At 64.9% G+C, this 54,201-nt stretch carries 61 protein-coding genes and 3 pseudogenes (2 of these 64 cut by a window edge); 32 read left to right on the top strand and 32 right to left on the bottom strand.

Going from position 1 to position 54,201, the window contains the following annotated elements; translation table 11 throughout:
• Nucleotides 1-1,034, bottom strand: partial view of a precorrin-3B synthase gene (cobG, locus tag MYCSM_RS17860; RefSeq protein ID WP_015307563.1) — the 5' portion only. 82 nt of this gene lie to the left of the window's left edge; only the first 1,034 of its 1,116 coding nucleotides appear in the window; it begins with the start codon at nucleotides 1,032-1,034; its stop codon lies beyond the left edge, outside the window.
• 241 nt (nucleotides 1,035-1,275) lie between these two features.
• Between cobG and MYCSM_RS17855 the strand changes: the two genes are divergently transcribed.
• Complete coding sequence (locus tag MYCSM_RS17855) at nucleotides 1,276-1,578, top strand: hypothetical protein (RefSeq protein WP_015307562.1); 303 nt, start codon at nucleotides 1,276-1,278, stop codon at nucleotides 1,576-1,578.
• A 276-nt stretch (nucleotides 1,579-1,854) separates the two neighbouring features.
• On the top strand, nucleotides 1,855-2,160 hold the full coding sequence (locus tag MYCSM_RS17850) for a hypothetical protein (protein WP_015307561.1): 306 nt from the start codon (nucleotides 1,855-1,857) through the stop codon (nucleotides 2,158-2,160).
• 1 nt (nucleotide 2,161) lies between these two features.
• Here MYCSM_RS17850 and MYCSM_RS17845 read toward each other — a convergent pair whose 3' ends face one another.
• Entirely contained in the window at nucleotides 2,162-3,082 is a 921-nt protein-coding gene (locus MYCSM_RS17845) for a TauD/TfdA dioxygenase family protein (protein ID WP_015307560.1), read from the bottom strand.
• 347 nt (nucleotides 3,083-3,429) lie between these two features.
• Between MYCSM_RS17845 and cobN the strand changes: the two genes are divergently transcribed.
• From cobN to MYCSM_RS17830, 3 genes are read left to right on the top strand one after another with little or no spacing between them, the layout of a single operon-like run.
• Nucleotides 3,430-7,026 (top strand): cobaltochelatase subunit CobN, encoded by a 3,597-nt coding sequence (cobN, locus tag MYCSM_RS17840; protein WP_041314310.1) that lies wholly within the window; start codon nucleotides 3,430-3,432, stop codon nucleotides 7,024-7,026.
• Nucleotides 7,027-7,035: 9 nt separating this feature from the next.
• Nucleotides 7,036-7,416, top strand: a complete 381-nt coding sequence (locus MYCSM_RS17835) for a PPOX class F420-dependent oxidoreductase (RefSeq protein ID WP_015307557.1) — start codon at nucleotides 7,036-7,038, stop codon at nucleotides 7,414-7,416.
• 2 nt (nucleotides 7,417-7,418) lie between these two features.
• Nucleotides 7,419-7,802, top strand: coding sequence for a PPOX class F420-dependent oxidoreductase (locus MYCSM_RS17830; protein ID WP_015307556.1), 384 nt, complete (start codon nucleotides 7,419-7,421; stop codon nucleotides 7,800-7,802).
• Here the strand turns inward: MYCSM_RS17830 and MYCSM_RS17825 are convergent.
• On the bottom strand, nucleotides 7,799-8,500 hold the full coding sequence (locus MYCSM_RS17825; RefSeq protein WP_041312316.1) for a dienelactone hydrolase family protein: 702 nt from the start codon (nucleotides 8,498-8,500) through the stop codon (nucleotides 7,799-7,801). The two genes, MYCSM_RS17830 and MYCSM_RS17825, sit on opposite strands and share 4 nt — an antisense overlap.
• A gap of 48 nt (nucleotides 8,501-8,548) precedes the next feature.
• Between MYCSM_RS17825 and MYCSM_RS37850 the strand changes: the two genes are divergently transcribed.
• From MYCSM_RS37850 to MYCSM_RS17805, 4 genes are read left to right on the top strand one after another with little or no spacing between them, the layout of a single operon-like run.
• Entirely contained in the window at nucleotides 8,549-9,031 is a 483-nt protein-coding gene (locus MYCSM_RS37850) for an FxsA family protein (RefSeq protein WP_015307554.1), read from the top strand.
• Nucleotides 9,032-10,618 carry an amidohydrolase gene (locus MYCSM_RS17815; protein WP_015307553.1) on the top strand — a complete coding sequence of 529 codons (1,587 nt, stop codon included), beginning with the start codon at nucleotides 9,032-9,034 and terminating at the stop codon, nucleotides 10,616-10,618. It begins immediately after the preceding gene.
• Nucleotides 10,611-12,377, top strand: coding sequence for an apolipoprotein N-acyltransferase (gene lnt / locus MYCSM_RS17810; protein WP_015307552.1), 1,767 nt, complete (start codon nucleotides 10,611-10,613; stop codon nucleotides 12,375-12,377). Before MYCSM_RS17815 ends, lnt begins: the two co-directional genes overlap by 8 nt.
• A gap of 9 nt (nucleotides 12,378-12,386) precedes the next feature.
• Nucleotides 12,387-13,187, top strand: coding sequence for a polyprenol monophosphomannose synthase (locus tag MYCSM_RS17805; protein WP_015307551.1), 801 nt, complete (start codon nucleotides 12,387-12,389; stop codon nucleotides 13,185-13,187).
• Nucleotides 13,188-13,190: 3 nt separating this feature from the next.
• Here the strand turns inward: MYCSM_RS17805 and MYCSM_RS17800 are convergent, their stop codons facing one another.
• Entirely contained in the window at nucleotides 13,191-13,529 is a 339-nt protein-coding gene (locus tag MYCSM_RS17800; RefSeq protein ID WP_015307550.1) for an RNA polymerase-binding protein RbpA, read from the bottom strand.
• A gap of 125 nt (nucleotides 13,530-13,654) precedes the next feature.
• Between MYCSM_RS17800 and MYCSM_RS17795 the strand changes: the two genes are divergently transcribed.
• The 5 genes and pseudogenes from MYCSM_RS17795 to MYCSM_RS17775 all read left to right on the top strand — a co-directional run bounded on the left by MYCSM_RS17795 (nucleotide 13,655) and on the right by MYCSM_RS17775 (nucleotide 16,996).
• A complete protein-coding gene (locus tag MYCSM_RS17795) occupies nucleotides 13,655-13,993 on the top strand; it encodes a hypothetical protein (protein ID WP_015307549.1) in 339 nt (112 codons plus the stop codon).
• Between the two features lie 185 nt (nucleotides 13,994-14,178).
• Nucleotides 14,179-14,547, top strand: a pseudogene (locus MYCSM_RS17790) (ABC transporter substrate-binding protein); the annotation flags it as partial.
• A gap of 10 nt (nucleotides 14,548-14,557) precedes the next feature.
• Nucleotides 14,558-15,652, top strand: a complete 1,095-nt coding sequence (locus tag MYCSM_RS17785) for an LLM class flavin-dependent oxidoreductase (protein WP_015307548.1) — start codon at nucleotides 14,558-14,560, stop codon at nucleotides 15,650-15,652.
• 34 nt (nucleotides 15,653-15,686) lie between these two features.
• Complete coding sequence (locus MYCSM_RS17780; RefSeq protein WP_015307547.1) at nucleotides 15,687-16,070, top strand: ArsR/SmtB family transcription factor; 384 nt, start codon at nucleotides 15,687-15,689, stop codon at nucleotides 16,068-16,070.
• Complete coding sequence (locus MYCSM_RS17775) at nucleotides 16,070-16,996, top strand: cation diffusion facilitator family transporter (protein ID WP_015307546.1); 927 nt, start codon at nucleotides 16,070-16,072, stop codon at nucleotides 16,994-16,996. Before MYCSM_RS17780 ends, MYCSM_RS17775 begins: the two co-directional genes overlap by 1 nt.
• On the opposite strand, the gene MYCSM_RS17770 is transcribed toward MYCSM_RS17775, so the two are convergent.
• A complete protein-coding gene (locus MYCSM_RS17770) occupies nucleotides 16,986-17,675 on the bottom strand; it encodes a hypothetical protein (RefSeq protein ID WP_015307545.1) in 690 nt (229 codons plus the stop codon). The two genes, MYCSM_RS17775 and MYCSM_RS17770, sit on opposite strands and share 11 nt — an antisense overlap.
• A gap of 77 nt (nucleotides 17,676-17,752) precedes the next feature.
• Here MYCSM_RS17770 and MYCSM_RS17765 point away from each other — a divergent pair, with 77 nt between their 5' ends.
• From MYCSM_RS17765 to MYCSM_RS17755, 3 genes are all read left to right on the top strand, one after another.
• Nucleotides 17,753-19,261 (top strand): carboxylesterase/lipase family protein, encoded by a 1,509-nt coding sequence (locus tag MYCSM_RS17765; protein WP_015307544.1) that lies wholly within the window; start codon nucleotides 17,753-17,755, stop codon nucleotides 19,259-19,261.
• Nucleotides 19,262-19,345: 84 nt separating this feature from the next.
• Nucleotides 19,346-21,298 (top strand): primary-amine oxidase, encoded by a 1,953-nt coding sequence (locus MYCSM_RS17760; protein ID WP_015307543.1) that lies wholly within the window; start codon nucleotides 19,346-19,348, stop codon nucleotides 21,296-21,298.
• Nucleotides 21,285-23,258, top strand: coding sequence for a DUF7064 domain-containing protein (locus tag MYCSM_RS17755; RefSeq protein WP_015307542.1), 1,974 nt, complete (start codon nucleotides 21,285-21,287; stop codon nucleotides 23,256-23,258). The genes MYCSM_RS17760 and MYCSM_RS17755 overlap by 14 nt, the downstream gene beginning before the upstream one ends.
• Nucleotides 23,259-23,333: 75 nt before the next feature.
• Here MYCSM_RS17755 and MYCSM_RS17750 read toward each other — a convergent pair whose 3' ends face one another.
• The 3 genes from MYCSM_RS17750 to MYCSM_RS17740 all read right to left on the bottom strand — a co-directional run bounded on the left by MYCSM_RS17750 (nucleotide 23,334) and on the right by MYCSM_RS17740 (nucleotide 25,431).
• Entirely contained in the window at nucleotides 23,334-24,140 is an 807-nt protein-coding gene (locus MYCSM_RS17750) for an SDR family NAD(P)-dependent oxidoreductase (protein WP_015307541.1), read from the bottom strand.
• Nucleotides 24,140-24,466, bottom strand: coding sequence for a YnfA family protein (locus MYCSM_RS17745; RefSeq protein WP_041314301.1), 327 nt, complete (start codon nucleotides 24,464-24,466; stop codon nucleotides 24,140-24,142). Before MYCSM_RS17745 ends, MYCSM_RS17750 begins: the two co-directional genes overlap by 1 nt.
• A gap of 83 nt (nucleotides 24,467-24,549) precedes the next feature.
• Nucleotides 24,550-25,431 carry an SCO6745 family protein gene (locus MYCSM_RS17740; protein WP_015307539.1) on the bottom strand — a complete coding sequence of 294 codons (882 nt, stop codon included), beginning with the start codon at nucleotides 25,429-25,431 and terminating at the stop codon, nucleotides 24,550-24,552.
• A 105-nt stretch (nucleotides 25,432-25,536) separates the two neighbouring features.
• Between MYCSM_RS17740 and MYCSM_RS38280 the strand changes: the two genes are divergently transcribed.
• Both MYCSM_RS38280 and MYCSM_RS38275 read left to right on the top strand, forming a co-directional pair.
• Nucleotides 25,537-25,806 carry a DUF4333 domain-containing protein gene (locus tag MYCSM_RS38280; protein ID WP_232425811.1) on the top strand — a complete coding sequence of 90 codons (270 nt, stop codon included), beginning with the start codon at nucleotides 25,537-25,539 and terminating at the stop codon, nucleotides 25,804-25,806.
• A gap of 18 nt (nucleotides 25,807-25,824) precedes the next feature.
• Complete coding sequence (locus MYCSM_RS38275) at nucleotides 25,825-26,268, top strand: DUF4333 domain-containing protein (protein WP_232425617.1); 444 nt, start codon at nucleotides 25,825-25,827, stop codon at nucleotides 26,266-26,268.
• Here MYCSM_RS38275 and MYCSM_RS17730 read toward each other — a convergent pair.
• Nucleotides 26,265-26,981: a FadR/GntR family transcriptional regulator gene (locus MYCSM_RS17730; protein ID WP_015307538.1), complete on the bottom strand. Its 717-nt coding sequence runs from the start codon at nucleotides 26,979-26,981 to the stop codon at nucleotides 26,265-26,267. The two genes, MYCSM_RS38275 and MYCSM_RS17730, sit on opposite strands and share 4 nt — an antisense overlap.
• 123 nt (nucleotides 26,982-27,104) lie before the next feature.
• On the opposite strand from MYCSM_RS17730, the gene MYCSM_RS17725 reads away from it, so the two are divergent.
• Nucleotides 27,105-27,617: a gluconokinase gene (locus MYCSM_RS17725; RefSeq protein ID WP_015307537.1), complete on the top strand. Its 513-nt coding sequence runs from the start codon at nucleotides 27,105-27,107 to the stop codon at nucleotides 27,615-27,617.
• Nucleotides 27,614-29,083, top strand: coding sequence for a GntP family permease (locus tag MYCSM_RS17720; RefSeq protein WP_015307536.1), 1,470 nt, complete (start codon nucleotides 27,614-27,616; stop codon nucleotides 29,081-29,083). The genes MYCSM_RS17725 and MYCSM_RS17720 overlap by 4 nt, the downstream gene beginning before the upstream one ends.
• 4 nt (nucleotides 29,084-29,087) lie before the next feature.
• Here the strand turns inward: MYCSM_RS17720 and MYCSM_RS17715 are convergent, their stop codons facing one another.
• The 4 genes and pseudogenes from MYCSM_RS17715 to MYCSM_RS38270 form a co-directional block, all read right to left on the bottom strand.
• A complete protein-coding gene (locus MYCSM_RS17715) occupies nucleotides 29,088-29,579 on the bottom strand; it encodes an RDD family protein (RefSeq protein WP_015307535.1) in 492 nt (163 codons plus the stop codon).
• A gap of 81 nt (nucleotides 29,580-29,660) precedes the next feature.
• A complete protein-coding gene (locus MYCSM_RS17710; RefSeq protein ID WP_015307534.1) occupies nucleotides 29,661-30,515 on the bottom strand; it encodes a DoxX family membrane protein in 855 nt (284 codons plus the stop codon).
• Between the two features lie 36 nt (nucleotides 30,516-30,551).
• Nucleotides 30,552-31,058, bottom strand: coding sequence for a DUF6328 family protein (locus tag MYCSM_RS17705; RefSeq protein ID WP_198344950.1), 507 nt, complete (start codon nucleotides 31,056-31,058; stop codon nucleotides 30,552-30,554).
• Nucleotides 31,059-31,216: 158 nt separating this feature from the next.
• Nucleotides 31,217-31,423 (bottom strand): annotated as a pseudogene (locus MYCSM_RS38270) (dihydrofolate reductase family protein); the annotation flags it as partial.
• Nucleotides 31,424-31,475: 52 nt separating this feature from the next.
• Here MYCSM_RS38270 and MYCSM_RS17695 point away from each other — a divergent pair.
• From MYCSM_RS17695 to MYCSM_RS17680, 3 genes are all read left to right on the top strand, one after another.
• Complete coding sequence (locus tag MYCSM_RS17695) at nucleotides 31,476-32,873, top strand: xylulokinase (RefSeq protein WP_015307531.1); 1,398 nt, start codon at nucleotides 31,476-31,478, stop codon at nucleotides 32,871-32,873.
• 82 nt (nucleotides 32,874-32,955) lie between these two features.
• A complete protein-coding gene (locus MYCSM_RS17690; RefSeq protein ID WP_015307530.1) occupies nucleotides 32,956-33,186 on the top strand; it encodes a DUF6400 family protein in 231 nt (76 codons plus the stop codon).
• A 259-nt stretch (nucleotides 33,187-33,445) separates the two neighbouring features.
• On the top strand, nucleotides 33,446-34,765 hold the full coding sequence (locus MYCSM_RS17680) for an MFS transporter (RefSeq protein ID WP_015307528.1): 1,320 nt from the start codon (nucleotides 33,446-33,448) through the stop codon (nucleotides 34,763-34,765).
• A 371-nt stretch (nucleotides 34,766-35,136) separates the two neighbouring features.
• Here MYCSM_RS17680 and MYCSM_RS17675 read toward each other — a convergent pair whose 3' ends face one another.
• The 5 genes and pseudogenes from MYCSM_RS17675 to MYCSM_RS38265 all read right to left on the bottom strand — a co-directional run.
• Complete coding sequence (locus MYCSM_RS17675; RefSeq protein WP_015307527.1) at nucleotides 35,137-35,529, bottom strand: hypothetical protein; 393 nt, start codon at nucleotides 35,527-35,529, stop codon at nucleotides 35,137-35,139.
• Nucleotides 35,526-36,458 (bottom strand): metallophosphoesterase family protein, encoded by a 933-nt coding sequence (locus MYCSM_RS17670; protein ID WP_015307526.1) that lies wholly within the window; start codon nucleotides 36,456-36,458, stop codon nucleotides 35,526-35,528. Before MYCSM_RS17670 ends, MYCSM_RS17675 begins: the two co-directional genes overlap by 4 nt.
• Complete coding sequence (locus tag MYCSM_RS17665; RefSeq protein WP_041312309.1) at nucleotides 36,455-36,937, bottom strand: cupredoxin domain-containing protein; 483 nt, start codon at nucleotides 36,935-36,937, stop codon at nucleotides 36,455-36,457. Before MYCSM_RS17665 ends, MYCSM_RS17670 begins: the two co-directional genes overlap by 4 nt.
• Nucleotides 36,934-37,089 carry a hypothetical protein gene (locus MYCSM_RS37250; RefSeq protein ID WP_157681351.1) on the bottom strand — a complete coding sequence of 52 codons (156 nt, stop codon included), beginning with the start codon at nucleotides 37,087-37,089 and terminating at the stop codon, nucleotides 36,934-36,936. The genes MYCSM_RS17665 and MYCSM_RS37250 overlap by 4 nt, the downstream gene beginning before the upstream one ends.
• Before the next feature lie 419 nt (nucleotides 37,090-37,508).
• A pseudogene (locus MYCSM_RS38265) lies at nucleotides 37,509-37,771 on the bottom strand (LysR family transcriptional regulator); the annotation flags it as partial.
• 398 nt (nucleotides 37,772-38,169) lie between these two features.
• Between MYCSM_RS38265 and MYCSM_RS17650 the strand changes: the two are divergent.
• Entirely contained in the window at nucleotides 38,170-38,676 is a 507-nt protein-coding gene (locus MYCSM_RS17650) for a MarR family winged helix-turn-helix transcriptional regulator (RefSeq protein ID WP_015307524.1), read from the top strand.
• A gap of 36 nt (nucleotides 38,677-38,712) precedes the next feature.
• Here the strand turns inward: MYCSM_RS17650 and MYCSM_RS35265 are convergent, their stop codons facing one another.
• The 6 genes from MYCSM_RS35265 to MYCSM_RS17615 all read right to left on the bottom strand — a co-directional run bounded on the left by MYCSM_RS35265 (nucleotide 38,713) and on the right by MYCSM_RS17615 (nucleotide 41,709).
• Nucleotides 38,713-39,093, bottom strand: a complete 381-nt coding sequence (locus MYCSM_RS35265) for a nuclear transport factor 2 family protein (RefSeq protein ID WP_015307523.1) — start codon at nucleotides 39,091-39,093, stop codon at nucleotides 38,713-38,715.
• A 27-nt stretch (nucleotides 39,094-39,120) separates the two neighbouring features.
• Complete coding sequence (locus MYCSM_RS17635) at nucleotides 39,121-39,459, bottom strand: alcohol dehydrogenase catalytic domain-containing protein (RefSeq protein WP_157681350.1); 339 nt, start codon at nucleotides 39,457-39,459, stop codon at nucleotides 39,121-39,123.
• Nucleotides 39,460-39,541: 82 nt separating this feature from the next.
• Nucleotides 39,542-39,916, bottom strand: coding sequence for a DoxX family protein (locus tag MYCSM_RS17630; RefSeq protein WP_232425810.1), 375 nt, complete (start codon nucleotides 39,914-39,916; stop codon nucleotides 39,542-39,544).
• 29 nt (nucleotides 39,917-39,945) lie between these two features.
• Nucleotides 39,946-40,833 carry an oxidoreductase gene (locus MYCSM_RS17625; protein WP_015307520.1) on the bottom strand — a complete coding sequence of 296 codons (888 nt, stop codon included), beginning with the start codon at nucleotides 40,831-40,833 and terminating at the stop codon, nucleotides 39,946-39,948.
• A gap of 71 nt (nucleotides 40,834-40,904) precedes the next feature.
• Nucleotides 40,905-41,468: an NADPH-dependent FMN reductase gene (locus MYCSM_RS17620; RefSeq protein ID WP_015307519.1), complete on the bottom strand. Its 564-nt coding sequence runs from the start codon at nucleotides 41,466-41,468 to the stop codon at nucleotides 40,905-40,907.
• Between the two features lie 31 nt (nucleotides 41,469-41,499).
• The gene (locus tag MYCSM_RS17615; RefSeq protein ID WP_015307518.1) at nucleotides 41,500-41,709 is read right to left on the bottom strand and encodes a hypothetical protein; all 210 of its coding nucleotides are present in this window, start codon (nucleotides 41,707-41,709) and stop codon (nucleotides 41,500-41,502) included.
• A 113-nt stretch (nucleotides 41,710-41,822) separates the two neighbouring features.
• Here MYCSM_RS17615 and MYCSM_RS17610 point away from each other — a divergent pair, with 113 nt between their 5' ends.
• Nucleotides 41,823-42,311, top strand: a complete 489-nt coding sequence (locus MYCSM_RS17610) for a nuclear transport factor 2 family protein (protein WP_015307517.1) — start codon at nucleotides 41,823-41,825, stop codon at nucleotides 42,309-42,311.
• 39 nt (nucleotides 42,312-42,350) lie between these two features.
• Here MYCSM_RS17610 and MYCSM_RS17605 read toward each other — a convergent pair whose 3' ends face one another.
• From MYCSM_RS17605 to MYCSM_RS17595, 3 genes are read right to left on the bottom strand one after another with little or no spacing between them, the layout of a single operon-like run.
• Nucleotides 42,351-42,995 (bottom strand): class I SAM-dependent methyltransferase, encoded by a 645-nt coding sequence (locus tag MYCSM_RS17605; RefSeq protein ID WP_041312300.1) that lies wholly within the window; start codon nucleotides 42,993-42,995, stop codon nucleotides 42,351-42,353.
• Between the two features lie 35 nt (nucleotides 42,996-43,030).
• Complete coding sequence (locus MYCSM_RS17600) at nucleotides 43,031-43,459, bottom strand: nitroreductase family deazaflavin-dependent oxidoreductase (protein ID WP_015307515.1); 429 nt, start codon at nucleotides 43,457-43,459, stop codon at nucleotides 43,031-43,033.
• 19 nt (nucleotides 43,460-43,478) lie between these two features.
• Nucleotides 43,479-44,405, bottom strand: coding sequence for an NADP-dependent oxidoreductase (locus MYCSM_RS17595; protein ID WP_015307514.1), 927 nt, complete (start codon nucleotides 44,403-44,405; stop codon nucleotides 43,479-43,481).
• A 261-nt stretch (nucleotides 44,406-44,666) separates the two neighbouring features.
• Here MYCSM_RS17595 and MYCSM_RS17590 point away from each other — a divergent pair, with 261 nt between their 5' ends.
• The 4 genes from MYCSM_RS17590 to MYCSM_RS37835 all read left to right on the top strand — a co-directional run bounded on the left by MYCSM_RS17590 (nucleotide 44,667) and on the right by MYCSM_RS37835 (nucleotide 46,223).
• Nucleotides 44,667-45,086, top strand: coding sequence for a MarR family winged helix-turn-helix transcriptional regulator (locus MYCSM_RS17590; RefSeq protein WP_083906305.1), 420 nt, complete (start codon nucleotides 44,667-44,669; stop codon nucleotides 45,084-45,086).
• Between the two features lie 242 nt (nucleotides 45,087-45,328).
• Complete coding sequence (locus MYCSM_RS39090; RefSeq protein WP_041312294.1) at nucleotides 45,329-45,508, top strand: YceI family protein; 180 nt, start codon at nucleotides 45,329-45,331, stop codon at nucleotides 45,506-45,508.
• 121 nt (nucleotides 45,509-45,629) lie between these two features.
• Nucleotides 45,630-45,923 (top strand): NAD(P)-binding domain-containing protein, encoded by a 294-nt coding sequence (locus tag MYCSM_RS39085; RefSeq protein WP_198344948.1) that lies wholly within the window; start codon nucleotides 45,630-45,632, stop codon nucleotides 45,921-45,923.
• Nucleotides 45,924-46,013: 90 nt separating this feature from the next.
• Nucleotides 46,014-46,223 carry a hypothetical protein gene (locus MYCSM_RS37835; RefSeq protein ID WP_198344947.1) on the top strand — a complete coding sequence of 70 codons (210 nt, stop codon included), beginning with the start codon at nucleotides 46,014-46,016 and terminating at the stop codon, nucleotides 46,221-46,223.
• A 52-nt stretch (nucleotides 46,224-46,275) separates the two neighbouring features.
• Here MYCSM_RS37835 and MYCSM_RS17575 read toward each other — a convergent pair whose 3' ends face one another.
• Genes MYCSM_RS17575 through MYCSM_RS17565 form a run of 3 tightly spaced genes read right to left on the bottom strand, consistent with a single transcriptional unit; the run spans nucleotide 46,276 to nucleotide 50,982 of the window.
• Nucleotides 46,276-47,691 (bottom strand): phytoene desaturase family protein, encoded by a 1,416-nt coding sequence (locus MYCSM_RS17575; RefSeq protein ID WP_015307512.1) that lies wholly within the window; start codon nucleotides 47,689-47,691, stop codon nucleotides 46,276-46,278.
• The gene (locus tag MYCSM_RS17570) at nucleotides 47,688-49,478 is read right to left on the bottom strand and encodes a DUF3556 domain-containing protein (protein ID WP_015307511.1); all 1,791 of its coding nucleotides are present in this window, start codon (nucleotides 49,476-49,478) and stop codon (nucleotides 47,688-47,690) included. The genes MYCSM_RS17575 and MYCSM_RS17570 overlap by 4 nt, the downstream gene beginning before the upstream one ends.
• A 37-nt stretch (nucleotides 49,479-49,515) precedes the next feature.
• Complete coding sequence (locus MYCSM_RS17565; RefSeq protein WP_015307510.1) at nucleotides 49,516-50,982, bottom strand: class I adenylate-forming enzyme family protein; 1,467 nt, start codon at nucleotides 50,980-50,982, stop codon at nucleotides 49,516-49,518.
• Between the two features lie 171 nt (nucleotides 50,983-51,153).
• Here MYCSM_RS17565 and MYCSM_RS17560 point away from each other — a divergent pair, with 171 nt between their 5' ends.
• Together MYCSM_RS17560 and MYCSM_RS17555 are read left to right on the top strand one after the other, a co-directional pair.
• Nucleotides 51,154-52,440: a PucR family transcriptional regulator gene (locus MYCSM_RS17560; protein WP_015307509.1), complete on the top strand. Its 1,287-nt coding sequence runs from the start codon at nucleotides 51,154-51,156 to the stop codon at nucleotides 52,438-52,440.
• Between the two features lie 98 nt (nucleotides 52,441-52,538).
• Entirely contained in the window at nucleotides 52,539-53,720 is a 1,182-nt protein-coding gene (locus MYCSM_RS17555; RefSeq protein ID WP_015307508.1) for a PucR family transcriptional regulator, read from the top strand.
• Here the strand turns inward: MYCSM_RS17555 and MYCSM_RS17550 are convergent.
• Complete coding sequence (locus MYCSM_RS17550; RefSeq protein ID WP_015307507.1) at nucleotides 53,713-54,177, bottom strand: DUF1003 domain-containing protein; 465 nt, start codon at nucleotides 54,175-54,177, stop codon at nucleotides 53,713-53,715. The genes MYCSM_RS17555 and MYCSM_RS17550 overlap by 8 nt on opposite strands.
• Nucleotides 54,178-54,183: 6 nt before the next feature.
• On the bottom strand, nucleotides 54,184-54,201 hold the 3' portion of the coding sequence (locus MYCSM_RS17545; protein ID WP_015307506.1) for an HdeD family acid-resistance protein. 621 nt of this gene lie beyond the right edge of the window; 18 of the gene's 639 nt are visible here — the last part of the coding sequence; the start codon falls outside the window, past its right edge; the stop codon is at nucleotides 54,184-54,186.

The following is a 54,201-nucleotide window of genomic DNA, read 5'->3' as shown; positions in this document are numbered from 1 at the left end:
CAGCCGACAAAGTGCCGGTGGCCGTCGGCAGGGGCATCGAGGGCGGCAGTGGCGTCTGCGCGCACGTCGGCCGCCGAATGTTCGCAGCCGGGGCTACCCGTGCACGCGCTGATCGACAGCCATGGGGAGGTTTCGTCGAACACCAGATCCATCGGCGCCAAGACGCGCAACGCAGTGTCCGCGACACCTTCATCGAGGTCGAAGACCAGCACTGAGCGCCACGGCGTGATTGCCAACGGCGCACCGATGGCGGCGAGGAACTCGGCGACCCTGGCCTGCAGCACGCCCAGCGGCACGGCCGCGCCCAGTGCGACGCGGCCATCGTCCTGCGCCAGCCAGCCAACGGGCGGCCTTCCCGCCGGTGGCCACGTAGTACCGGGTTCCGCGCTGGGCGTGAAGTGCCCCAGCAGCAGTGCGGTATCGGTCAGTTCGGCTACCCGCCAAGCCTTTCCGCGGGTGGCGGCGAATCGCGTCGCCACGGTGATCAGCGCCGGCACGACGTCGGGTCGGTCCAGCCGTACGCCGGTATCGCGGCCGGCCAGCAGCAGCGCGGCGGTGGTCTCGTCGAGGAAATGCGCGCCCGCATCGGCGGCCAGCCCCGAGATGTCGGCGCGGCCGTCGTCGACTCCGAACAGGAATCGGCCCGGCAGCTCCGCCAGCGCGGGCTCGGACCGAATTGTCTCGTCCAGTTCGGTGACCAGGCCGCGGATGTCAGTCCTGCCTCCGACACGACCGGACAGAGGGGAGGCGACGATATTGCGAACCCGCTCATGCGTTTGCGAAGGCAACAGGCCTGCGGCGGCGGCGATTTCGGCGACCGCCGTCGTGTCCGTGATCGCCCGCAGTTGGATGTTGCCGCGTGAGGTGAGTTCCATGGCAGGTGATCCGAATTCCGCCGCGGCGCGGGCGAGCGCCTCCAACTGACCGGGCGAGATCACACCGCCAGGTAGCCGCACCCGTGCCAGCGCTCCGTCTGCCGCCTGGTGCAGTTGCAGCGCGCCCGGGCACGCGTCACGATCGCGGATTCTGGCCATCAGATCACGGTACGGCGCGCTGGTGGCCTCGGCGACAATGCGTCGGGCGATATTGCTGCAATGACTCTCATGCCTAGAAAAGCCACCAAAGAGCTTTGCCAGAATGGAACGAGTAGGTAGTGGACGCGATAAACAGGTAGTTGGATACTCGTGAGGGTCGCTAACGACCGGCTGAGAATTTCTCCCATCGAGCATTCGGATCCACTCGGTCCGGGCGCAACCGACACAGGGGGAAATTGAAATGACTGAAGTGCTCGCACCTTTCGGCGCACCACCGGACGATGCCCAACGGCCCCCAGCCGTGAAGGCACCGTCGCGCACGCCGGTCCTGATCACCGAGCAGCAGGTGCTGTTCGCCACCGCAGCCGCTGTGCCATTGCAGCCGGCGCGGACCCGTCCACGCTGGGCCCAGGCGTTGCGGGCTTTCATGACGGCGGCGTCCGTGAAGTCCAGCGGCGAAAGGCAACCGAAGCGGCGCCACTATCCGTCGCGCAACTTTTTTCTCGAGGACTCCTGCATGGCGCGGGAGATGCTGAGGCTCTGACCGATGGCGGGAAACCCGTCGAGGGTTGCTGACACAGACGTAGTCACAGCGCGGCGCCTGGGCCTCTCGGCGGGGTTTCGCTTTACACCCACGTCAACGCCGATGCTTAGCCGTGGCACATGAACTCGGTTGGGCCGCTAGGTATGAGATCGCGAATTAGCCAAATAATCAGGTACTCGTCTACTCGTGAGACCTGCCGCCGCCAGCGTTAATTTTTCATCCATGAGGTTTCCGGCTCAGCCGGGCATCAGAAAACACAGGGTGGGAGCAACCGAAATGACTGACATCGCACCGACATATCAGCCCCAGCTCGATGAGAGCCGCGAGACCTTGGTCGCCTCGCCGCAGACCTCGACCGGGGCACACACGCTGATCACCGAACAGCAGGTGCTCTTCAGCACCGCTGCGGCAGTGGCACCACCGCCGGCGAAGACCCGTGGGTTCACCGAATCCGCGCGCGCCTTGGCTTCCGCCGTCGGCAGCTGGTTCGCGAGTGCAGCCAGGCCGCCGAAGCCGGTTTACCCAAAGCGGCACGTGTGGCTCGAGACGGCGCTGCTGTCGCGCGAAATGGATCGGCTGTAGGTCAGCTGGCCAGCGCGATGGGACTGACCACTTCCGAATACTGCGAGGCGTCACCGACAATGGCGCGACTGCGCCGGCCGTGGATATCCACCGGGATGTCCCCGGCCAGCGTGACGCGGCTGAGCCGCCGGTACTGGTCGTCGTAGTCCGCAACGGCATAATGCTGGGTGGCACGATTGTCCCAGATGGCCAGATCGCCTGGAAGCCAGTTCCACCGAATCGTGTTCTCCAGCTTGGTAACTCGTGCCTGCAGTAGATTGAACAACGTCGCCGACTCACCGGACCCGAGGCCGACGAATTGTTTGATGAAGTGGCCGAGCAGCAGGACCCGGTTGCCGGTTTCGGGATGTATTCGCACTACCGGATGTTCGGTTTCGTAGTACTCGCGCACGAACTCCTCCCGGTACTCGCGCACCGTGTCCGTCAGCGCGTCGTGCCGGTCGGCGTATTCGCGGACATAGTCGTACTGATTGGTGTGCACTGCCCATAGGTTTTCAGTGAGCACGCGCAGCGGTGCGGGCAACTGGTCATACGCCGCCTCGGTGGACGCCCACGTCGTGGTCCCGCCATAACTCGGCAGTGAAACTGCCCGCAGCAGAGACGCTTTCGGAATTCGGTCGACGAACGTGACATCAGTGTGCCAGCTGTTGGCCTTGTCGTAGCGCGAGTCGATCGGCAGCACCGTTTCGCCCTCCGAGAGTGTCGGATGCGCGGTGGTGGGTGTGCCCAACTTGTTGGCAAACGCAAGCTGGCCGTCGTCATCCAAGTCGCGCTGGTCGCGGAAGAAGATCACCTTGTGCTTCAGCAGCGCATCGTTGATCGCTGCGACGGTCTGGGAGTCCAGATCGCCCGCCAGTCGGACACCGTCAATGCGGGCACCGATGTTGGCCCCGAGTTTCACCACGTTGAGGAGTTCAGCCATGCGCCGAATCGTGCGCCGGCGGCGCGCCATCGAACACGGTTAAAATGGCCGCGATTCGAAGCCGGATGTGACCACCGCCACACCGTCGACCCTGGTGATCCATGGCACACACATCGTTCGTTACCGGCTGGTAGGCCCGTAAGTTTCCGGATTACTGCACGCGTGTGTAGTAACCGAATGTCACGGAAGGAACGACGATGTTCGCACTAATCGCATTCGGCGTACTCCTGCTGGTCCTCATCGCCGGCCTCGGCTTGCCATACCCGCAGACATGGCACGGCCGCTGGGGCAACGACAGCTGAGCTACCGACCGCCCGCATGCGGGGGCGGTGCGGTACGAATGGTGGGTGCTCGACACTCTTCCGGCGTCCCACCCAAAACCCACTATCCTCCTGCTGTCGACGTCGGACTCCGACCTGATCAGCGCCCGCGCGAGCGGCGCGAACTACCGGTGGGCCAACCCGTCGAGGCTGGTTGACGGCGAACTCGAAGAGCTGCTCGACGGTGCCGACATCGCCGTCGTACGCATCCTCGGCGGATACCGCGCCTGGCAGGACGGCATCGACGCCGCGGTGGCAAGCACCGTGCCGACCGTCGTCGTCAGCGGTGAGCAATCGCCGGATGCCGATCTGATGGGCCATTCCACGACGCCAGCGGGCGTCGCGCTGCAATCCCACATCTATCTCGCCCAAGGTGGAGTGTCGAACCTGCGCCAGTTGTACGCGTTTCTATGCGACACCTTGCTGATGACGGGCTTCGGGTTCGCGCCTCCGGAAACCACCCCGAGCTGGGGCATCCTTGACCGTGCAACCCGCGACACGAACGGCCCGATCATCGCGGTGCTCTACTACCGCGCCCAGCATCTGGCGGGCAATACCGGCTATATCGAGGCGTTGTGCCAAGCCATCGAGCATGCCGGCGGTCGACCCCTACCCGTGTTCTGTGCGTCGCTGCGGACGGCCGACGCCGCGATGCTTGACCTACTCGGCACCGTCGACGCGATGGTGAGCACCGTGCTGGCCGCAGGTGGTGCGACGCCGGCTGCGGTCACCGCGGGTGGCAATGACGACAGCTGGAACGTCGCGCACCTCGCCGCGCTGGACATCCCGATCCTGCAGGGCCTATGCCTGACGAGTTCCCGCACGCAGTGGCACGACAACGACGACGGTATGTCCCCTCTCGACGTCGCCACTCAGGTCGCCGTGCCCGAATTCGACGGCCGCATCATCACGGTTCCGTTCTCGTTCAAGGAGATTGACGACGAGGGGTTGATCTCCTACGTCGCCGACCCGGAACGCTGTGCGCGGGTTGCCGGCCTGGCCGTCAAACATGCGCGGCTGCGGGCGATTCCAGCCCCGCAGAAGCGCGTTGCACTGGTGTTCTCGGCCTACCCGACGAAACACGCCCGAATCGGAAACGCCGTCGGACTGGACACGCCGGCCAGTGCCGTGGCGCTGCTACGGGCCATGCGCGGCGCCGGGTATGCGATCGGCGACATTCCCGGCGTCGACGCCCAAGACGGTGACGCATTGGTGCACGAGCTGATCGCACGGGGCGGCCAGGACCCGGACTGGCTCACCGACGGACAGCTGACCGGCAATCCGATCCGGTTGTCGGCCAAGAACTATCACGACTGGTTCACCACGCTGCCCACCGAGCTCACCGATGCTGTGGTGCAGCATTGGGGGCCGCCGCCCGGCGAGCTGTTCGTCGACAGAACACAGAGCCCCGACGGTGACATCGTGATTGCCGCCCTGCAAGCGGGCAACATCGTGCTCATAGTCCAGCCGCCGCGGGGATTCGGCGAGAACCCTGTTGCCATTTACCACGATCCCGATCTGCCGCCAAGTCACCACTATCTGGCCGCCTACCACTGGATTGCCAAAGAGTTCGGTGCCGATGCCGTCGTGCACCTCGGCAAACACGGCAACCTGGAGTGGCTGCCGGGCAAGACTCTTGGCATGTCAGCGGCGTGCGGCACCGACGCTGCATTGGGTGACCTTCCGCTGATCTACCCGTTCCTGGTCAACGACCCCGGCGAGGGCACGCAGGCCAAGCGACGCGCGCACGCCACGCTGGTCGACCATCTCATTCCGCCGATGGCCCGTGCCGAAACATACGGCGACATCGCGCGATTGGAGCAGTTGCTGGACGAACACGCGACGATCGCGGCGCTGGACCCCAACAAGTTACCCGCCATCCGCCAACAGATCTGGACGCTGATGCGCGCGGCGAAGATGGACCACGATCTCGGTCTGGACGAGCGCCCCGAAGACGACTCATTCGACGACATGCTGCTGCATGTCGACGGCTGGCTCTGTGAGATCAAGGACGTGCAAATCCGCGACGGACTGCATGTCCTTGGCGAAAAGCCCACCGGCGACGTCGAACTCGATCTTGTGCTGGCCATCCTGCGGGCCCGGCAGCTGTTCGGTGGTGACCAGACCGTGCCGGGGTTGCGTCAGGCGCTCGGGCTGGCCGAGGACGGCAACGACGAGCGCACAGCGGTGGACGCCGCCGAGGCGGCCGCGCGCGAACTGGTCGCCGCGCTGCAGAAAACCGGTTGGGACGCAACGGCTGTCGACACCATCACCGAGGATCCCGCCGTCGCCCACATCCTGCGGTTCGCCGCCACAGAGGTGGTGCCGCGTCTGGCCGGTACCGCCGGCGAGATCGACCAGATCCTGCGGGCGCTCGATGGCAGGTTCATCGAGTCGGGCCCGTCGGGCTCACCGCTGCGCGGTCTGGTCAACGTGCTGCCGACGGGCCGCAACTTCTACTCCGTCGACCCGAAGGCGGTGCCGTCGCGGCTGGCTTGGGAAACTGGTGTGGCGATGGCCGATTCGCTGCTCGCCCGGTACCGCGACGACTACGGGCGCTGGCCGCAGTCCGTCGGGCTGTCGGTGTGGGGCACCTCGGCGATGCGCACCGCAGGCGACGACATCGCCGAAGTGCTTGCGCTGCTGGGGGTCAGGCCCGTGTGGGACGACGCATCGCGACGCGTCGTGAACCTGGAGCCGATGTCGCTGGCCGAACTCGGTAGGCCCCGCGTCGACGTGACCGTGCGCATTTCGGGCTTCTTCCGGGATGCGTTCCCACATGTGGTCACCATGTTGGACGACGCTGTGCAGCTCGTCGCCGGCCTCGACGAGTCCGCTGACGACAACTACGTCCGCGCGCATTCGAAGGCCGACCTTGCCGAGCATGGCGACCAACGCCGTTCCACCACACGGATTTTCGGTTCCAAGCCGGGCACCTATGGCGCGGGTCTATTGCAGTTGATCGACAGCCGCAACTGGCGCGACGACGCCGACCTGGCGCAGGTTTACACCGCGTGGGGCGGTTTCGCCTACGGCCGCGGTCTCGATGGCGCACCCGCCGCCGACGACATGAACCGGCAGTATCGCCGGATCGCGGTGGCCGCCAAGAACACCGACACCCGCGAGCACGACATCGCCGACTCCGATGACTACTTCCAGTACCACGGCGGCATGGTGGCCACCGTGCGGGCGCTGACGGGCAAGTCGCCTGCCGCGTACATCGGCGACAACACCCGGCCCGACGCGGTGCGCACCCGGACGCTGTCGGAGGAGACGACCCGCGTGTTCCGGGCCCGCGTCGTCAATCCGCGCTGGATGACTGCGATGCGGCGGCACGGCTACAAGGGCGCCTTCGAAATGGCCGCCACGGTCGACTACTTGTTCGGCTACGACGCCACCGCAGGCGTGATGGCCGACTGGATGTACGAACGACTCTCGGCGGAGTACGTACTCGATGACGAGAACCGCAAATTCATGGCCGAGTCGAATCCGTGGGCGCTGCATGGCATGGCGGAACGCCTGCTCGAAGCCGCGGGCCGCGGGATGTGGGCACAACCGGAGCAGGCCACCCTCGACGGCCTGCGTCAAGTGCTTCTCGAGACCGAAGGCGAACTCGAAGGCTAGGTTGGATTTGTGTCCGTCACCTTCGCCGATGTTGCCAAGTCCGAATACATCCTGCTGACTACCTTCACCAAGGACGGCAGGCCCAAGCCAACCGCCATCTGGGCGGCGCCCGATGGTGATCGTCTGCTCGTCATCACCCAAGAACAGTCGTGGAAGGTCAAGCGAATCCGCAACACCCCTCGCGTGACCGTGGCCGCGTGCGACATGCGGGGCAACGCGAAAAGCGAAGCCGTCGAGGCCACCGCGACCATCCTCGACAAGGCCCACAACGGCACGGTGTACGACGCGATCGGCAAGCGCTACGGCTTGATCGGCAAGACGTTCAATCTGTTCAGCAAGCTGCGCGGCGGCATGAAGAACAACGTCGGGCTCGAACTGAAGGCGGCGTAGGCGTGGCGGACACCTTTGAGGACGTGGCGCGGTCCAAATATCTGTTGCTGACCACGTACACCAAAGACGGTAGGCCCAAGCCGACCACGGTGTGGGGAGTGCTCGAGGGCGACAGGCTGTTGATCAGCACTGACGACGGTTCGTGGAAGACCAAGCGGATCAACAACACTCCGCGGGTCACCATCCAGAGGTCGACGGCGCTCGGCAAGCCCAAGGGTGAACCTGTAGAGGCCGTCGCACGCAATCTGCCGAAGGCCGAAAACCGCCGCGTCTTCGACCTGGTCACCAGGAAGTATTGGTGGCACGCGTGGTGGTGGGTGCCACAGGCGATCATCCGCGGGGGCGTCGACAAGGTGCACAGCGCGATCGAAGTCACCGCTGCCTAACGCGCTGTGTCCAGGTGCTCGCTGAAGAACGCGAAGACTCGGCCGTAGGCATCCTCCGTTGCCGCCTCGTTGTAGCCGAATCCGGTGATCCGCAGCAGTGGCTGGGCCGGCAGTTTGTTCGCGAAACTGTGGCCCGCGTCGGGGTAGGCCTTGATGTCGGCGGTGATGCCCTTGTCGTCGACGACCTTGCGCAGCTTCGCGGGAGCGCCCACGCCAAGCGGGTCGCGTCGGCCGAAGCTCGCCACCACCGGGCAGGCGCCATCTAGCGTCTCGCTGAGGTGGCGGGGCAGGGGAGTGCCGTAGAACGGTGCTGCTGCCCCAAAACCCTTGGGCGCCATCACCAGTGCGAACTGGCCGCCCATGCAGAATCCCACCACGCCGACCGAGCCGGTGCACTCCGGAATCGACTGCACGTGGTCGCGGGCGGCCAGGATGTCGTCCAGCGCGCGGCCGCGTTGGGTCAACAACTCCCGGAACACCCGCGTGATGCATCGCGCCCTGCCGCCTCGCGAATACAGGTTCGGCGTGATGGCGACGAACCCCGCGGCGGTGATACGCGCCGACGTCGACTCGTTGTCGGGGCGGTAACCGATGGCATCGTGCACCACCACCACGCCAGGCCAGGGACCCTGTCCGACGGGGATGCTCAGCAGTGCTTCGATCGGGCCGTCAGGGGTGTCGATGGCGATCGTGGTCACCCCGGTCAATCTACGGAACCTTGCCGGAGCCGGAGACGTTCCCACTGCATGGCCATGCGGTTGTTTCTGATCTACGTTGTCGTCGAGTTGGCGGTCATTGTGGCTCTGACGTCGACGATCGGCTTCGGCTGGACCACCTTGGCCCTGCTCGCGACCTGGCTGGTCGGGGTAAGCCTGGCCGGTTCACAGCTCAAGCGGCATCTTCGTCGGCTTCAGTCGGGCCTGACTGCCGCCGGCGTGCAAGGGGCGGCCGCGGACAGCCTGCTCGTCGCGCTCGGTACCGTGCTCGTCGTGATTCCCGGTCTGGCCAGCTCCGTGATGGGCTCGCTGCTGCTGTTGCCGCCGACCCGCGCCGTCGGACGCCCGCTCGTCACGGCGTTGGCGGCCCGGCGGGCCCCGCTGGTCGTCGCCACCAGCACAGGCGCCACCGCGACCGGCTGGGGATATGACGCCTCCGGCGGAGGCGACTACATCGACGGCGAGGTCATCGACGTTCAGCCCTACCGCGTCGTGGAGCGCAAGCCCGAGTAAGTGACGACGCTTCTTCTCAACGGCCGGGTGCACAGCCCAGCCATGCCCGACGCCACCGCGATGGCCATCACCGACGGCGTCATTGCCTGGGTCGGCGTCGATGATGTTGGGCGCCAACAGTTTCCGGAAGCACAGCTCGTCGACCTTGACGGCGCCTTCGTCGCGCCTGCATTCGTCGACAGTCACGTCCACCTCACCGCCACCGGGCTCACACTGGCCGGACTCGACCTTCGGGCCGCAACGTCGTTGCGCGACTGCCTGCAGCGCGTCGGTGACTACGCGCGTGCACATCCGGACGGCCCCATCTGGGGCCACGGTTGGGACGAAACCGGCTGGCCGGAAAACACCGCGCCCAGCACCGACGACCTGGACCAAGTCGTAGGCGATCGGCCCGCCTACCTGGCCCGCGTCGACGTGCATTCCGCGGCGGCATCGACTGCGCTGCGCCGACTGGCCCCGGCTCTTGCCGACGCGGCGGGCTTTGACCCGCAGCGGCCGTTGACCAGCGCCGCACATCACGTGGTGCGCGCGGCCGCCCGCGACCGGCTGACCTCAGCGCAGCGTCGCGACGCCCGGCTGGCCGCCCTGGACGCTGCCGCCGCGTTGGGCATCGTCGCAGTGCACGAGTGCGCAGGCCCCGACATCGGCGGTCTCGACGACTGGACCGAGGTCCGCGACACCGACCACGGAGTCGAGGTGATCGGTTACTGGGGCGAGCACGTCACCACCGCCGAGGCCGCGCGTGAGCTCATCGACCGCACCGGCGCCCGCGGGCTGGCCGGCGACCTGTTCGTCGACGGCGCGCTTGGTTCGCGCACCGCATGGCTGCACCAGCCCTACCACGACGAGGCGGGGACCTGCGGTAATGCCTACCTCGACGGCGACTCCATCGCCGCCCACGTACGCGCTTGCACCGAGGCAGGCATGACCGCGGGCTTCCACGTCATCGGCGATGCCGCCGTCACTGCCATCGTTAGCGCACTCGAGACGGTCGTCGAGCAGTTCGGCGCGCCCGCGGTCGCGCGTTGCGGTCATCGGCTGGAGCACCTCGAGATGGTCACCGAGGACCAAGCCCGCAAGCTCGGCTCGTGGGGTGTGTTCGCCAGCATGCAGCCGAACTTCGATGCGCTGTGGGGTGGCGAGAACGGCATGTACGTCCGGCGTCTCGGGCGTGACCGAGGCACCAAATTGAACCCGTTTGCGCTGCTAGCATCCCAAGGCGTGCCAATCGCCTTCGGCTCCGACAGCCCGGTCACGGGCCTTGATCCGTGGGCGACGGTGCGTGCCGCGAGCCGACACCGCACCCCAGGCAGCGCGGTGTCGGTGCGCGCGGCGTTCGCGGCCGCGACGCGGGGCGCATGGCGCGCGGGGGGCGTGCGCGACGGAATAACAGGAACCCTGGTGCCCGGGGCTCCGGCGTCCTACGCCATCTGGGAGACCGACGAGCTCGAAGTCAGTGCCCCCGCCGACGCAGTGCAGCGGTGGTCGACCGATCAGCGCTCCCGGGTGCCCGCTCTGCCGCGACTCGACGACCCGCTGCCGCGCTGCCGGCAGACGGTTCATCGGGGTGCCGTCATTCATGGGTAAGCCGGGCCGTCGCCGCGAGTGGTCCCGCGCCGTCGACGATACGGACATCTTTCCGCCTGTCGTCGACGACGAGGAAGAGCCCGTCGAAGGGGAGGACTACTCAGAGCTCGCCCCGTCCGACCGGACGGACAGGGGAGCCCAAATCCGCTTCTGGGCAAAGCAACTCGGCCTGGCTGTGGTGGACCGGCTGACGCAGTTGGGTGCAACGATCGTCGCGGCGGTGGCGCTGTGCGCGAGTTTCCCACCGTTCGGCTGGTGGTTCATGGCCTTTGTCGCGTTCGGCCTGCTCGCCTGGGTGCTGACCCGGGACACCACAACGCGTGCCGGCGGATTCGGCTACGGCTTCCTGTTCGGGTTGGTGTTTTATCTGCCGCTGCTACCGTGGATCAGCGGATTGGTCGGGGCGATACCGTGGATCGCGCTGTGCATACTCGAGGCGCTTTTCCCCGCGCTGTTCGGCTGGGCCGCCGTGTTCGTCCGGCAACTGTCCGGCTGGCCGTTCTGGTTTGCCGCGCTTTGGGCGGCCCAAGAGTGGCTCAAGTCAACGGTGCCCTTCGGTGGATTCCCTTGGGGGGTAGTCGGTTTCAGTCAAACCGATGGGCCGCTGCTGGCGCTCGCGCAATTCGGCGGTGCGCCCCTGGTGTCGTTCGCAGTGGCGTTGATCGGGGTCAGTCTCGCAGCGCTGACCTTCGAGGTCGTGAAGTGGTTGCGCCACAACGACGCTCACGCCGCAGCGCCGTCGGTGGTGGTGCTGCCCGGCGTGTGCATCAGCGCCGTGCTGCTGGTCACCGCACTCGCCTGGCCGCATGTGCGGCAGTCGGGGGTGGGCGCAGGCGACGACCCCGCGATCACGGTTGCCGCCGTGCAGGGCAACGTGCCGCGGCTTGGGCTGGAATTCAACGCCCAACGCCGCGCCGTTCTCGACAACCACGTTCACGAGACGCTGCAGCTGGCCGATGATGTGCACGCGGGCCGGGCACCGCAACCGATGGTCGTCATCTGGCCGGAGAACTCCTCCGATATCGATCCGCTGACCAATCCAGACGCCCGCGACGAGATCAACACCGCCGCGGCGGCGATCAACGCGCCGATCCTGGTCGGCGGTGTGCTGGCCGCCACCGACTACAGCCCCGACAATCCGGTGGCGACCAACTCGGTGATCGTCTGGAACCCGGGTACCGGCCCCGCCGACCGGCATGACAAGCAGATCATCCAGCCGTTCGGCGAGTACCTACCGTGGCGCGGATTCTTCAAGCACCTGTCGTCCTACGCAGATCGGGCCGGGTACTTCGTGCCCGGCACGGGCAATGGGGTGGTCAACGCCGCCGGTGTGCCCATCGGCGTGACGACGTGCTGGGAGGTGATCTTCGACCGCGCGGCGCGCGAGTCGGTGCAAAACGGTGCGCAACTGCTGGCCGTGCCCGCCAACAACGCGACGTTCACCGAGGCGATGAGCGAGCAGCAACTCGCATTCGCCAGGCTCCGAGCCGTTGAGCACGACCGATACGTCGTGGTGTCGGGCACCACGGGGATCAGCGCGATCGTCGCCCCCGACGGACGTGAACTAGCACGCACCTCGTTCTTCGAACCTGCCTACCTCGACTCACAGGTGCGGTTAAAGACGCAGCTCACGCCCGCAACGCGCTGGGGGCCGATCGTCCAGGGGCTGCTGGTGGTCCTCGGCATTGCGTCTGTGATCACCGCGATACTGCACAATGGGAGTTTCGTGCGTCGGCTCGGCCGGCGCGGCAAGGACTGAAGGAGCCACATGAGCGTCCCAAGGGGCGGAGCGCAGCGACCGGGGGACGGCCGAGCTCAGCGCCCGAGTGAGCGCACTCTGGTCATCATCCCCACGTTCAACGAGCGGGAGAACCTGCCGCTGATCGTTGGCCGTGTCCACAAGGCGCGTCCCGACGTGCACATTCTGATCGTCGACGACAACAGCCCCGATGGCACCGGCGACCTGGCCGATGAGCTTTCACTGGCCGACACCGACCGAATCCATGTGATGCACCGGACGGCAAAGGGCGGTCTGGGCGCCGCCTATTTGGCCGGTTTCGCCTGGGGCCTGAATCGCGAGTACTCGGTGCTCGTCGAGATGGACGCCGACGGCAGCCATCCGCCAGAACAGCTACATCGGCTGCTCGACGCCGTCGACGGCGGCGCGGACCTGGTGATCGGCTCGCGCTACGTGCCAGGCGGCGATGTGCGCAACTGGCCGCGTCGCCGGATGGTGCTGTCCCGCACGGCCAATGGCTACTCGCGAATCCTGCTCGGCGTCGACATTCACGACATCACCGCGGGCTACCGCGCCTACCGGCGAGAGGTGCTGGAGAAGATCGACCTGGCCGCAGTCGACTCGAAGGGCTACTGCTTCCAGATCGACCTGACCTGGCGCACGATCAACAACGGGTTCATCGTCGTCGAGGTGCCGATCACGTTCACTGAACGCGAGTTCGGCCAGTCCAAAATGAGCGGATCCAACATCCGCGAGGCCCTGTTCAAGGTCGCGGAGTGGGGTATCCGCGGGCGGATGGACCGGGCCCGCGGAGTAGGCGTCACTCGCTGAGCGTCAGCTGCCGCGGCGGCGCGTCTTGATCAGATCGAGGCGCTCCTTGAGCAGCTCTTCGAGCTCCTCGACCGAGCGGCGCTCCAGCAGCATGTCCCAGTGCGTGCGCGGCGGCTTGGTTTTCTTGGGCTCCGGCGCGTCACCCTCGATCAGCGTGCCTTCCATGCCGTTGCGGCACAGCCAGGTGTGGGGGATTTCGGCGTCGTCGGCGAACGGAACGTCGAACTCCTCGCCGTTGTCGGTGCGGTAGCGGGCGACCTGACGCGGCGCCAAGTCGTGGTTGCGGTCTGTCTCGTAGCTCACGGCTCCGAGGCGACTGCCCCTCAAGACACGATCAGCCATCGTCATCACTCCTCAATCAGCGCAATTTCGTCCGGATACTCAACGCAGCAACTGCGCGCACAGTTCCCGACTCGACCGTTGATGATACCGGGATCTGCGGGTCGGTCGGTTTACAGTCAGGGTCCGTGGCACTTGGAAGCAGAAGTCTCAAGCCCCAACCCTGTCGCTGGTGTGGTCGTGAAGTTGCCGACGTCGGGCTCGGCAGGCGACGGCAATACTGCAGGCAATCGTGCCGGCAACGCGCCTACGAGCAGCGCGCGATGGTCAAGGGGACCTCCCTGGCGCCCGACTCCGTCGTCCTGACCGCCGATGAGGCATCCGAGCTCGCCGACAGGGTCTACCAGGTCAGATGTGCCGCGGAAGATGTCGCGATCGCGGTCGAAGAGGGGGCGAGAAGCGCCGAACTTCGCGAGTTGTGTGACGCGCTGATGCGGGCGGCGAAGGCCGCCGACGGCTGGCGGTAACCGGCAACAACGCCCAGCCCGCGATAATGCTCGCACAGGCTGGGCCGGTGGTCTTCGCATCACCCGGAATCAAACCCTTCAGTCGCCGTCTGGGACTGCGTAGCGTCGGCTCACCGTGACCGTTCCCGCCGAGTTGGCCCTGCCGTTGGCATCGACCACGCCAGCCGACAATCGTCGGTGGGCGCATCGCAAATGGGGATTGGTTCGGCATCGCATCCGATGCAGCGCTTGCCGACCCGAGGCGCAACACCGCGCTGGCCGACCTGCTGGTGCGCTACGAGAAGGCAGCGCGCTGGGCCAGGGACCACCCGCAGCAGTGGGCGGACAGCTATGCCGCAGCGGTGGGGCTGGATCCGAAGGTCGCAACGGTGGTGCAGGGGCGGAGCCTGCGGCTGCCCACCGAGCTGGACGGCGAGATCGTCGCCTCCGAACAGAAGCTGGCCGACCTGTTCGCGGCGTCGCGCCAAATCGCTTCCCCCGCACCAAAGTTCAACAATTGGGTGGACCGTCGCTTCAACGAGGTGTTACGCCCACTCTTCATCAGCACCAATTAGGAGCGCGTGTATGTCGGCCGCCAAGTTTTTCTGGTTCCTGCCCACCAATGGGGACAGTCGTTCGATCGTCGGCGCGTCGCACGCGTCGTCCCACCACACGCTGCCCGCGAACTACCGCGCGCCGAGTCGGCGGTATCTGGCCGAGGTGGCCCGTGCTGCCGACCGCCTCGGCTACGAAGGCGTGCTCACGCCGACCGGAACCTGGTGCGAGGACGCCTGGTTGACCGCGTCGGCGCTGCTTGCCGAGACCGAGCGGCTGAAGTTCCTCGTCGCGTTTCGGCCCGGGCTGGTGCCGCCGACGTTGGCTGCGCAGCAGACGGCGACACTGCAGCGGTTCTCGGAAGGGCGGGTGCTGCTCAACATCGTCAGCGGCGGCGACGATGTGGAGCAGCGCCGGTTCGGCGACTGGCTCAGCCACGACGAGCGCTACGCCCGCACCGGGGAGTTCCTGCACATCGTGAATTCGGTGTGGTGCCAGGACTCGCTCGATTTCGAAGGCAAGTACTACTCGGTGGCCGACGCTCGCGTTTCGGCACCGCCGGATCCGTTGCCGCAGATCTACTTCGGTGGCTCGTCTCCGGCCGCGCTGCCGATCGCTGCGGAGTACGTCGACGTGTATTTGACGTGGGGCGAGCCACCGCAGGCGGCTGCGGCCAAGATCGAGCGGGTGCGCAAGCTGGCCGCCGAGCGTGGCCGCAACGTACGGTTCGGCATCCGCCTGCACACCATCAGCCGCGACACCTCGGCGGCGGCGTGGGCCGTCGCCGATGAACTGCTCGCCGAGCTCACCCCTGACCAGATTGCCAAAGCCACTGAGCTGCATGCCAAGTCGGAATCGGAAGGGCAGCGGCGAATGACCGCCCTGCACGGCGGCCGCGTCGATCAGCTCGAGATCTACCCGAACCTGTGGGCCGGCGTTGGCCTGGTCCGCGGCGGTGCTGGCACAGCCTTGGTCGGCAGTCACGAAGAAGTCGCGAACCTGATCTACGAGTATCACTCGCTGGGCTTCGACGAGTTCATCCTGTCGGGCTATCCGCATTTGGAGGAGGCCTACTGGTTCGCCGAAGGCGTGTTGCCGATCTTGAAGCAGAAGGGCGTCGCCTAGCCCGGCTTGACGCAGCAATCGCTATTATCTGCGTATGAATGCAGATAAGAAGGTCTGCGGACGGCGGCTGGCCGACGAGCAAGCCGACCTTGTCGTCGAGGTATTCCGGATGCTCTCCGACTCCACCCGCGTTCAGGTGCTCTGGGCGCTCGCCGACCGCGAGCTATCCGTCAATGACCTGGCCGGACGGGTCGGCAAGCCGGGGCCGTCGGTGTCGCAACACCTGGCCAAGCTGCGGATGGCCCGGCTGGTGCGCACCCGGCGCGAGGGCACGCAGGTGTTCTACCGGCTTGAGAACGACCACGTCCGTCAGCTCGTCACCGACGCGGTGCACAACGCCGAACACGCGGCAGGGGGCGTCCCCGCCCACCACCTGGACGACGGCGAGCTGCGCGTGCTGCACGAGGGGGCGGGCTGATGGGCTTCGGACATAGCCACGACCACACCCACGACGTCGACGACGCCATGCGCGACAGCGCCGCGGGTATCCGCGCAGTGAAGATCAGCCTGGTGGTGCTCGGCCTCACCGCCGCGGCGCAGTGCGTGATCGTCGCGGTTTCGGGCTCGGTCGCGTTGTTCGCTGACACCGTGCACAACTTCTCTGACGCGCTGACCGCGGTGCCACTGTGGATCGCCTTCTCGATGAGCCGGCGCGCCGCCACCCGTCGCTACACGTATGGCTTTGGGCGAGTTGAGGACCTGGCCGGGCTGTTCGTGGTGTCGGTGATCGCGATCTCGGCAGTGGTAGCCGCCGTCGAGGCCATCCGCCGGTTGTTGGATCCCGTGCCGTTGGCGCATCTGGGGTGGGTCGCGACGGCCGGCGTCGTCGGGTTCGTCGGCAATGAAGTGGTGGCCCTGTATCGCATTCGGGGCGGCAAGCGGATCGGGTCGGCGTCGCTGCGGGCCGACGGAATGCACGCGCGCGCAGACGGATTGACATCGTTGGCGGTGGTCGCCGGTGCTGTCGGCGCGGCGCTTGGCTTTCCGGCGGCTGACCCCATCGTCGGCTTGGTCATCGCTGGCGCGATCGTAGTCGTGTTGGTGTTCGCGGCGCGCGACGTGTTCGGCAGGCTGCTGGATCGCGTCGACCCCGACCTGGTCGACGATGCCGTCACGGTGCTGGCCGCCCGGCCGGGAGTTCGCGCGGTCCGACGAGTCAGGATGCGCTGGGTCGGACATCAACTGGAAGCCGACGCGGAACTCGACGTCGACCCGTCACTGAGCCTGGCCGATGCACACTCTGTCGCCCATGGCGCCGAACATGAACTGGCCCATAGCATTCCGAAGCTCGCGTCGGTGATCGTGCACGCCTATCCCGCGCACGACGGTGTGCTCAGCAGCTGAACATCTCGCCGATCTGCGGGGGAGCGGTCGCCGGTTGCAGACACCCGAAAACCTGCACGCCCGCGTCGTTGAACCGGGCCGCGGACTGATGCGCGTAGTTGACGCACACCAGCCCGGCCTGGTCACTTCGGCAGCGGTAGTCGCCGAACGCCAGCGACTGGCCGTACGGCAATTGCGGGCCTGAGCCCGCGGCGAAGCGGCCGGGGTCGCCATGCACCGAACCGATCTGCACGCTCTTGCCGCCGTAGTCGACCCAGCCGCCCTTCCACTGTCCGTAGACGTCGGGCGGTTGCGGGGGCGGGTTGGTCAGTTTCACCAGGCACGCCAGTGCGCCCTCGCTGTATTTGGAGTCGGTCATGCAGTTGGTCTTGCCCGCGGGCGTGACGAACGCGACGTCGTCGCCAAGGTCGGTCGTCGTGCCATCGCGGGTAGCGGAGTGAAACTGCGCCGGATCGGCGGCCGTGCCCGCTTCGACCCAGGCGGTGACGTCGCGCATCGGTGCCCCAGGACTGGGTGCCTTGGCGGGGGCGCTCGAGGTTGGCGACGTCATCGATGGTGCGGCGCGCGTTGTGCTCGGCGGGACCGTCAATGAGGGCGTCGACCGCTCGGCATCCCCTCCCACGGCGTGCGAACACCCCGCCACCAGCACAGACGCCGCGATCAAGGCAGCAATCCGCATAACGGCCAAGGCTAGCGGGCCGACACGCAATCCCTTGCCAGGCGCGGCGGCGAGGCTCTTTCGATACCGTCGAAGGCATGCACGAACATGTTGTCCGCGCAACCATCGACTCGGGCACGGTCGAGGGCTTCACCCGCGACGGGGTGAACCGGTGGCGGTCGATTCCCTACGCGCGCCCGCCGGTGGGGCCGCTGCGACTGCGTGCACCCCAGCCCGTGGAGCCATGGCGGGGTGTGCGGTACTGCCACGGATTCGGCTTCTGCTCGCCGCAGCAGCGCATGTACACGATGCTCGCCCCCGGCAAATACCAACCGATGGGCGAGGACTGCCTGACGCTCAACGTCGTCACCCCCAAGCGTCCTTCAAATCAGCCGTTGCCGGTCATGGTGTTCATTCACGGCGGCGGCTACTTCATGGGCAGCTCGGCGACACCGGTCTACGACGGGGCGGCGCTGGCGCGAAAGGGCTGCGTGTATGTCTCGGTGAACTACCGGCTCAACGCACTGGGTTGCCTGGACCTGTCATCGTTGTCCAACAACAGCATCACCATTGACGACAACCTATTCCTGCGCGACCTGGTGATGGCGTTGCGTTGGGTGCACGACAACATCGCGGTCTTCGGCGGTGACCCCAACAACGTGACGATCTTCGGCGAGAGCGCGGGCGCACACGCCGTCGCCACGCTACTGGCCGTGCCCGCCGCCAAAGGCCTTTTTGCCCAAGCGATTTCGGAGAGCCCGGCCGCAGGCATGGTCCGTTCTCCCGAGATTGCGGCCGAATACGCAACCAAGTTCGCTGCGCTGCTGGGCGCGCGCGAAGAGGACGGCGCCCATGCGGTGATGGCGGCGCGACCCGCGGAGCTTGTCAACGCATTCGAGCGGCTCGTGCGGCAGGGCCAACGCGAGATGCTCGGCGCGTTTGCCGCGGGACCCACTCGCGGCACCGAATACCTGCCGCTGGACCCGGTCGAGGCGATGCGGACCGGCACGGCGCACCGCGTGCCGCTCGTCGTCGGCACCAATGCCGAGGAAGCCCGGTTGTTCGGCCGTTTCCTCAATCTGCTGCCCATGACCGAACCGACGATCGAGCGGCTGCTTTCCCTCGCGGAACCCGGTGAGCGAGAACGGATTACCGCTGCCTACCCCGGCTACCCCGACGCCGCGGCCTGCATCCAGTTCGGCGGCGACTTCGCCTTCGGGTCGGCGGCGTGGCAGATCGCCGAGGCGCACAGCGCGCACGCGCCCACCTACCTCTACCGCTATGACTACGCGCCGCGCACACTGCGCTGGTCGGGGTTCGGCGCCACCCATGCCACCGAATTGTTGGCGGTGTTCGACGTCTACCGCACGAAATTCGGCAGGTTGCTCACGGCAGCAGCCGACCGGCGAGCAGCCCTTCGCGTAAGCGACGATGTGCAGGCCCGCTGGCGGGCCTTTTCGCGCACAGGCGTGCCGGGGGAGGACTGGCCGGTGTACACCAGCGCGGATCGGGCGGTGATGGTGCTCGACCGGCGGCCACACGTCGAGTACGACCCACACGCCGACCGCAGGCAGGCGTGGGAAGGGTTCTCGCTGGCAACGGGCTGAAGCCCTCGCATCGCGCCGGCCAGGCTCATCCAGCCCCGCCGAATCGGCTGCGCGGCGTGACGCCAATGTGATTGCGTAATCCCCGTGGCTCACCCACTGGATCCGCTCACCGCCGACGAGTTCAGCGCGGTCGCGTCGATCCTGCAGCGTGAACACGGCGTCGGCGCCGGAGCCGGAGTGCCGGCGACATCGGACCTGGGTTGGCGATACGCCTCGATCGAATTGGCCGAACCGAGCAAGATCGAACTGAAGGCGTTCGACGACGGGGGACCGGCGCCGGCGCGACGCGCCGAAGTGATTTGTCTGCAGCGGTCGAACAACGCTACCTACAAGAGCGTGGTGTCGTTGACCGCCGACCGCGCCGAGTCTTTCGAACACATTCCCGGCGTGCAGGCCAACTTCACCGTCGACGAGTTCGTTGAGTGCGACCAGCTGCTGCGCACCCATCCCGATCTCATTGCGGCACTGGCCAAGCGCGGCATCACCGACATGGAACTGGTGTTCTTCGACACATGGACCTACGGCGATGCGGTGGCGCCGCGACAGTGGCGCGACCGGCGACTCGGCTGGTCGGACACCTGGCTCAAGGCCGTGCCCGGCGCCAACCCGTACGCGAATCTGGTCAGCGGGCTGCACTGCGTGATCGACCTCAATTCGATGGAGCTGCTGCGGGTCGAGGACAACGGAGGCGTCGCCGAAACACCGGCTGTGATGGGCGAATACGTGCCGAGCCGCATTCCGGACCGCATCCGGTCGGCGTCGCGTCGCGCCCCACTCAAACCGTTGCACATCACCCAGCCGGAGGGACCGTCGTTCACGCTGGACGGCCATCTACTGCAATGGCAGAACTGGTCGCTGCGCATCGGCTTCAACCACCGCGAGGGGATGACGCTGCACACCGTGCGCTACCGCGATGGTGACCGAAATCGCTCAGTGGCACACCGTTTGTCGTTCGCCGAGATGATCATTCCGTATCGCGACCCATCGGAGGATCACTACCGGCGCACGGCGTTCGACATCGGCGAGTGGGGCCTTGGCTTCATGACCACGTCGCTGGAGCTCGGGTGCGACTGCCTTGGCGAAATCCGTTACCTGGACGCCGTTTTGCACAACAGCAAGGGCGAGCCGTACACGATCACCAACGCTATCTGCATTCACGAGGAAGACAATGCCGTGCTGTGGAAGCACGTCGACCACGACATCGGCACCGAGGTGCGCCGCATGCGGCGGCTGACGATCTCGTTTCACGTCACGGTCGCCAACTATGAGTACCTGGTGTATTGGCGGCTGTACCAGGACGGAAACATCGAATGCGAGGTGCGCGCCACCGGCATCATGGTGACCACGCCGCTGGCGCCCGGCCAGCCTCATCCGAACGGCACACTGGTCGACGAACGCACGTATGCGCCGTTCCATCAACACTTTTTGGTCGCCCGACTCGACATGGACATCGACGGCAGCGAAAACACCGTCTACATGACTGAGTCGTATCCAGAGCCGGTCGGACCGGATAACCCGCACGGGCTTTCTCTCGTCGTGCGAAACGTGCCATTGCGCACCGAGAGCCAGGCCAAGCAGGACGTCAACTTCGCGACACAACGAAGCTGGAAGGTGGTCAACACCAACGTGGTCAATGGCCTTGGCACGTACCCGTCGTACAAGTTGGTTCCGAGCGGGGCGATTCCGCCGATGTTCGATCCCGAGTCACCGGTCCTCGAACGTGCCAGCGTGATCGGTCACACGCTGTGGGTGACCCCTAATCGCCCCGATGAGCGGTGGCCCGCAGGCGAATTCGTGAACCAGTCCAAACGGGACACCGGATTGGGCAGATGGACGTTGGCCAACCGATCGATCGAGAACACCGACGTGGTGATGTGGTACGTCTTCGGCATCCACCACATCACCAGGCCGGAGGACTGGCCCGTGATGCCGGTCGACGTGGTCTCGTTCTGGCTCAAGCCATTCGGGTTCTTCGACCGCAACCCGTCGTTGGACGTGGTCGGTTCTCACACCTCGGTGACCAGTGCGCACCACTGACGTCGTGGAGCGGCCCACCGACCTGACCGCCGAATGGCTCACCGCTGCGCTTGGCGTGCCGGTGCGCGAATTCGCGTTCGAGCGCATCGGCACGGGCCAAATGAGCGAGTGCTACCGCGTCGATCTGTCCTACACCGACGGCGGCGACGGCCCAAACTCCGTCGTACTCAAGGTTGCCGCGACCGACTCGGTAAGCAGGCAGACCGGCCACGCGCTTGGCCTCTACGAACGCGAGGTCCGCTTCTACACCGACATCGCGCCGGGCATCGACGGGCCGATCGCGCCGTGTCACCACGCTGGGTTCAACACCGAGACAGGCGCGTTCCATCTGCTGTTGGGTGACGCGGGCCCAGCCGTCGTCGGCGACGAAATCTGTGGCGCGACAGTCGAACAGGCCATGCTGGCGCTATCGGAATTGGGCCGGGTGCATGCACCGCTGCTCGGTGACGCGGCGATAGCGAACGCCGACTGGCTCAACCGCGAGTCGCCGATGCGCCAGGCCTTGATCGGCCAGTTGTACGCCGGGTTCGTCGACCGTTACCGCGAGCGCATCGCCCCCGAGCACCGCGCGGTATGTGAGCGGCTAGTCGCGAGCTTCGACGCCTACGTCGCAAGCGAATCCGTACCGGAGCGACCGCATGGCCTGGTGCACGGGGACTATCGGCTGGACAACATGCTGTTCGGCGAGTCGGGCGCCGAACGTCCGCTCACTGTGGTCGATTGGCAGACCGTGGCATGGGGCCCGGCCATGACGGACGTGGCCTACTTCCTGGGCTGTGCACTGCCTGATGAGCGACGGCGCGAGCATTATGACGCGCTGCTGCGGGCCTACCACGACGCGCTCGGCGGGTTGCTCAGCCTCGATGAGGTGCACGACGGCGTGCGGCGGCAGAGCTTCTTCGGCGTGATGATGGTGATCGTGTCGTCGATGCTGGTTGTACGGACCGACCGCGGTGACGACATGTTCATGGTGATGCTGGAGCGACACTGCCAGCATGTGCTTGATACTGACGCACTGGCTATGCTTCCCGAACCCGTTGCAGCCGAACCGCTTACACCGACAGCTGACGACGAGGATCCACACGACGGGACTGACGAACCATTCTGGAACGAGAGCTGGTACTTCGACTTCGCCGACCCGGATCAGGGAGTGGGAGGCTGGATACGGCTGGGCCTGTATCCGAACCAGCAGACGGCGTGGATCAACGCGCTGCTATGCGGACCCGATATGGCCACCGTCGCGATCAACGATTTCGAGGCCGCGCTGCCTGACGATCCCGCCGCGGTACGAGCCGATGCTTACGAGCTGAGCCTCGGCGCGACAGATCCCCTGCGCACGTACCGGGTGCAGGTACGGGGAGACGGACAGGCATATGACGACCCGGCGGCGCTGCTGCGCGGTGAGACAGGCAGACAGGTCGCTGTTGCAATGGATGTCGTGTGGACGACGACGGGAACGCCGTACCAATACCGGATCACGCCGCGGTATGAGATTCCCTGCACGGTGTCTGGCACAGTCACCGTCGACGGCGACGAGGTGTCCGTGAGCCAGATGCCCGGGCAGCGCGACCACTCGTGGGGTGTCCGCGACTGGTGGGCCATGGACTGGGTCTGGAGCGCACTGCATCTCGACGACGGCACGCACCTGCACGGCGTGGATATCCGGATCCCCGGCGCGCCGCCGATCGGCATCGGATACGTCCAACAACCAGGTCAGCCACTGGCCGAACTGGAAGCGGTCACAGCGCGGGAGACGTTCGCCGACAACAACTTACCTACCGCGACAACGATCACCTATGGCGACCTGACCGCCACGGTCGACATTCGCGGGCACGCACCGGTGCTGCTGACAGCCCCCGACGGACGGATCAGCCACTTCCCGCGGGCCTGGGCGACGGTCACCACCGACGACGGCCGCAGCGGCGTCGGCTGGGTGGAATGGAACCGCAACCAGCGCTAGCCTTTCTGCGCGAGTGACCGTGTTTGTACATCGGCACGCCGGAAATTGCCGTACAAACGCGGTCGCCGGCGGCAGTCAACTCGGCCAGTCGCAACCCGTCAGCTCGGCAGACAACTCCCATAGCCGGCGCGCCGCCACCGGGTCGCACGCTTTCTTACGTAAGCGGGTGACGCGCGGCTTGCCCCACTGGTTGAACCGGGGAGCGAAATACGTCCCGCTGGGCACATCGGTGGTCACTGCCTGCAGGCTGGCGCGCGCACCCTGCTCCGCAGTGTGCAAGAAGCGCCAGACCGTAACGTGTTCGGCCATGGGGTTATCCGCAGCGATACCTCTCGTGATACCGGTGTCGGTCATGCCCGGATCGGTTGCATATGCACGAACGCCACGCGCGGCTAGTTCGTGCACGAACAGCAGGTTGGCCAGTTTCGACTCCGAGTACGCCGCCGTCCGCGAGTACTTCCGGCTCTGCCAATTCAGGTCGTCGAAATGGATGCGCGCGAAGTGGTACATCGCGCTCGCCACACAGATGACGCGGTCGCTGATCTTGTCGCCGAGCAGACACGTCAACGCGAAATGGCCCAGGTGGTTGGTGCCCATGTGGGCCTCGAAGCCGTCTGCGGTGCGTGTCAACGGCAGGTTCATCACCCCGGCGTTGTTCACAAGCACATCAACGGATTCCACCGAGGCGGCGAACCCGCGGACGCTGGCCAGGTCAGCGAGATCGAGCTGTGCCACCTCGACGTCACCGGACATCTCGGCGGCCGCGCGCTCAGCCTTCTCGATGCTGCGGCAGGCGATCACCACACTGTGGCCGTCCTTGGCGAGCGCAGCGGCGGTAGCTTTCCCGACCCCGCTGTTGCCGCCGGTGACGATGATCCGCATCAGCGGGGACCGTACATCAGCAGGCCAACGCCGATCAGGCTCACGACGGCGCCTGCGAGATCCCAGCGGTCGGGCCGGAAGCCGTCGGCCGCCATTCCCCAGGCGAGCGAGCCTGCGATGAATACGCCGCCATACGCGGCTAACACGCGTCCGAAGTGGGCATCGGGCTGAAAAGCGGCGACAAACCCGTAGGCGCCAAGCGCAATCACACCCGCGCCTGCCCATAGCCATCCGCGATGTTCGCGCACGCCTTGCCAGACCAGCCACGCGCCGCCGATCTCCAACAGCGCGGCGAGCACGAACAGGGCGACGGACTTCAACACGATCACGCCCCTCAGCGTGCCGTCAGAGTGCGCGAAATGTACGCAGAACGCGGCGTGTCGGTGTGCAGACACGCACGTTCGCGGTATTAGAGGTGCGCGCTGTTGTCGTGGAGGTCGTCGCGACCCAGCCCCATCGGCGTCGCCGCGGGCACATCGCCCGCCGCGACCACCTTGCGAGTGATCGGGGTCAGCGCCTGGAACAGCCTCTCGACCTCGTCGTCAGTAAGCGCCTCGAGCGCCGTCAGCGCCAGCTGATCAGTGCTGTCCTCGATGCGCTGCTTGAGGTCTCGGCCCGCGTCGGTGAGTGCGCCGTCACCGTCGAGTAGCCCGCGGCCGGCCAGCTGCCCGGCGTACTGCGCCCACTGCTCCTCGTCGTAGTCACGGCTGCGCATGATCATCTCGGTGGGCACCCGGCCCGCGGCGGCGTGCAGGACATTGGACTCGCGGCCGGACACCCCAAGCGTCACGAGCACCGCGATATGCCCGTCGCCCCGGTGTTCGCGCAGCAGCGTGACCGCGTGCCACAGCCTGGCCACGGGGTCCTGCGGCCAGTCCACCGCCACATTCGCCGCGAACAACGGTCGGCCGTCGAGCGGTGCATGGCGGGCCGCCTTCTCGGCGAGTTCGGCTGCCGTGGCTGCCTCGTCGTCGGTTACGCCGTAGCGGCGCAGCGCCGCCACCGCCGAATCCTCGCGGACGCGCAGCGCCTCCGTCGGCGAGGAAACCTCCCAGGCCGCGCGTAACGACTTGGCGACCCGATCGGGAGTGAAGTTGTAGAACGCTGCGGTCACCATCTCCGGCGGGACCACCCCGAACGGCGCGGACCGAGCGGCGAAGTAACCCATCCAAAAGCCGCGAAATCCGAGCCCGTCGAGGGCTGTTCGCGCTTCGGGCGAAAAGTACGTGACGGCGTGTACGGGTTCGAAGCGATCGAAGAATCGGCGCGCAAGCGAAGGTTGTCTGCCCACTTCTGCAGTTAACCATCACGTCGGCAGCCGACTTGCTATGGTCCGTGCATTCGCCGGGGGGTGGGCGCATGCCAGCAACGGTCCAGGAGGCGGCCCTTGCATACGGTGTTTTCGGCCGTTGGCGCTTTAGCCGCCGTATGGGCATTGGTCTCGGGCTGCGATGCCAGCGTCGGGGTCGGCGGCAAGCCAGCCGTCGGCAAAGAGGCGCTGCAAACTGACATTGCCAATCGACTGGACAAGGCCGGCGAGATGCCACTGTCGGTGACCTGCAAGGAAGACCTGATCGGCGAGGTCGGCAAGACGGCGCGGTGTGAGGTGATGATGAGCCCGACGAACAGCTTCGAACCGGTCATCCACGTCACCGGCGTCGATTGAAACACGATCAATTACGAGATGAGCCCAGCGCTGTCCAAAGAGCAACTGGAGAAGGCGGTCTCGCGGCTCGTTGCCGACGCCTCACACACACCGGTCACGTCGGTCTCGTGCCAATCGGGTCTGGAAGGCAAGGTCGGATCGACTGCACACTGCGACGTTGACTCGGGTGGACTCAAAGTGCGGCGCACCGCCGAAGTGAGCAGCGTCGAAGGTCTGATGATGAACTTCGACGTGGTGCCGGTGCTCACCAAGGAAGAGGTCGCCAGTTCGCTGCTCGACGAATTCGAGCATCAATCGGGACACCGACCCGATAGGGCCGAGTGCGCCGGAAACCTCGAGGGCAAGCCGGGAACCACCGTCGACTGCACGGTTGTCACCGGTTCAGAATCAGCGTCATTCACGCTGACGGTCACCACGGTCAGTGGTGGCAGCATCAAATACAGCTATGCGCCGCGCACTTAGGACTGTCCCGAAAACTCCTCGGCCACAGCCGATACCGCCTCATCGATGATCGCCCGCATGGCGCGTTCGGCGCCTTCCTCGTCGCGCAGCCGCACCGCGCGGGCCACCTGGTCGTGCAGTTCGATGGCAGCGGGGTTGGGTAGGTCGGGCATCATGCCGTGGTGGGTGCGGCCCGCCAGCACCTCGGCGACCACACCGTTGAGCGCCCGAAACATCTCGTTGCCACTGGCTTCCAGCAGGGTCTGGTGGAAGATCTTGTCCGCCAACAAATATGACTCGAGATCGCCGGAGCGGCCATGCACCACCATGTCCGACACCGCCGCCGCCATGATCCGGCACTGATGCGGGTCGGCGCGGCGTGCAGCCAGCGCAGCGGCGGCCGGCTCGAAGCCACGTCGCAGCTCGGAAAGTGACACTAGTTGGGCGGCGCGGTCGCCCGCCTCGAGCCGCCACCGAATCAGCAGGGGATCGAAGACGTTCCACTTGTGAGCCGGCTGAATGGTGATGCCCACCCGGCGGCGTGACGCGACCATGCCCATCGACTCCAGCACTCGGACGGCCTCACGAGCGACGCTTCGCGACACACCGTGCTGGGCACTCACCCCTTCGAGGGTGAGCACCTGCCCGGGCGGGTACTCGCCCGACACGATGGCGCTGCCCAACGCCGTCAGCAAGTTGCCGTGCAGCGCGCCGACGTTTGCTTCGGTCGTCACGCATACATCTTGTCATATCTTTGCTGGCGTTATTAAAAACTGATGATTGCGGTGCAGAGTTGCAATCGTATGACTATTGAGGCATCCTGTGTGACGTCACACACAACTGGGTAGGTGGAGGGGATGGCGTCACCAATCGTCGTCATGGGCGTTTCTGGCTCTGGTAAGTCGACCGTCGGCGCGGCGTTGGCGCAGCGCCTGCGGGTGCCCTTCGCGGACGCCGACGACTTTCATCCGCCCGCCAACATCGCCAAGATGACGGCCGGCCGACCGCTCGACGACGACGACCGCTATCCGTGGCTCGAGGCGATCGGGCAGTGGCTCGCCGGGCACTGTGGCGACGGCGGCGTGATGAGCTGTTCGGCGCTGAAGCGCAAGTATCGCGACCAGTTGCGCCGCCATTGCCCCGACGTCGAGTTCCTGCATCTGTCCGGCACACCCGAGGTCATCGGCAACCGGCAGGCCAGCAGGCCGGGGCATTTCATGCCGGCATCTCTGCTGGCCTCACAGTTCGCGACCCTCGAGCCTCTCGAGCCCGATGAACGCGGCATCGACATCGATGTCGGCCAGAATATCGACGCCATCGTCGACAACTACGTATCCGCAACGCGCACAACCGAACAGGAGAACCGATGACACCGGAACTCACCATTCTGGCGGCCGATACCAAGCTGCCCGAACCTGTCGCGGCGGGCTGGCAGCTGGTGCTCGCCGCACTGGCGGGCATCGCGCTGATCGTCGTACTGATCACGATCGCCAAGCTGCATCCGTTCCTGGCGCTGATCTTCGGCGCGCTGACGGTCGGCATCGTGGCGGGGGAGAACGTCGGTGACGTACTCGACTCCTTCGGCGACGGGTTCGGCACCACGGCAGCGGGAGTGGGCATCCTGATCGCCCTCGGCGCGATGTTCGCCAAGCTCCTTGCGGACTCCGGCGGCGCCGACGAGATCGTCGACACCATCGTCGGGCACGCGTCGCCGCGGGCGTTACCGTGGGCAATGGCCTTGGTGGGCGCCATCATTGGCCTGCCGATGTTCTTCGAGATCGGCCTTGTGCTGCTGATGCCGGTCATCTACCTGGTCGCACGGCGATCGCAACTCTCTCTGATCACGGTCGGAATCCCTGCGTTGGCTGGGCTTTCCGCAATGCACGGGCTGGTGCCGCCGCACCCGGGGCCGCTGACCGCCATCGACCTGTTGAAGGCTGATCTGGGTGTCACGCTGGCGTTGGGTGTGCTGGTTGCAATCCCGACGGTCATCGTCGCCGGCCCGTTGTTCGGCAGGCTGGCGGGGCGCTGGGTGGTCATCGATGTGCCCGACCGCTTCGACGCCGACGATTTCAGTCACAACGGCAGTGGCTCGGTCGTCACAGCCGCAGATGTAGCCGAGGGTGAGGGAACGACCACTCAAACCGCGACTCGCGTTGCGCGCCAACGACCTAGCTTCGGCATCACATTGTTCTCGGTTCTGCTACCGGTCGCCTTGATGATGGGCAAGGCACTGGCCGACATCTTTATCGATGACAAGACCAACTGGCTGCGCCAGATCTTCGACATACTCGGTCGCCCTCTGATGGCACTGTTGATCGCCGTGGTCGTCGGCATCTTCACGCTGGGCCGTGGCGCGGAGATGACCCGCGATCAGGTGGTCAAATGCCTTGAGGCGTCACTGCCCCCGGTCGCGGGCATCATCCTGATCGTCGCCGCGGGCGGTGGGTTCAAGCAGGTGCTCGTCGACAGCGGTATCGGTACGTTGCTGGCCGACTGGGCCAAGGGCGCCCACATCTCGGTCATCCTGTTGGCCTGGGTTCTCGCCGTATTGATCAGGCTCGCAACGGGTTCCGCGACGGTCGCAACCATCACGGCGTCGTCGCTGATGCTTGGACTTGTCGAAGGCATGAGCACCGGGCAGGTGTCGCTCGTCGTGCTCGCGGTCGGCGCAGGCTCTTTGTTCTTCTCACACGTCAACGACGCCGGCTTCTGGCTCGTCAAGGAGTTCTTCGGGATGAGCGTGGGTCAGACCATCAAGTCCTGGTCGCTCATGGAGACCGTGCTGTCGGTGACTGGCCTGGTGCTGGTCCTGATCCTCGGGATCTTTATCTAGCGCCCTAGCCCTTGACGACCTGGGTGCCGCCGGCGAGCTCGTCGTGCTTGCCCTGCTTGGTGGGGCTGCCGTTGATGGTCACCGCAATCACGATGACCGCGACGAGGGTCAGCAGGCCGCCGATGAAAGGCACGATGTTCAGCAGCGTCCACACATTCCGGATCGCGGCCTGCTGAAGGTCCGGCTTGGCCGCACCGCCAGGCCCGCGCACGCTCAGCCCGAGCAGTTTCTTGCCGGGTGTCCACCCCTGGGTGCCCTCGAAGGCCAGGAAGTAGAGGAACATCAGCAGACCCGAGAACAGGCCGGTCACCCAGTAATTGTTCAGCGAGCCGATGGCAATTGCGATCCCTAACGCAACGATGTTGACGATGATGCCGTCGATCAGGCGCGCGGCAAACCGCAGGCCCAGTCCGCCCGGCTCCTGACCGCCGGGTGGGGGATAGCCGCCCGATTGGCCGTATGGCTCAGGCTGAGGTTGGTACTCACCGCTTGTCATGCGGCAAATGTACCGCCCGCAGGCGCAGCCGCGAGCGGTTTGGCGCGGCTCGATCTCAACAGCCGCGCAAGGACATTCGCGTCAGCTCCAGCGCCGTCTTTGCTGCTTGACCTGGCTGCGCGCGGTGTCGGCGAAGTCACCGGCACGGTCGCGGGCGACATCGGCGATTTCGGGGGCTCGTTCACGCGCAATTTCCGCCAACTCGGCGCCGCGTTCGCGGGCCGCCTCGGCCAACACCGGTGCGCGTTCGCGGGCGATCTCCGCCAACTCGGCGCCGCGTTCGCGGGCCGCCTCGGCCAACACCGGTGCGCGCTCGCGGGCGACTTCGGCCCACTCGGCACCGCGTTCGCGCGCGACGTGAGCTAATTCGCGGCCGCGCTCGGCGCCAACGGCCAGACCGTGGCCGACCTTTTCGGCAAGGGCGCTGTCTGCGAGCGCACCGCCTGTTGCCGCGCCGACGGGCAAAGCGGCGCCCACCGCCTCGGACACCTTGTGCGCGGCGCGACGCCCGCGCCAGCCGAGCGACGGCCTGCCCTCGGTGTCGACCGCGGCGATGATCAATCCGCCGATCAAGCTGACGTCGGTAAAGAACGCGCGGCGCTCGTCAGTTTTGCGCTGCGGATCGGATTCGCTCCAAAACGTATGTGCACCAAGGCTTCCCGGTATCACCGTAAGCGCCAGCGCCGCGGAGGCCAGCCGCGGCAGCTTGCCGCTGGCGAGCAGCAACCCGCCGCCGATCTGCACCGCGGCATTGACGCGGGCGACAGTCTCGGCATTGGACGGGACGTTGGTGCCGACGGGGTCCGGCAGCTTGCTCAGACCTTCGAGGGTGGGACGGGCCGCATCGGCCGCGGGTTTAGGGCTGCGAAGCGCATCGACGCCGCGGCTGATGAAGACCGCTGACAACATCGGGCGCGCAATTCGTCGAATCAACATGGGCGCTGAGTTCCCCGGCCCCGCGTGACGCAAACGTCAGTAGCGGTTGTCGTTGTCGCGCCGTCCGACCAGCGGCATCGCGTACCAGAACGCCGCCAGAGCGAGCAACGTGCAACCGCCTGCGACCCACGCTCCCTTCCGACCGATCACCGTGTCGAAGATGACAACGGCCACCCCGGCCAGGGCGACACCGAGCAGCAGCAACCCCAGCATCGCGTAGGTGTGGGCCGCCGATACCAAGGTTTGGAGCCGGTGCTGGCGAAACAGTAGGCGATGCATGCTCACGGGTGCGATCAGCAAGACGGTGGCGCCGATCGAACATGCCACCGTGACTAGATATACCGTGCGCATCACGCTGTCGAGCTGGCTGAATCGCTGCTGAAACGGCAGCGTGAGCAGGAACCCGGTGAGCAATTGGACGCCGGTCTGCGTCACCCGCAATTCCTGTAGCAGGCTCGACCAATTGCGGTCCAGCCGTTGCGCTTCCGTCTCATCGCGATCCCGATCCCATTTCTGGGCCTCCGGATGCTCGATGTCTGCCACATGGCAAGTCTGACAGCCCACACCACCGCCGTGGTGCGATCACGGGCATTCACGTGGCATAGCGCAGCAACGTGACGCCAGACCCGAACGCCTTCGGCGGTTGCACCCGAGTCAGCCGACCGATCGAGAACCCCGTCGGGAAACAGGCGACGGCCGCCGCCGGTGGAGTCGTCGGTCTGCTTCGGCCAGTAGCCACGGAAGTCCTCGAACGTCTGACGGCCGACCAGCAGCGCATCGGCCTGCGAGTCCTGGCGATGCGATTCCGCAAGCAGATCCTCGTCCTGACGCTGCGGATCGAACCAGTCGTCGAGCATCTCGATCGACCCGTCCAGCGTGATGTTTTGGGTGATCACGAGTTTTCGCATATAGGTAACGACATCACGCCGCTTCAGAACGCATCGGGGTAGCTTCGCAGGCGTGGCACTCGTTGCGGGAATCGACTCGTCCACCCAGTCCTGCAAAGTGGTCGTCTGTGACGCGGATACCGGTGAAATCGTGCGGTCCGCGTCATCGCCGCATCCGGACGGCACCGAAGTCGATCCGCGGTTGTGGGGGTCCGCGCTGGAAGCGAGCATCGGTGCCGCCGGTGGCCTCGACGACGTGGCAGCGGTGTCGGTCGGCGCGCAACAGCATGGGATGGTTTGCCTCGACGGCAGCGGCGACGTGGTCCGAGATGCATTGCTGTGGAACGACACTCGATCCAGTGCTGCGGCGGCCGACCTAGTCGACGAACTCGGTGGCCCCGGCGAATGGGCCAAGCGTATCGGCGTCGTGCCGGTGGCGGCCATCACGGCGACGAAGCTGCGCTGGCTGGCCGACCACGAACCTGCGCATGCGGATGCGACCGAGGCGGTCTGCCTGCCGCACGACTGGCTGACGTGGCGGCTGAGCGGATCGACGGACATCGCCGAGCTACGCACCGATCGCAGCGACGCCAGCGGCACCGGATACTTCTCGTCGGAGGCAGACAGCTACCAGCCTGATCTGCTCGAGCTGGCGATGCGGGGCCGACGGCCAGCGCTGCCGAGGGTGCTGGGTCCCCGCGACCAAGCGGGGCAGACGTCGACGGGCGCGGTGCTCGGTCCCGGGGCGGGCGACAACGCCGCGGCGGCGCTGGGCCTTGGTGCGGTGACCGGGGACTGCGTGGTCTCGCTCGGCACGTCCGGCGTGGTGAGCGCGGTGGGAGAGGCCGCACCGCATGACCCGGAGGGAATTGTCGCCGGTTTCGCCGACGCGACCGGGCGTCAGCTGCCGTTGGTGTGCACGCTCAACGGCGCGCCCGTGCTGGCGGCCGTGGCGAGGATGCTCGGCGTCGACTTCGATGAGATGGACCGTCTGGCGCTCTCCGCCCCAGTCGGTGCGGACGGCCTAACGCTGGTGCCGTATCTGGAGGGCGAACGCTCACCGAATCTTCCGGGCGCATCGGGCGCGTTGCACGGCATGACGACACGTAATCTGTTGCCTGCCAACATTGCTCGGGCTGGCGTCGAGGGCCTTCTGGCGTCGATGGCGTACTGCATCGACAAGATCTCGGCGCATGGCGTCGACGTGCAACGCATCATTCTGATCGGCGGGGGAGCCCGTTCGGAGGCGGTGCGGCGTATCGCGCCCGGGGTTCTCGGTGCACCGGTGCACGTGCCGACGTCTGCCGAGTACGTGGCGCTCGGTGCGGCGAGGCAGGCGGCGTGGACGTTGTCGCAACAGGATTCGCCGCCGTCATGGTCGTTTGGGGTAACCGCGTCCTACACCGCTGACCCGACCCCGCAGGTACTCGAGCAGTACCGCGAGGCGCAGCCGCTGACGCTGGGGCAGTGACACTCGACCCTGTGACGAATTTCTACGGCGAAACGTGACGTAGATCATTGCCCAGGCTAAGCATCGCAGGGAAGCTGGCGCGATGCGCGACTTGGACTTCTCCTACGACCTCACGCTTGACGAGGCTCGCCGCCGAACCGCGGTGCTCGAGGCCATCGGTGACGACTGGGACCCCATCGCGGTGCTCGCGGAAGAGGAGAAGGCGCACGACATGCTGTACTCCGACCTCGACGACGAGCAGCAGCGCATCTACGACGAACTGGTCAGCGCCGGTGTGCTGCCGGATCGAACGGTCAATCGTGTTGCCGATTGATCCGACCGCCGACACTGCCCGACGTGCCTGGCTGCCGTGTCCGGCCTGTGACCACGCGGCCAGCTGCGATGATTGCAGCGGCGCCCGCAATTGCGCCACGCATTGGCAGTACCTGCTGAGCAACAAGGGCACAGTCGTCCACCTCCAGTGCCGTGAGTGCGGCCACCTTTGGTCCACCGACACTCGCAATCGCGCCCGCGGCCAGTCCGACGCTGCCTAAGCCCTGACTCCGGTCGGCTTCTGTATATCGTGGGCGATCATGAGCGATCCGCGGTCGGCCGCGTTGAGTCGACGGCGGGCGCAAGTCTCGTGGGCGCTGTGGGACTTCGGCGCGACGGGCGTGAACGCGATCGTGGTGACGTTTGTCTTCTCGGTTTACCTGACCAGCAGTGTTGGCCATGACCTGCCGGGGGAGACCAGTCCCGCCAGCTGGCTCGGGCGTGCGTTGGCCCTCGCGGGCTTGGCCGTCGCCCTATTGGCGCCCGTCACCGGTGTCTGGGTGGACGCACCCTGGCGGCGCAAACGGGTGCTCGCTGTCCTGACGGCCGCGGTGGTTTTGCTGACGGCGGCGATGAGCCTGATCGGCGACGACTACCAGTACTTGTTGCCCGGCCTGGTGCTGTTGGCTTGTACGGCCGCGTGCAATGACCTGGCGACCGTGCCGTACAACGCGATGCTTCGCCAGGTCTCGACCGCTGAAAGCCCGGGCCGGATCTCTGGATTCGGTTTGGCCATGGGCTTTCTCGGTAGTGTCGTGCTTTTGCTGTTCGTCTACTTCGGTTTCATCTCCGGTGACGGCGACACGCACGGTCTGCTGGGATTGTCTGGCGACGACGGACAGAATGTGCGCGCCGCCGTACTGTTGGCCGCCGCATGGTTCGCCGTGTTCGCGCTGCCCGTATTTGTCGCCGTGCCTGCTCCCGAAGATGGGGAGCGTAGGAGGTCGGTCGGGTTTCTCGGTGCGTATCGTGCGCTGTGGTCCGAGATCGTCGGCGAATGGCGGCGCGATCGCAACGTCGTGTACTACTTGCTCGCCAGCGCGGTGTTCCGCGACGGGCTGACCGGGGTGGCGACGTTCGGCGCGGTGTTGGGCGTCAAGGTGTACGGCATCTCTGCGGCGAACGTGCTGTTATTCGGTGTCGGCGCCAGCGTGGTAGCGGCCGTCGGAGCGGTCCTCGGTGGCCTGCTCGATGACCGACTCGGATCCAAGCTGGTGATCGTCGGTTCGTTGATCTCGATGATCACCGTCGCTGTCACGCTGATGGCGCTGTCGGGAGCTGTCGCTTTCTGGGTGTGCGGACTGATGTTGTGTCTGTTCATCGGGCCGGTCCAGGCGTCGGCGCGCACGCTGATGCTGCGGATGTCGGCCGAAGGGAAAGAGGGCGTGGCCTTCGGCCTGTTCACCACGACCGGTCGCGCCGTGTCTTTCCTTGCCCCATGGCTGTTTTCGGCATTCATCGACCTTTTCGGCAGCGACCGTGCAGGCATGGGTGGCCTCTGCGTCGTGCTGGTGGCCGGCCTTATTGGGATGCTCGCGGTACAAACACCGGGGCGGCGGTCGGTGGTGGCCGCGGTCTGATTCAGGCGTTTTCGCGCGCGAAAACTGCACTTGCAGAACAGAAAACGGTTGCGGTGTCACGTTGGGCATTGCCAATATATGTGTACGGCAGACGGTCGCGCGGCCAGAGACGTCTGCAGCCGGATTGGTTTGGGGGGTAACTGAGATTCGCTATCGCAAAGGTGATTCCATCGTCGCCCGACGGCAGATCGAGGGCATGAACGTTCCAGAAGTCCCAGCTGGCAGCGTCGGAACTGTCAAGTCGACGACGATCCTCGGCAAACCGAAGACAGTTTTCTTCTCCCTTGCGACCGGGTGGGGAGAAAAGCGATTCACCGTGGATGTGCGTCGCGGCGACGTCGAAAGGGTAGAGGCAGCGCGTTCGTAGTACCTCACGCCGCGGGCACTCGGTCGGTCGCTGGCCGCCGCATGGCGGTAGCCGCGACGAGCAGGATGGTGAGCACCTCCGCGGCCACGCTGATCATGGCGTAGGGCGCTGGTTGCCAGCCCGTTTCGGTGAAACCGAACAGACCAACGCTCCGCGACAGCGCGAACGCAACCAGTGATCCAGCCGCGCCGATAGCGGCCGCCCACCGCAGCCATGCCGGCCCGCCGATGAGAATCAGCACGGCCAGTGCACAGAAGGCGCTGCCCTGCACGAGGAATGCCGGCCCTACTGCCGGGATGTCCCGGTAGCCGTCGACGTACAGGTAGGCGTGTACGAATCCGCTGACTGCGAGAGAGGCGCTTAGGGCAATTCTGGTGGCCAGATTGGTGATCGTCATGTGAGCTTGTGATCCTTCAGCGCGAGGGCCTGCTGGCCCTTGGTGTAACTCACCTCGCGGATACCCAGGGCATCGTGCAGTTTTCCTGCGGGCAGGGTCATCGGTTTGGGCGCTGGGCCCTGGCCCGGCGCAGGCAGCGGGTAGGCGGTGGTGGTACCGCTGTAGAACGTGACATTGCCCTCGGTCTTGGAAAACAGTTGGTGGACATGACCATTGAGGCATGTCACGGAGGAGAAGCGCTTCAGGTAGCTCAACGCTTGCGTGGCATCGTCGGTGCCCCAGCCCCAATCGGGATACATCGCGAACAGCGGGATGTGGCTGAACACGATGATCGGGGTGTCGTTGGACAGGCCGGCCACGTCCTTCTGGATGAACTCGAGCTGGTCGGGCCCCAGATGCCCGAGCTTTTTCAGGTTGAGCGTGTTCACCAGCCCGATGACGTGCACACCGGCGATGTCGAAGCTGTACCAGCCGTCGCCGCGGGTGCCCGCGCCGAATGCTTGCCGATACTTCTCGCCCGCGTCGTCGGTGGAGTCGTGCTCGCCGGGCACGGTGAAGATATGTGGCGTGTTCAGATCGGTCAGCATCTGCTTGACCTGATCGAACTGTGCCGGCGTAGCCAAGTGGGTCAGGTCGCCGGTGTGAATCACGAAATCCGGTGTGAAGCCGAGGCCGTTGATCTGTCCGATGGCTTGGTTGAACGTATCGGCGACGTTGGGGTTCGCCGGTCCGTTGAATCCGATGTGGCTGTCGCTGATTTGGGCGAATCGCAGCACCGGCTTGGCTGACTGCGCGGCGCCGGCCGATCCGGCGATGTGGGAAATCACCTCGCCACCGGCGACTGTCAGAACCACGGCGGAGCCGAACCACGCGCCGTGTCTGATGAGCTGACGCCGGGTCATACCCGCGGGATCACGTTCGGTGCTCATTTGGTCACCACCACAGTGCCGGTCATGAACGGATGGATCGAGCAGATGTAGTCGTAGGAACCTGGCGTGGTGAAGGTGAAGCTGTAGGTGGCATGTGTATCTATTCCGGGGGAGTGAAATGAGCCGTCCTTGGCGGCGACAGTGTGCGGCTCCTCGTCCTGATTGGTCCAGGTGACGGTCGTGCCCACCGGGATCGTCAGGGTCGCTGGGTTGAACTTGAAGTCGCTGACGCTCACCGCTGTTCCCCCTTGCGGTGCTGGACTCTCGGGAACGGTCGCTGACGCCGACGGCGGTGGCGTTTGCATGCCAGGCATACCGGGCGTCATGCCGGACATGCCGGGCGTCATGCCGGACATGCCCGGTGTCATGCCCGACTGAAATGTGGCTTTTGCTGGGCTGGGGGTGGCGTCGGACGTGTGGCTTGAACAGGACGCGATCAAAAGGATGCTCGCAGCGGCGAACGGCAGTATGACCTTCACGCCTTGAGATAGGAGGGCGGGTTACACGTCGAGTTCAGCGCCGCGGCTCGCCGGACCACGCGGTGCTGGAGCACCTTGGCGTTGCCGACGATGATGCCCATCTGGGTGGCGGTGTCCTTGACGTAGTTGCGTGCCGCATCGTTTCGCGCCAATACGCAGCGAGAAGCATGTGAGGAGGTGTTGGGAAGAGTTACGCGGATCTAGTTCGTAAGGGCGCGGCCGACGATCGTGGAATCCGCTTCACAGACCAGCTCACGATCTTTCTCGTGTAGTCGAACCTTCCCAAGACGTAGCGCTCACGCCACGTCTCTACGGGATTGCCGCTGCGACCAAGCAGCACCGGCTCGTCTTCGTCCTCCTTGTCGAGCGTGTACCCGTGGGTATCGGTCGACAGGTCTTGAAGATCGAAATCATCATCGCAAAATCCATTTCCGAGCATCCGCTGCGACCCTCGAGTACCCCATACCCATCGAGGCTTCATCGCGACACCTCGGACATGAGCGACGACCCCGTCTGGGAGCATTTAGGCGACGTGCGGATGGGTCACTGCCAACGCGCGGACGATCGGCTACAGCGAAACTCGAATCCCTGGCGCAAAACACCGACGCGTACGGTGCATGCGGGCTCGGCGTCGGGATCGAGGTCCAGCCGGGCGCTATCGACAGCGGCCAGGATTGTCACGGCGTGATCGGCCAATCGCTGGCCCGCAGGCGTGAGCCGCACCGCAGCGGCCCTCCGGCTCGTTCAGTTGCGCTCGTGTTTCCTTCGCCAGAGCGGCGATCTGTTGCGACACGCTCGACGTCGTGCGGTGGTGTGTCTCGGCGACTGCCGCATCGAGATCAGTCGGGACAGAGACAACAGCTGTCGGGTCTCAAACTTCCTGCGAACGCCGATGCTCTGACCAGGCGCGATGTCATAGCCTCACTCATGTGGCGAGTAGATTTGTCTCATTTTCGTGGCGAATTCTCGACGCCCTTGCGTCCGTCGGTTGCGGCTGATGACGTGGCCTGCGATTGCGGCGGTCACCTGAGGGTGAAGCCTTCCGACAGTTCGGGCGCCAGTTTCAGGAGCGAAGAGCTGGACGCCCTCGCCGCTGGGTTGTCTGCGCGCAGCGGCGGACGGCGTGGACGCGAACTCTGATTGGGGGCATGAACGCAACGGTGACCGCGATCAGTGCTAAAGATCGGTGTGTTGGATAATAAGCATGAAAAGTCCAGCAGTAGGATTGTGAAATGCCACCTACCCGTCGCGCCCGTTCAGGTGACAGTCCTTGGTTACCTGCTTCCCAGAAGCGCGCATGGGTGGCGTTTATGCGCGTGCAGTTGCGGATGAACTATGAGATGAATCGGCAGCTGCAGCGAGATAGCGGGCTGTCTTTGGCCGATTACCACGTGCTGAATCAGCTGAGCATGGCCCCGGATCACAAGCTGCAGATTACCGAACTCGGCGCTCTGATCGGATGGGAGCGCAGCCGGGTGTCGCACCAAGTGCGGCGGCTATGCGAACGCGGGCTCGCCGAGCGCATCCAGTCCGAAGACGATGGCAGAGCTACTGATGCGGTCTTGACCAAGAAGGGCCTCGAGGTGACGGTCGCGGCTGCGCCGGAACATGTTGCGTTGGTGAGGAAATTGTTCTTCGATCCATTACCGGGTGAACTTGTTGGTCCTTTCACGGCAGCGCTCGAGCACATTCAGGCGAGCCTCAACCTGAATGCATCGCTCCCTCCCGTACCTCTCTGAGGACGCGCCCAGCAATCGGGCTGGCGCCGGACGACGCTACGCCGCGGTTACCGGGTTGACATCCATGTATATGAGATAGTCGACTACTAGACCGTTGTCTACGCGAAAAATATTGCAGCAAGGCAGATTCAGCTCGCGGCCGTCCAGTCGGCGGTAGTAAACGTCCATTGTGGCGATCACGGTGTCACCGTCGACGTCCCACATGTTGAGGATGGTGTGCCGCAGAGCGGCGATGGCGCCACGGAAGGAACCGGCTGCTGCGAGTAGCTCCGACCGGGTCTTGGTCGGTGGTGCGTTTCCGAATCGGAAGTGGACGTCTTTCGCCGTGCAGGTGGCAATCGTGTCGTTGTCAGCATTGTCGACGGCTTGTAACAAGGTCCGAATTCGATCGGCGTTGTTCGGTGCAGAATCAGTCATGTTTATCCCTGTCGATCTGAGTGTCCGTCACTGCTGACTTGGCGCGATGAGCGCTTTCATGATTCGGCCGGAGCGGAGTAAGTCGAATGCGCTCAAGGCGTCCGACAGCGGCGTCACGATGTTTCCGTTGGGGTTGATCGCCACGCGTTGACCGACAACCCATTCGGCTATCTCGGCTCCCACTGCGACTATGTGGCCTGTGGATTCGTGACCCAGAATGCAGTCCCCGTGATAAACCTGCGGCATCAGAGCGGCGTGAAGATCGCTCCCGCAGATCCCGCACAGTTCTACTTCAACGATGACCTGGTCGGGTCGCAATGTGGGGCAGGGGCGTTCCTCCAGCACGATTTCGCGTTCGGCGGTCAATACGACGGCGGGCATTGTCGTTATGGCGAAAGCCTCCCTAGTCTTCAGGCCAAGTCATGCGCCTATTGGCAACTGTGAGCCGTTAGGACGGGAATGCGTATAAGCCGAGTCTGCCCCAAACCACGAACGCGGCCAGCGCGAGCAGCACCACATTGACAGCGACGTTCGGTACCTCCCTGCGGCGCGCGTGAACGATCGCCGCGCCGAGCATCACCAGGATCAATCCAATCGCCGCCATCGGGACGAGGATTGGGGCGATGTGAGTGACGGCCGGTAAGACGAGCCCAATGGCGCCGACTATCTCGACGAGTCCGATCAGTCGGATATTCGCCGGGCTGAAGTCCGCAGCCCAGCCCTGGCCGGAAGTGACCAGCTTGTCCTTGGGCACGAACTGCTTCATCAGTCCGCTTCCGAGGAAGGCGACGGCCAAGACAATCGTGACAATCCACAGAGCCATGTTCACGGCGTTCTCCTAAGTGAAGGGATTCAGCTGATAGACGGCACCGCGAATGCCGTGCTGAGACTGGAGATTTCGTCGTCGCGTAACGACAATGATCCCGCGGCAAGGTTTTCCGCGAGGTGGCCGCGGGTACTGGTTCCCGGGATCAGCAGCACGTTTTCTGCAACGGCCAGCAGCCAGGCCAGTGCGACCTGGACGGGCGTCGCGCCGTGGCTCGCAGCGATGCTGGTGACGATCGGGTTGGTGCGGATCGCATCGTGTTGGCTCTTCGGCCAGCCCAGTGGGCAAAACGGAACGAAGGCGATGCCTCGGGTGGCACACTCCTTGAGGACGGGCTCCGAGGATCGATCCGCCAGGTTGTATGCGTTCTGCACGCACACGATCTCGGTGACTTCGACGGCGCGCAGCAGGTGTCGGTGTGTCACGTTGCTGATGCCGATGCCGGCGATCAAGCCTTCGTCACGCGCAGCCACCAACGCTTCGATCTGCTCGACGAACCTTTCGTCAGGCACAGCGTTGTCCATCACACGCAGATTCACCGCGGCGAGCTGCTCGACACCTAGGGTCGCAAGATTGTCTTCGATGCCGGCACGGAGCTGGTCGGGGTCGTCGTAGCGCAGGACCGCGCCAAAGTCGTCTCGGCGTGCGGCAACCTTGCTCACCAGAGCCAGATTGTCGGGGTAGGGGTAGAGCGCTTCCCGGATCAACTGGTTGACCACCCCGGGCCCGTAGTACTGGGCGGTGTCAATGTGATCGACACCGGCAATCACGGCGGCGCGCAGCACTGCGATCGCTTCGTCGCGATCCCGGGGTGGACCGAAGACACCATCTCCGGCCAGTTGCATCGCACCGTACCCGACACGGTGCACGGCCCTATCTCCAAGGCGGTAGCTGTCACCGGTCAGTGTGTTCATTGCTTTCGTCCTCCGCACATGTCGCGTCCTCGGCGCCAGTGATTTCGCGCCGGGCCTCGCTAGCGAGATGTTCAGGAGCGCAGTGGCTTCAACGCACCTGCCCAACTTTCGAGCTGATCGAACATGACGACGGCCGAATCCTTGTGTACTGCCACCGGAATGAAGGCAGTGAAGTCCTCGAAGTCAGTGAACAACGAGAAAGATAGTTGTTGGCGAACAGTTGCCATCTGCAACTCGGCGCAGATCAAACGCAGGTGCTCAACGGCGCGCGCCCCAGACAGCGACCCGTAAGCCGCGAAAGCGGCAGCCTTGTTCTGCCATTCGGCATATAGATAGTCGAGGGCATTCTTGAGCGCCGCGGACGTCGAGTGGTTGTACTCGGGGCTGACGAAGACGAATCCGTCGTAAGGCGCGATCGTCGCCGCCCAAGCCTTGGTGTGTTCATTCTGGTAGTGCCCGAAGCTGGGCGGCATGACTTCATCAAACAGCGGCAGGGGATGGTCGATGAGGTCGACGATGTCGTAGCGGACACCCCGGCGTTCCGCTGCCTGCTCGAGTATCCACTCGGCGACCGCGCTGGCGTGGCGTCCCGGGCGGGTGCTGCCCGCGATGATCGCTATCGTCAGCTCTGTCATGACTGCCTTCCGTTAGCTGTCGGCCAAAGACTCATAGCATCTGTGAGATTACGTGATAGATCAACTGAATGGAAGTCTCGCTGGCCGCGTGGGCGGTGGTGACACCATCGTCGTCGGTCCGGATGTCGTCGGCGTAGATCCGCGCGATCGCAGTAGACCGACGCGCGGAATCACGCTCGTTGAAGACCTCGAGAAGTTTGGCGTGCATCAACTCGCTGATAGTGGCGCTGATCGGAAACACACCCTTGATTTCTCCGCTAGATATCGACCATTAAATGATTTATCACGTAACATCACCGTAGGGACCGTCGCGTGGTGTGTCAATCGGTCGGCCTTTCACGAGAAGGAAAAGCTATGACATCTGGGGATTTCCGTCGCGCTGCGCACGTGGACTTTTCGCTTCAAGAGATGGCCGACAGGGTGGCGATCCGAGAATTGGTCGACGCCTACGCATACTGTGCCGATCGGCGTGATGCCAACAGCCAGATGGCACTCTTCACCGAAGACACTGATTTTCAGGTGTACATGGACGCGAGTAGTTCGCAACCGGCTCAACATATTCAGGGACGTGCGGCGCTCGCTCCGGTATTCGACGAACTCAACGTCTACGAGGCCACGATGCATTTCAACGGTCAAAGCAGCACGATGCTCGACGGGCAGAACGCCACGGGCATCACCTACTGCTTGGCTCACCACCTCAAAGTCGAGGGCACACGGCGCAGTCTGATGATTGCCGCGATCCGTTACCTCGATACGTTCGTCAAACAGGATGGCGTCTGGTACTTCAGCCAGCGCAAGCTGATGGTCGATTGGACCGAGACCCGCGCACTGGTCACGGAGTAGCCACTACGCCACAACTTGCTGGATCCGATCGCGTGGGTATCAAGCGAATTGGCGCCGTTGCGCGCGGAGGTACCAGAACGCCATGTCGGCCTGCGGGCCGCCGTCCAACGCGCCCCGTACCGTGGCGGCCTCCAGATAAACGATGTCCCAACCGGCGCTGCCGAGGACGTCGCGCAGCGTCTGTTCGGAAACCGCCGGCCGTGGCCATTGCTGGCCCACCAGGTTGGCGTCGGAGAAGCAACTGAGCAACAGGGTGGCTCCGGGCCGGGTGGCGCGGTGCACGGCTGCGGCATAGCTACGTCGGCCGTCGCCATCGAGGCTGTGGAACAGGCCGCTGTCGATGACGGTGTCGAACGCGTCGGTGTAGCCGTCGAGCCTGGTGGAGTCGGCCACCGCGAACGTCACGTCGACTCCCGCGTCCTTGGCGCGCTGCTCGGCGGTGACCAGCGCGGTGGGGGAGATGTCCAACCCGGTCACCGTGTACCCGTTCTTCGCCAGGTAGATGGCATTGTCGCCGAGGCCGCAGCCGATGTCGAGCACGTCGCCGTGCACCCAGCCGTCGGTCTGCCACGCAACGACATTCGTGTTGGGCTCCTTGGTATCCCAGGGCGCCGTGGTCATCGGTGCCATACCCCCGCCTGGGCTAACGCCACGGTAAAGGGCGTCAAAGTCAATGTGCGGCACACCGACAGATTCCTGCGTGGAACATCCTGTCTCAGTCATGATCCCGCCCCGTCAGTAGGAGTGAGCGCTATGACAGGGATGATCCGAGACGTCATACGTTCGTACTCGGCGAAACCCGGATACCGCTCGGCCTGAATCGCGTACTTCTCGTCCCGCTCGGCGCCCTGCAACTCGTTGGCATGCACGTCGAGAATGTCGTCGCCGACCTCGATGCGGACGTCGGGGTTGGCCTTCAGGTTCCAGTACCAGGCGGGGTTTTTATCGGCACCCGCGCTCGAGGCGAACACTAGATATCGGTCGCCGTCGTCGAGGTACATCATGATGCTGGTACGCGGCTCCCCGCTGCGTGCACCCACGGTATGCATTAGCAAGATCGGTGCCCCCTCGAATGGGCCGCTGACGCGGCCGTGGTTCGAGCGGAACTCGGCGATGTTGCGCTGGTTGAAGTCATTGCCGTCGCTCATTGGGTGCTCCTCACATGATTTACGGTAGTAGGACCAATTTGCCGCGTGTGTGGCGCTTTTCGAGCTCCCGATACGCGTTGCGCACATCGCCGAGGGTGAAAACTCCGGCAATCGGAACATCCAGCTGACCTCGTGCGACGAGGTCAGCCAACTCTGCGAGCACCGCTGCGGTTGCGGCATCCGCACCTCCTGCGGACAGCACCCCGAACCGCTCCACGGCAGCGAAATCGGCGATGGTATCGATTCTTTCGCGAGGAACCGTGAGCTCCTCGACCGCCATCGCGACATACCCGTCGCCGAAGAAGTCCAGCAGCGCGTCGATGCGTCCGGAGGGCGCCGCAGCGCGCAACCGGGCGGGTAGATCATCACCGTAATTGACGGGGACCGCGCCGTGGTCGGTGAGCCAGGCATCGTTGGACGGCCCGGCAATGCCGAGGACTGTGGCACCAGCGCGCTGGGCGAGCTGAACCGCGATCGAACCGACGCCACCCGCCGCACCGGCGATGGCCACCGTCTCGCCCGGCGCCAGCCGCACGGCCCGCACCGCGCCATAGGCGGTGGCGCCCGCGACGAACAGCGAACCGGCCACCTCCCAGGGGACTGCAGCGGGCTTTGGCGCCAACTGGGTCGCGGGCACGGTCACGTACTCGGCGTGGCTGGACCGTCGATTGGAGAATCCGATGACCTCATCGCCCAAGGCGAAACCGTCGACGCCGGAACCGAGTTCGGTCACCACTCCCGCCAGGTCGCTGCCCTGCCCGGAGGGAAAAGTCGCGGGAAATATGTCGCGCACGGCACCCGAACGAATCGCCGCCTCGCTGATATTGATACCGGCTGCCTTTACTTCGATCAGCGCTTCGCCGGCGCCCGGCACTGGGCGGGGCACGTCGCGCACCTCCAGGACGTCGACGCCGCCGTACGAGTCGAACTGCACTGCTCTTGACATGATCACCACCTTAATAGTGCTACGTGACATGTCAACTAATAGAAACGTGCACGTATTCCGGTAGAATCTGGTGAGCCACCGTTTCGACCGCGAAAACAGCCCAGCAGGATCATAAATCGGCGCAGGCGCCTTGCAGCGAGCCGCGGTGGTGAAAACGTGAAATATCCAGTAAGGATGTCCAAAGTGTCACGCGTGCGCTGCTCCAACCCTGGCGACGGTCCATGGTTGTCGCGGTCACAACAACGCACACGGGCTGCCTACATGCGTGTGCAGCTGCGGATGAACTATGAGATCAACCGCCAGCTACAACAGGACAGTGCTCTCTCGCTGGCTGACTACCACGTGCTCTGCGCATTGAGCGTCGCGCCGAACCGCAAGCTGAAGGTCACCGACCTGGCCACGGTCATCTGCTGGGAGCGTAGTCGTCTGTCACACCATCTGAGGCGACTGTGTGAACGCGGTCTCACCGAACGGGTCCAGTCCGAACTCGACCGAAGGGCGACCGACGTTGTCTTGACCGAGGAAGGGATGAGCGTCATCGTTGCGGCCGCGCCTGGGCATGCCATGTTGGTCAGGAGGTTGTTCTTCGATCCCTTGCCTGATGAGCTGCTTGCGCCGTTCACGGCGGCGTTGGAACACCTACAGGCGAGTCTCACCAACTCGCTATTGCCGCCGGGATGAATGGGGTTGAGCGCGATGGCATTACACTGCCAACCCTACTGCGCCAACCAGCATCATCGCGACGCCTGCGAACCGTCCGCCACGTCGCCGAACGGACTCGATTTTTTCAGCAGGACGGAGACGGCGATCGCCTGGAAATACATTAACCGCTTTGGAAACAAAGGAAATAAAGCCGACCGAAGTCCGGTTGAACCCACGCAGGGGTCGAGGTGTGAGACCCAGACAAGATTGGAAGCCCAAGAATGACAACAGCAGTGACCAACCCGATCGGAGTTGGTACGTGGCCAATCGACCCCGTCCACTCGTCGATCGATTTCTCGACTCGCCCTCTGATGGTGAGTATGGTGCATGGCAGGTTCGAAACCATCAGCGGCACAATCACTATCGCGCCGGACAGCACAGCCGCTGTGCGGCGGAAATAGATACTTCGGTTCGACCCAACGGCGAGGCCTGCTTGCTCGATGGGAACCTCACCCTCAAGGGGTTTCGTCGCCGGCCCGGCGCTCCAGTCACCATCCGCAGCCAACTCAAAAGGAGACAACCATGAAAATCGGAATCCTCGGAGCAGGAAACGTCGGCCTCGCGGTCGGGCGGCGATTGACCACTGCCGGACATCACGTCATGCTTTCCAGCAAGCGCGGCCCAGATGCGCTAACACCGGTCGCGCAAAGCATCGGTGCGGATGCCGTCTCGATCACCGAAGCCGCAGCGCAAGAGCTGGTCCTGCTCGCGGTGCCCTGGCTTGCAGTTCCGGACACACTCGACCCGCTGCCCAATTGGCGAGGCCGAATCCTGATCGACGCCACGAACCCCTTCGTCACGTTCGATCCCCTATAACTGGCTGATCTCGCAGGCAGAAGCGCAAGCGCCATTGTCGCCGAACACGCCCCCGGCGCCCGCGTGGTCAAAGCGTTCAACTCCATCGCTATGACGAATTTCGAAAAGGGACCTCGACAGGGCGACGCGAAACGCGTGTTGTTCGTTTCCGGCGACGATGTCACGTCAAAGCAGAAGGTTCAGAGCCTAATAGCCGAGCTCGGCTACGCGCCGCTCGATCTCGGCGGCCTCGACGATGGTGGGCGACTGCAACAGGCCGGTGGCCGCCTCGCTGCCCTAGACCTGCTCGTCAACGAATGACGACTTGTAGTCGTGGTAGCCGGGCCGTTGAGGTGCAATCCCCTCGATGTGGTCAGCTGAGTACGGACAGAGCGACGTGGGAGGCATTGGCTCCGCACATGCCGTGTGCGCCGGGGCCCGGAGGGGTGGCCGCCGAGCAGATGTACATGCCAGGAACACCAACCTCATAGGGCGACAAGGTGACTCGCGGTCCGAATGTGAGCTGGCGGATGTCCTTGGAGCCGGTCATGATGTCGCCGCCGACGAAATTTGGGTTGTAAGTCGACATTTGCATGGTGGTGCGCACTGCTTTGCCGACGATCCGGTCGCGGAAGCCCGGCGCGAAGCGCTCGATCTGGGCGATGATCGCTTCCGTCGCGTCGCCCGAATATCCGTTCGGCACATGCGCGTACGTCCACAGCGGGTGAACGTTTCCGGCGGACCGCTGTGGGTCGGCGAGGTACTGCTGGCCGACAAGGACGAAGGGCCGCTCGGGCATCCGTCCAGCATGGATGTCGCGCTCCTTCCTGGCGAGCTCCGCATAGCTGCCCGCGACGTGAACGGTGCCGGCCTTTTGGGCGGCAGAGTTGGTCCACGGCACACCGCCTTCCACCGCGAAGTCCACCTTGAACGCGCCAGGTCCCTGACGAAACCGCCTGTAGGCGCGGGCAACCCGCGACGGAAGGCGATCGCCGAGAATTCGCGCGACGGCTTCGGGCGCCAGATCGAACATCGTCACGTCGGCGGGCGGCAGTTGCGAGGCCGACGTGATCCGCGTGCCCGTTTCGACCTTGCCGCCGAGATCGGAAAGCAGCGCCGCCAACGCGTTGGTGATGGACTGCGACCCACCTGCCGCGACCGGCCATCCGTGCCGGTGTCCCGCGGTGAGTATGCCCAGGCCGATCGCTGATGTCATCGGGTAGTGCAACGGCCGAAAGGCATGCGCCGCAACACCTCCGAACAACGCGCGGGCCTCGGCGGTGCGAAACATCCGGGCGAGGGCGGACGCCGGTAAGACGGTGGGCGCACCAAACCGAGCCAACGCCAGCGGATGCTGCGGCACCCGCAGCAGCGGACCCATGATGTCCTCGGCCAACGCATCGAAACTGGCCGATGTCTTGCCGAACAGTCGCCGCCATCGCGTGCCGTCGACACCCAACCCGTCGGCCGTGGTGTCGACCGAGCGGTACAGCACCCCCGCGCTACCCGCGTCGAGGGGGTGTACGCAGTCGATCTCGGGCAGGCGCCACGACAGGCCGTACCGGTCCAGGCCCAGCCCTGCGAGAAACTGTGAGCCGACCGCCATCGGGTGGATCGCGGAGCAGTGGTCGTGCAGCAGACCGGGAATGATGGCCTCGCTGCTGCGGGTGCCGCCGCCGATCTCGTCGGCGGCTTCCAGCACAGTGACCTGGATGCCCGCCTTGGCGAGGGCGACCGCGGCGGCCAGGCCGTTCGGCCCGGCCCCCACGACGACGGCGGTTTTCGTCATGCCAGCGCCCCGTGCCCGTGATCGGCAGGCTTGCTGCCGGTCAGCGACCAGGCGACCTCGGTCGGGATCGGGCCGTTCGGCAGCCACGGCTGCTCCTGCACGGCGTCGGTGACCTTCCAGGTGCCGCGTTCGATCACGCCGAGCGCGGCGTCGATCACCTTGTAGTGCTGGACATGGCTGCCCCACGCCTGCGACTCCACCCAGACGACCACCAGTTCACCCGGCTCGAACGCCGCTTCGCGTTGCACCGCGGCGATCATCTCCTCGTTGTGCAGGTGGCCATCACCGAAGTTGAAGCCGATCAGCGAGTTACAGACGAACTCACCTTCGCGAACCGATCGGGTGTCGATGTCCGGCAGATTCTTCAGCAGCACAGAGAACAAGCCCCGGCCTTGGCTGTGCATGGTGCGCCATGAGATCACCCGCTGCATCGTGACATCGGCCCATTCCGGTTCGTAGCCGAATTCGATGAACTGGTCGACCTGGTTCTTGGCCGTGCGCGTCACATTGTTGAGTTTGGCCTCGGCGCCCGGCGCGAACGCCCACACCGCAGACGCCCAGTTGCCCGCGTACTGCCGCATCGACGGCAGGAACGACACCTTGTCCGGCCGGAAGTTGCCGAGGATCGGGTAGAACAGCAGGGCGGCGGCGACGATCAGAGCCAACCAGGGCGGCGACATGTCCCAAAGCGCGTAGCCCTGCCAAGCGGGGAAGCCGAGGAACAGGAAGACGGTCGCGTAGGCGAACAGCACGTTCCACTCGAGCGGAACCGCCAGCGGGAACGTCGAGATGATGAACAGGTGGAAGCACACCATGATCACCGCGGCCACGATGGTTACCCACTTGTTCGTGGAGAACAGGAGCGCCAGCGGGGCAAGGATTTCCACGACGCTTCCCGGCACGTGGGCCATGAAGCTGGCGAGGTGTGACGGCCGCAGATCGTCGGGATAGTTGCGATAGTGCGCCCGCTTCAGCCACTTGAACGGGATGAACGGGCTGTTGCTGACCATCGGCGGGATGACGTTGGTGAAGTGCAGCCCCAGCTTCGACACCCCGGCGCCGACCCAGACGACGCCGATCAAGAGCTTCAGCGCGATGATCATGTTAACGAATGGGAACGCCGCGAACATGATCAGGGCGGGCAGGTATTGCTCACCGCGAGCCGCGAGGAACACGATCTTGTCCCGCAGCCCCATGACCACCAGTAGCACGATCGGCGCGATCATCAGCGTCGGATTGACGAGCCCGGAGGTGTTGGCGGGCATCGCCGCTGAGAGCGAATCACTGTGCACCCCAGGCAAAACCAGCGGAATGACGACACTGACCATCAACACGAGGTAGAGGCCGACGTCGAACCACGTCCGTCGGTCACCGCCGGTGAGTGGCACCCACTTCCACGGCCGCAACCGGATGGTGCCCGGCCGCGCCCAGAACAGGATGCCGCCGGTCATCGGTTTCACCTTGCCCGCCAGCGGGCCCCACGATCCGGCGACGCCGATCAGCTCCAGCAGCACCGTCCACAGCACGGCCTTCTCGTAGACGACGGGCTGGTTCCACCACTGCGAGACGTCAAGCACCGGAAGTCCGGATGTCAGCGTCGCGAGCAGGACGCCGCCGAGCGCGTAGAAGAAGATGAGCTTGACGAGGTAGATGGCGTGCACCATTCGTGGTGACCCGAATCCGTTGTCCACCCAGTCCGTGGCGAGGATCCGCATCCGGTCCATCAATGGTTTATCCATAAAGGTGTCTGGATCGACGTCCGGAAGGGTCGGTTTGGTGAATCCCATGATTGACGCTCCTTTGCGGTGTGACGGGCCTTGTGTCTCAGCGTGTTTTGACGAGTCGCTTGCGCAACTCGGGCTTGGCGATCTTGCCGACAGCATTCTTGGGAAGGTCGTCCATGATCGTGATCTCCACCGGCAGTTTGTATTTCGACAACCTCCCGCGCAGGTGCTCGCGGATTGTGTCGGCGTCGAGCGTCGTGTCGGGATGCAGCGACACGAACAACACCGGTTCCTCGCCGTAGACGGGATGCTCACGTCCGACGACCGCAGCCTCGGCAACCTGCGGGAGCCCGTGGACCACGGCCTCGATCTCGCGCGGATAGATGTTCTCCCCGCCACGGATGATCATGTCCTTGGCCCGGTCCACGAGGACCAGGTAGCCGTCCTCGTCGAACCGCCCGACATCACCCGTGTGCAGCCAGCCGTCGACTATGGTTTTCGCTGTCTCTTCCGGCCGGTTGAGGTAGCCCCGCATGACGTTGGCACCCTTGACCACGACCTCGCCGGCCTCGCCAGCGGGCACGGACTTGCCCGCCGCGTCGACCAATCGGATCGTCTGGCCGGGCAGCGGCAGCCCAACCGTTCCCGGCTTGCGCCTTCCCGCCAACGGATTGACGGTGCTGGCGCACGACCCTTCCGACAGCCCGTACCCCTCGATGATCGGGATGCCGTAGCGGGATTCGAAGCCCTCGAGCAGTTCCACACTAGCGGGCGCGGCGCCGCAGACCGCGAAACGCACGGAGGAGGTATCGGGCTTCACGCTCGTGGGCAGCCCGCACAGCATGGTGTAAATCGTCGGCACGGCAGAGAAATACGTCGCCCGGGTCTGTTCGACCCGGTCGAAGAATGTGTCCACCTTGAACCGGCCTGCAATCGTCGTTCTGCCGCCGGCCAGCAGCGGCGAGAGCGTTCCGACCACGATGCCGTTGACATGGAACAGCGGAAGGATCAACAGGCTGTGGTCGTCTTCGGTCATCGAGAAACCGTCGATCACCGCGCCGCACATGGCATTCAGATTCGCGTGATCGAGCATGACGCCCTTCGGGCGGCCCGTCGTGCCGCTGGTATAGATGAGCAGCGCCAGCGCGCTGTCGGGATATTGCGGTGCATGCAGGAGCCCGGGCGTCGGCTCCGCTGCGTCGAGTTGCTCGATGGTCGCGACGGGCGCTCCAGCATCGAACTCCGGTGCGGCCGTTGCGATCAGCACCTTCGCTGCGGCGTCGGAGACCTGATAGCTCACCTCTGTCGGCGTGAGGGAGGGGTTGATCGGGGTCACCGCCGCGCCGATGCGCCAGGCCGCGAACAGTGACACCACAAAACCGGCGGTGTTGGGCAGCATGATCGCCACCACGTCGCCTGCTGATACACCACGATCGCGCAGCGCGGCGGCCGCGCGCTGGACGGCGGCGAGAAACTCGGAGTTGGTCAAGTCGGTGAAGTCGTCTGCGACCGCTGGACCCGACGGGTTCTCGGTTGCGCGCAGGTCGGGCAATGCCGGCAAATTCATCGCGGATGCTCCTCGGTCACGTGGTGTTTCGACTGGCTATGACGCTAGAAATCCGGGACGGTGCGCACACCGTCGCGGATGAATGAACATGACGATGGAAGTTGTCTTCCGGAGACAATTCACAGGGTCAATACGGCCACCGCGTGCCTCGACAAGATCTACGGTCATGAGATGACCAAGCGGGGTCCCGACGAAAGCGTGGACATCGGCGCGTTTGTCGCCGAGACCGCCGAACAGATGCACAAACGACTGGCCGAGGTGTCGTCGTTCATTCGAAGTTCCCTCGAGAAGAACATTCCCGAGCTGCGTGCGGATCCCCGGCTGGTTGAGTTGCTCGACGCAAGCGTCGAGGCCAATGTCGAGACTCTCCTGCACGCCTTGCGATATGACATCGCGGTGCAGCGCATCGAGGCGCCGATGGCGGCAGTCGAGTATGCGCGGCGACTGGCGCAACACGATGTTCCCGTCAACGCGCTTGTCCGCGCATACAGGCTGGGGCAGGGGCGGATGAACGAGCTCGTCTTGGGTGAACTGCGCGCGGCGGATATGACGCCAACAGCGCGCTTTGACGTGCTCGCGGCGATCGGCGGGACGTTGTTCGAGTACATCGACGGTATCTCGCAGCAAGTGGTCGCCGTCTACGAGGACGAACGGGAGCGCTGGCTGGAGAACCAGAACAGCGTCCGTGCCCTCCGCATCCGTGAGGTCGTCGCAGGAAACAAAACCGTCGATATCGACGCGACCACCGAGTCGATCCGCTATCCGTTGCGGTGGCACCATCTTGCCGTCGTGATGTGGTACTCCGACGAGGACGCGGCGGGCGACGAACTCGCGCGGCTGCAGCGGTTCCTTCGTGAGCTTGGTCGAGCCACCGACGTCGGCTCCAAACCCTTGTTCGCCGCCGCGGACCAAACGACCGGATGGGGCTGGCTGCCATTCCGTTCGGCGCCGTCGAACGCCGTCGAGGTGGTTCGTCAATTCGCGTGCACCCGAGCCGATTGTCCGAGTGTGGCAATCGGCACGGTTGCCGCCGGCATCGACGGATTCCGCCGGTCGTATCGCGAAGCGCAGGCGGCCAGGGCCGTGGCGGTCGCCGGCGGTGCTCACGGGGCGACGGTGTTCGCGGCGTCGGATCCCGGTCTGGCGGCGGCTGCGCTGCTGGGCGGTGACATCGTCGCGGCCCGGGTGTGGGTGCGCGACGTGCTCGGTGAGTTGTCGATGGACACCGACAACGATGCCCGCATGCGCGAGACGCTGCGGGTCTTCCTTCGGTGCGGGTCGAGCTACAAGCAGGCGGCGCAAGAACTGGACCTGCACTTCAACACCGTGAAATACCGAGTCGGCCGGGCGGTCGCCAGGCGGGGCAGGCCCATCGATGAAGACCGTCTCGACGTCGAGCTCGCCTTGCTGGCGTGCCAGTGGTACGGGACGGCTGTGCTCGAGCCCCACGGAGCGTAGATCGGTCACTGCGGTCATCTCGGGCCTACAACGAACTCAGCGGTATTCGTTGCCTGAAGACAATGGCGGCAGGGTCGTCGGAATCTAGCCTTCCCCGCATGGACGGCGAGATAGCGCGACGACAAGTCGCTGAGGTCGCGGAGGCGCTCACCCGGCGAACCGACGAACTCGCGACCACGGTAGCTCACGCCATCAGACGAGAGGTGAGTCTCTACCGGGCCACTGAGCCGGTTTCGTTCGAGCGGGTTGTGCACGGCTGCGCGAGCAACATTCGGTCTGTTCTCAGCGCGATCGCAACCGACACCGAATTTGACCCGGCAGCGGCCGCCGATTTGGGAATCGAACGCGCACGCGACGGCGTTCCGCTCGCCTCGGTGATGGAGGCGTATCGAGTTGCGTTCCGTGGGCTCTGGGACGCTGCGGTCAAAGAGGTCAGCGGCCGGCCTCAGGCGAACGGCGAAGCCGTACGGTTGATGACTGCGAAAATACATGCGGCTCAGGATGTTTTCACCGCTGCGATGGCGTCGGCGTATCGCGATGAGCAGACACGCCGCTTCACTGGTGATGAATCCGAACGCGAGATTCTGATCGATTCGCTTCTGCACGGCCGACTCTTCGAACGGTGGAGTATATGGGAGGCCGCCGATTGCCTCCGGTTGCCTGCACAGGGTCCATACGTTGTGATCGCCGCGGAATCGAGCGTCGGCACAGAAGCACTTCCGGGAATCGAATCGAAATTGCGCAGCATGGACGTGTTCTCCGCATGGCAACTGCTTCCCGATATGCAAGTCGGGATCGTGCACGTGAAGAACGAAAGGCAGCTGACCAATGTATTGGCGCTGGTGTCGCGGATGGCTAGCAACCGCGTCGGAGTGAGTGCGCAGTTCGACGATCTGCGCGATACCGCGCAAGCGCTGCGGTACGCACGGGTGACACTGCGCGGACGCTCGGAGGGGCCGCGCGTCACGCTGTTCAACGGCTCCATTCTGTCCACGGCAGCGGTCAGCGCTCCCGAGGTGATGGTGAAGCTCGCAAAACCCATCATTGATTGCTTCGTCGAACTCGCCGCCGACGAGCGAAAAGTCTTGTTCGAGACATTCAGGGTGTGGCTGGACAACGACGGATCTCTGCGCGCCGTAGGCGAATTGCTGTTCTGCCATCCCAACACCGTTCGTTATCGGCTACACCGAATCGAGCAACGAACTGGTCGATCGGTAACCCGGCCGCGGGACGTGGCCGAACTCTCGCTGGCGTTCGAGGTTCATCGCCTTCTCATGTAGCAGACGGGGAGGCCGCATCGGCCGAACCAGTTCCCATCAGGCGTTTGTGCAGTTCCGTTGTCAGAACATGAATTTGGCGAGTCAACTCGGTGTTGGTTTTCAACTCGAGCTCCTGTGCCCCGAAATCATGGTCCGCCTTGGCTTGCTGGAACGCGGCCTGTCGATTCTGGCCTATCATCACGAACGTCGACAAGAAGATCGCCTCCAGCGACACCACCAGAGTCAGTGTCGGCCACGGACTGCCCTCAAAGAACAACATCCACAAGGCGAACAGCGCGGCGTGAATCCACACGAAGCTCATGGATCCTGCAAAGGAGGTGATCCGGTCCGCTACGCGGAGTTGAAAACTCTTGTTCCGCTTGACCGCCTCCTCGACGACGGCCGGGTGGTGCGTCTGGCCACTCTGGAGAAGCCGACGCGGAATCAGCCGGCCGAGGTCCTCACCCCACGCAGTCATCGGGCATCAGGCTTGTGCCGCGGC

The organism is Mycobacterium sp. JS623 (assembly GCF_000328565.1).
Taxonomy (GTDB): Bacteria; Actinomycetota; Actinomycetes; order Mycobacteriales; family Mycobacteriaceae; genus Mycobacterium.
Note: the sequence above shows the minus strand (reverse complement) of the source record. Positions and strands in the feature narration are given on the sequence as shown.

What these genes read in the sequence shown, in the direction of transcription:
- MYCSM_RS17675 (WP_015307527.1), bottom strand. Translation starts at nt 35,529, where the DNA reads ATGACGATCACCAATCTGGCCACCAGAATTGCCCTAAGCGCCTCTCTC.
- MYCSM_RS17555 (WP_015307508.1), top strand. Translation starts at nt 52,539, where the DNA reads ATGGACGGCGAGATAGCGCGACGACAAGTCGCTGAGGTCGCGGAGGCG.
- MYCSM_RS17720 (WP_015307536.1), top strand. Translation starts at nt 27,614, where the DNA reads ATGACACCGGAACTCACCATTCTGGCGGCCGATACCAAGCTGCCCGAA.
- MYCSM_RS17600 (WP_015307515.1), bottom strand. Translation starts at nt 43,459, where the DNA reads ATGAGCGACGGCAATGACTTCAACCAGCGCAACATCGCCGAGTTCCGC.
- MYCSM_RS17845 (WP_015307560.1), bottom strand. Translation starts at nt 3,082, where the DNA reads ATGGCTGAACTCCTCAACGTGGTGAAACTCGGGGCCAACATCGGTGCC.
- MYCSM_RS17715 (WP_015307535.1), bottom strand. Translation starts at nt 29,579, where the DNA reads ATGACAAGCGGTGAGTACCAACCTCAGCCTGAGCCATACGGCCAATCG.
- MYCSM_RS35265 (WP_015307523.1), bottom strand. Translation starts at nt 39,093, where the DNA reads ATGACTGATTCTGCACCGAACAACGCCGATCGAATTCGGACCTTGTTA.
- MYCSM_RS17725 (WP_015307537.1), top strand. Translation starts at nt 27,105, where the DNA reads ATGGCGTCACCAATCGTCGTCATGGGCGTTTCTGGCTCTGGTAAGTCG.
- MYCSM_RS17680 (WP_015307528.1), top strand. Translation starts at nt 33,446, where the DNA reads ATGAGCGATCCGCGGTCGGCCGCGTTGAGTCGACGGCGGGCGCAAGTC.
- MYCSM_RS17625 (WP_015307520.1), bottom strand. Translation starts at nt 40,833, where the DNA reads ATGAACACACTGACCGGTGACAGCTACCGCCTTGGAGATAGGGCCGTG.
- MYCSM_RS17690 (WP_015307530.1), top strand. Translation starts at nt 32,956, where the DNA reads ATGCGCGACTTGGACTTCTCCTACGACCTCACGCTTGACGAGGCTCGC.
- MYCSM_RS17630 (WP_232425810.1), bottom strand. Translation starts at nt 39,916, where the DNA reads ATGGCTCTGTGGATTGTCACGATTGTCTTGGCCGTCGCCTTCCTCGGA.
- MYCSM_RS17805 (WP_015307551.1), top strand. Translation starts at nt 12,387, where the DNA reads ATGAGCGTCCCAAGGGGCGGAGCGCAGCGACCGGGGGACGGCCGAGCT.
- MYCSM_RS17670 (WP_015307526.1), bottom strand. Translation starts at nt 36,458, where the DNA reads ATGAGCACCGAACGTGATCCCGCGGGTATGACCCGGCGTCAGCTCATC.
- MYCSM_RS17850 (WP_015307561.1), top strand. Translation starts at nt 1,855, where the DNA reads ATGACTGACATCGCACCGACATATCAGCCCCAGCTCGATGAGAGCCGC.
- MYCSM_RS17855 (WP_015307562.1), top strand. Translation starts at nt 1,276, where the DNA reads ATGACTGAAGTGCTCGCACCTTTCGGCGCACCACCGGACGATGCCCAA.
- MYCSM_RS17550 (WP_015307507.1), bottom strand. Translation starts at nt 54,177, where the DNA reads ATGACTGCGTGGGGTGAGGACCTCGGCCGGCTGATTCCGCGTCGGCTT.
- MYCSM_RS17590 (WP_083906305.1), top strand. Translation starts at nt 44,667, where the DNA reads ATGCGTGTGCAGCTGCGGATGAACTATGAGATCAACCGCCAGCTACAA.
- MYCSM_RS17765 (WP_015307544.1), top strand. Translation starts at nt 17,753, where the DNA reads ATGCACGAACATGTTGTCCGCGCAACCATCGACTCGGGCACGGTCGAG.
- MYCSM_RS17570 (WP_015307511.1), bottom strand. Translation starts at nt 49,478, where the DNA reads ATGGGATTCACCAAACCGACCCTTCCGGACGTCGATCCAGACACCTTT.
- MYCSM_RS17775 (WP_015307546.1), top strand. Translation starts at nt 16,070, where the DNA reads ATGGGCTTCGGACATAGCCACGACCACACCCACGACGTCGACGACGCC.
- MYCSM_RS37850 (WP_015307554.1), top strand. Translation starts at nt 8,549, where the DNA reads ATGGCCATGCGGTTGTTTCTGATCTACGTTGTCGTCGAGTTGGCGGTC.
- MYCSM_RS39090 (WP_041312294.1), top strand. Translation starts at nt 45,329, where the DNA reads ATGACAACAGCAGTGACCAACCCGATCGGAGTTGGTACGTGGCCAATC.
- MYCSM_RS17610 (WP_015307517.1), top strand. Translation starts at nt 41,823, where the DNA reads ATGACATCTGGGGATTTCCGTCGCGCTGCGCACGTGGACTTTTCGCTT.
- lnt (WP_015307552.1), top strand. Translation starts at nt 10,611, where the DNA reads ATGGGTAAGCCGGGCCGTCGCCGCGAGTGGTCCCGCGCCGTCGACGAT.
- MYCSM_RS39085 (WP_198344948.1), top strand. Translation starts at nt 45,630, where the DNA reads ATGAAAATCGGAATCCTCGGAGCAGGAAACGTCGGCCTCGCGGTCGGG.
- MYCSM_RS17620 (WP_015307519.1), bottom strand. Translation starts at nt 41,468, where the DNA reads ATGACAGAGCTGACGATAGCGATCATCGCGGGCAGCACCCGCCCGGGA.
- MYCSM_RS17650 (WP_015307524.1), top strand. Translation starts at nt 38,170, where the DNA reads ATGCCACCTACCCGTCGCGCCCGTTCAGGTGACAGTCCTTGGTTACCT.
- MYCSM_RS37835 (WP_198344947.1), top strand. Translation starts at nt 46,014, where the DNA reads ATGACGAATTTCGAAAAGGGACCTCGACAGGGCGACGCGAAACGCGTG.
- MYCSM_RS17750 (WP_015307541.1), bottom strand. Translation starts at nt 24,140, where the DNA reads ATGCGGATCATCGTCACCGGCGGCAACAGCGGGGTCGGGAAAGCTACC.
- MYCSM_RS17710 (WP_015307534.1), bottom strand. Translation starts at nt 30,515, where the DNA reads ATGTTGATTCGACGAATTGCGCGCCCGATGTTGTCAGCGGTCTTCATC.
- MYCSM_RS17785 (WP_015307548.1), top strand. Translation starts at nt 14,558, where the DNA reads ATGTCGGCCGCCAAGTTTTTCTGGTTCCTGCCCACCAATGGGGACAGT.
- MYCSM_RS17780 (WP_015307547.1), top strand. Translation starts at nt 15,687, where the DNA reads ATGAATGCAGATAAGAAGGTCTGCGGACGGCGGCTGGCCGACGAGCAA.
- MYCSM_RS17770 (WP_015307545.1), bottom strand. Translation starts at nt 17,675, where the DNA reads ATGCGGATTGCTGCCTTGATCGCGGCGTCTGTGCTGGTGGCGGGGTGT.
- MYCSM_RS17595 (WP_015307514.1), bottom strand. Translation starts at nt 44,405, where the DNA reads ATGTCAAGAGCAGTGCAGTTCGACTCGTACGGCGGCGTCGACGTCCTG.
- MYCSM_RS17565 (WP_015307510.1), bottom strand. Translation starts at nt 50,982, where the DNA reads ATGAATTTGCCGGCATTGCCCGACCTGCGCGCAACCGAGAACCCGTCG.
- MYCSM_RS17575 (WP_015307512.1), bottom strand. Translation starts at nt 47,691, where the DNA reads ATGACGAAAACCGCCGTCGTCGTGGGGGCCGGGCCGAACGGCCTGGCC.
- MYCSM_RS17800 (WP_015307550.1), bottom strand. Translation starts at nt 13,529, where the DNA reads ATGGCTGATCGTGTCTTGAGGGGCAGTCGCCTCGGAGCCGTGAGCTAC.
- MYCSM_RS17560 (WP_015307509.1), top strand. Translation starts at nt 51,154, where the DNA reads ATGACCAAGCGGGGTCCCGACGAAAGCGTGGACATCGGCGCGTTTGTC.
- MYCSM_RS38275 (WP_232425617.1), top strand. Translation starts at nt 25,825, where the DNA reads ATGAGCCCAGCGCTGTCCAAAGAGCAACTGGAGAAGGCGGTCTCGCGG.